We start from the raw sequence: 43,298 nt of genomic DNA on the forward strand, positions 1-43,298 counted from the left end.
TGAAGCACTTAGAAATAAAATAGGCGATAAAGGTGCTATTCCAGTTATCCCGAGAAAGAAAAATTCCAAAGTAGGTAATGATGATATCGATTGGTGTTTATACAAATACCGACATTTAGTTGAAAATTTTTTTGCTCGCCTCAAGCATTACCGGGGTATAGCGACAAGATACGATAAATTAAAAAGAAACTATGAAAGCACACTCGCATTGGCATACTGCATAATATGGCTGCCAATGTAAGTGGTTAAAATATGAATTTGAAAGATCAACAGACCCTAGTTAAATGGGATTTTGTTATGATACCCCACATTATCCCCCTTAATACTGAACCCTTAAGCTAACCACTTGAATTTAAATGAAATCATCTTGTTTCATGTATTTAAAATATGATTAATAATAAAATCAGAGATCTAAATTTTTCTGTTCATTAAATTTATACCCTAACGCTTTATAGCCTTTTTCCCGTTTCTTCCACATACGCTGTAACGTCGGAAAATCATCAATAAAATCGTAAACTTGAATAACAGTTTTACTACTCCATTCTCGCTGAATTCGTCCAGCGTATTGCGCTAGTATTCCCTTCCAAGCTATCGGTAGCGTTATAAATAAAGTATCTAAATGTGGTAGATCAAAACCTTCACCAACATATTTTCCTGTAGCTAAGATAACAACAGCTTCATCCTTGCTTGGTTTACTGGATAAGAAAGTTATTCGTTCTTGTCTTTGCTTTGTTGAAATACCACCATGCAGTTCAACAACCTTTACCCCCTTATCAGCCATCAATTTAGCAAGTAACTCAATATGCTCTTTTCTTTCGGTAAGCACCATTACAGATCTACTGTTATTCACCGACAGCTCTATGCTGTTAACAATCATTTCATTTCTAGCTTGATCACAAACTAAGTGTTTATAAACTTGAGATATATGTGGTTTAGTATCAGGAATTAACCATTCTGAAGGAAAAATAGTATTAGTTTTGACCACATTAACATGCTGTTCAAAGCTACTGCTGGAGCTTGCTGCCTTATACAGAACAGAGCCTATTTGGAAGTGCATTAATTTTTCTAAACCATCTTGGCGTTTAGGTGTTGCCGTAAATCCGTGAATATATTTAGCATGCACTGACTTTATCAAACACTCATAGTTTGATGCTGGCAAGTGGTGGCATTCATCTATTAATATTTGCCCATATTTTTCAATGGCAGGTTTAATGTCTATGCCATTACGGCTAACGAGGCTTTGATAAGTAGCTACATCAACTTCATAGGTCAGCTTATCTTTACCACCTAATAATGAACCTACTTCCACGTTCGCTAGGAATACTTTTATCCGTTCAAGCCATTGTTCCGCTAATTGGCGGTTATGAACCAAAATTAAGGTATTCACCTTCCTTTTTGCGATAAGAGCTAATCCTGTAACGGTTTTACCAAAACCCGTCGATGCAACAAAAACACCATTGGTTTGTGCAAATAAAGCATCAACAGCTTTTTTTTGCTGGCTTTTAAGTTTACCCGTGAACTTGATTTTTTCTAGTTGGCTACCTTCAAATCGTTTATCGCTATATTCAATCTCTATTTTTTGGCCTGATATGATGCGAGTAACTTCGGCTAAACAGCCTCTAGGTAAGATTAAATAACCATTTTCTATATGTGCGGAACAAATATATCGACTTGTACCAATTGTTGAAAAGCGTAAGGCTTGTCGTTTGTAGAACTCTGGATTAGAAAATACTGCACAATGTTTTAACTTAGCCGTCAGTTTTCCGGGTAAATTAGCGATTGGAACATATAACTGATCAGCTAGCGTTAATGTGATTATCGAAGGACAATCATTGATCTTAATGTTGTCATTATCGTTAATTTTCTTCCATGGTTCATTATGTGCAATATCACCTGGCACACTTTCAATATAAGAATTTAGCTGTTTAAGCGTTGATTGAAGCTGAGGTTTAGTCACTTTTTGAGTAGCTGCCAATATTGACCACTGATCATTATAAGGGATGCCTTCATTGTTAATGAAAACACTATTTTTATATTTTCTTGGCTCTAGCTGTAGTGGTAAAGCAATCAGATTACCAAAGCCACCCTCTGGCATAATATCTTGATTAGGGAATAGTCTATCGAAGCAATCAAATGATAGTAACGGATAGAGTTCCATTGTTTTACGAAGTAAACCATTGCCTAATCGCCGAGCATCTCTAGCAGCTACCGCTTGTGAGAAAAAGATCCATATATGACCACCGTTACCACTTCTTGAACGTTCTAATAAATAGGGAATATTTAACGATTCACAAGTCTTTGCAAATGCAGAAGTAGCTGAAAACCAATCTTCTTTATCAAAATCTGCAGCAAGTAAATACGTTGAGTTATCACTTAATAAGGGGTAGATACCTATAGTTTTTATGCCTTTTAAGTGTTCGTAGACGGCTTGCTGATCAGGCACTTTAAAGTTTTGGTTTTTACATTCAGTACAACTGACTTTTGGTTTGTTGCAAATTTTTGGCTGCCATTCATTCCAGCAAGCAGGTGAATAACCACTTCGACCATTTTTTGATTCCCATCTAAATGGGTAAACATCGTTACGGCCTTTAAAGTATGAAAGAAAAAGGTTAATTTTAGATTCAGGAGAGGCGTGTAGATTGAAAGTTTGGGCTAATTCAGCTTCATGTTGCGTTATTAATACTTGGCGATCATTAAGCAAAGCAAGTCGCTCTTCATTTAATAATTGAAGACGAGCATCTATGTTGGTAAGTTTATTAATATGGCTTTCAGGCATGATTATAACCTCACCCTCATACGATTTTTTTGTAATGTTCATATTTAAAGCACACATGCTTCAAATTTTAAAAATAATATTGAAATAAAACAACCTTTGCTTCATAATTAATTTAACAACTAACCCTACTTCCACGCGCAGCATTGAGTCTCCTGGATATAGGGAGAAAAAGCCGGCCTTAGTGTCGGTTTTTTTATAACTAAAATCTAAGGGTTAGCTTTGAAGACGCGAGTATACATTGATGGGTACAATTTATATTATGGCTGTCTTAAGCGAACACCTTATAAATGGCTAGATCTATCCAAACTATTTATCAATTATATTCTACCTAGTTCCTCAGAAGAAACACACTCTTATCAAGATCTAAGCATTAAGTTTTTTACAGCTGATATTGTTGGTAAAGCAGCAATGTCTTCAGATTCATTAAATGATCAACAGGCTTATCACCGCGCTTTAAACTTCAATAATGAAGGCAATCAACTAGAACTTATCAAAGGTTATTACGCAATAAACGCTACACGTGCATTCAAAATTGACGCAGATGAACCAAATAAACCGCCTAATGAATGTGAATATGTTGATATCTGGAAACTTGAAGAAAAACAAACTGATGTAAATATTGCTGTTGAATCGCTATTTGATGTATTAACTGATGATACGATCGAACAAGTTGTCTTTGTAACTAACGATACTGATTTAGCCCGTGTTTTAGAAAAGATAAAATCTCTGGGCAAAGTTAAAGTTGGCTTAGTTATCCCAACTACAGATAGCATTCGAAATCCAAATGAAAAACTCGATAAATTTTCTGATTGGACCAGAAAGAACATTTCGATTGATGAACTAAGGTTGTCTCAATTGCCAAGGGTGGTCCATGGTGGAAGAAAGCCAGTCGTTAAACCTATAGGCTGGTTTGGACAGCCAACGATAATTGAGAAAATAATCGAGATATTATTACAAGTAGAAAAAAATCGAAGTAAATGTTGGAGGTGGTTAGAAACTGCACCACCAACCTTTGAAGACTTACCTCAACTAACTGAACTTCCAATTGCGTTACTCAATGATGAAGATACTGCCAACATTGTGCTTCAGTACGCCCATAGACATGTTCATATTCGTCAAAATAAAAATTAAGTTACTATTTAGATCGGCATGACCAATTATTCTAATGGTAGGGTGTAGTTGTGTTATAAATTAGCCTGCCAATTGAAAATTTTAGATGGCCTAATAAAAAGCCCGAATATTGCTATTTGGGCTTTCAATTAAATTACTAGAATCACATAATTTAGGGTTTAAACCCTATTTTTACATCATGCCGCCCATTCCACCCATACCGCCCATGCCGCCCATATCAGGTGCGCCGGCATCTTTAGTTGGTGCGTCGGTGATCATTGCTTCTGTTGTTAGCATTAAGCCAGCAACTGAGGCAGCAAACTGTAAGGCACTGCGCGTTACTTTAGTTGGGTCAAGAATACCCATTTCTAACATATCGCCGTAAGTACTATTGCTAGCATTGTAACCGTAGTTACCTGTGCCGCCAGTACGTACTTGATTTAATACTACTGAGGCTTCATCGCCTGAGTTAGTTGCGATTTGACGTAAAGGAGCAGACATTGCACGGATAGCTACATTAATACCGTGAGTTTGATCTTCGTTGCTACCTTCTAAGTCTTTAATAGCATCGGCTGCACGAACTAAGGCAACACCACCACCAGCAACTACGCCTTCTTCTACCGCGGCACGTGTTGCATGTAATGCATCTTCAACACGGGCTTTTTTCTCTTTCATTTCCATTTCAGTTGCAGCACCAATTTTGATAACCGCAACACCGCCAGCTAATTTAGCTAAACGTTCTTGTAATTTTTCTTTATCGTAGTCAGAAGAAGAGTCTTCAATTTGACCGCGAATTTGTGCGACACGTGCTTTAATTTCATCGTCTTCGCCAATACCATCAATAATAGTTGTATTGTCTTTAGAGATAACGACACGTTTAGCTTGGCCTAAATCTTCTAATGTTGCTTTTTCAAGCTCCATACCGATTTCTTCAGAAATCACTGTCGCTTTAGTTAATGTTGCGATGTCTTGTAACATAGCTTTGCGACGGTCGCCAAAACCTGGTGCTTTAACAGCTGCAACTTTTACGATACCACGCATGTTGTTAACAACTAGTGTCGCTAGTGCTTCGCCTTCAACATCTTCAGCAATAATAAGTAGTGGCTTACCCGCTTTAGCAACACCTTCAAGTGTCGTTAATAATTCACGGATATTCGAGATTTTTTTATCAACTAATAAAATGAAAGGGTTTTCTAATTCAACACTGCCACTTTCTTGGTTATTGATAAAGTAAGGAGAAAGGTAACCACGGTCAAACTGCATACCTTCAACAACGTCTAGCTCGTCAGTTAATGCTTGACCTTCTTCAACAGTAATAACACCTTCAGTGCCGACTTTTTCCATTGCTGTTGCAATGATTTTACCAACAGTTTCGTCAGAGTTAGCTGAAATCGTACCTACTTGCTCAATAGCTTTATTGTCGCTACATTCTTGCGATAAACCTTTAAGTGCTTCAACTGCAGCAATGACTGCTTTGTCGATACCACGTTTAAGATCCATTGGATTCATGCCGGCGGCAATCGACTTTAAACCTTCGTTTACAATCGCTTGTGCTAAAACAGTTGCGGTAGTGGTACCGTCACCGGCTTCGTCATTGGCTTTAGAAGCAACTTCTTTCACCATTTGTGCGCCCATGTTTTCGAATTTATCGTCTAATTCGATTTCTTTTGCTACCGATACACCATCTTTAGTGATCGTTGGGCCGCCAAATGATTTGTCTAAAACTACGTTACGACCTTTAGGGCCTAAAGTAACTTTTACTGCATCTGCAAGTACGTTAACGCCTTTAAGCATTTTTGCGCGTGCGTCGTTACCAAATAATATGTCTTTTGCTGCCATTTTCATGATTCCTTGTAAACTCTATTTGTACCCAACTTAATCGGTACAATAAAATGAGTAAAATTAATAGTTATTCGACGATGGCTAAAATGTCAGACTCTGACAAGATAAGCACTTCTTCACCGTCAATTTTTTCAGTTTTTGTGCCGTAGCCTTCACTAAAAATAATTTGGTCGCCAATTTTTACATCTAAGGCACGTATGTCACCATTTTCTAGCATTCGGCCTTTGCCTACAGCAACAACTTCACCACGTGTTGACTTTTCAGCAGCACTACCCGTTAATACAATACCGCCAGCAGACTTTGCTTCGACTTCTTTACGCTTGATGATCACACGATCGTGTAATGGACGAATACTCATTTGGTTCTCCAGAAAAGTTTTATTTTATAAAAATAATGGGTTAAAATTTTGATGCTATTTACTTGTAGAAGTAAGATGGGGATTAAATAAAACTTCACAAGTCCCTCTTGATTTTTTTTTAATCTTTGCGTTCAAATTCACCATCTAAAGTTTGACCTTTACTTGGTGACTGAATATTTTCTTGAGATGGGCTTTCAGGTTGTTCAGAAAAATCACCTTGATGTTGGCTCTGTTTAGCACCGTGGCTATGAAACTGAAAACCGTGCTGACCACTGTTCTTACTAGAGAGATGCGACATAACACTACCGGTAATGGTATGACGAACCGCGGGGATCAGTAGACTCAAGCCTAAAAAATCAGTAACAAAACCGGGAGTTACCAACAATATACCTGCAACTAGCAGCATTAAAGCGGTAACAATTTCATCTGACGGCATTTGTCCTTGAGCCATTTTTGTTTGCACCGAATTTAAGGTTGAAATCCCTTGTTGTCGGACATATTTCGCGCCCAGCCACGCGGTGAAAATTACCATAGCAATGGTTGGCCAAACGCCTAAAATGGCGCCAACTTGCATCAAAACAAAAATTTCAATGATCGGAATAATGATAAAAAGTATAAATAGCAGGCGAAACATAATCGTTCCTAATAATCTTTAATGAAACTAATATGGGGATTAACAGGTCTTTTTCAAGCAAGCTAGTTTTTTAGCTCTGTGCAATATCATTAGGTCACTTATATAACCATAGGGTTGATACTTACTGATTGAAAAATATTAGCGTAAACTGCCCAAACGGCTGTTATACCAAGTTGATTAATTACCTGCTCATTTTTAATGGTTAAAATGAATAACTACAGCGTTATAAAATTTATAAGGTGAATAACTACTGACTAAATTTTATGCCTTGTATTTATCCATTTTTCCTCATGAAAAAGGTGATCACTTAATTAATCAAATTGGTATTATTAACTCATTTGGCAGACATTAGTTTTTTTTGGCTTACTTTCGAAAGCTTAAGTGCAAGCACTTAAGCTTTCATTAAGGTACTTTTGATAATATAACTTTGTTAATCTAGCAAATACGCTTATGTAAATGCCGACTATAGCTATAGCCTAAGTTATTACTGAGTAATTGGTTTGTAAAAAGTTCGCCATTTATGCCAAGAGTTTATCGAACAGATATCGGTTTATTGCTGGCAAAAAATGTCTTTAGTGAAGCACAGATGGCACTATTTACCAGAATACATTGGCACACTTTGATTTGTTTTAATAATACAATCAAGCCATGCACCTATAACCGTGATCATTCAAGGTGCCTGAATTTGTGTCGAATTTAAAATTTTATGGACAAGGCGTTTGATTGAGTAATAGCGAGCTATTGGGATTGAAAACAACGCGGCACATAGAGTTTTAAAACGTTTCAAAACACGCAAGTTGAATGATTATGGATATATACAATACACCTGAAGTTATCGCCTTGAACATCCAGCAAGGTGATCATCAATATTTAAACTGGATCAACGAGTCTTTAAAATATCGGTTATGAAAAAATTTGTTACTGTTTTTTGGTTAATACTTACAAGCTTATGTTTTGCTACAACACCATTAGCAAATGCTCAAGAGTCAATTTTTAACACGCCAGCATCGCTCTTTAGTAATGACAATGAGTTTTTAAAAGTTGATGATGCTTTCATTTTTGACTTTCACCAACAAAAAGACAAATTAAAAGTAAGTTTTAATATTGCTGATGGTTATTATTTGTATCGTCACCAATTTAAATTTACCAGTGAAAACACCACTATTGTGCCGGTCAACTTGCCTGAAGGTGAACGCCATGAAGATGAGTTTTTTGGTGTTCAACAAATTTTCACTGGCCAACTCGCCTTTACCATCGACATTACACAAGCCAAAAGTGATGCCAATATCACTATTCGCTATCAAGGCTGTGCCAAAAAAGGCTTATGCTATCCGCCGACCAAGCGAACAGTTGAGGTAAATCAGGTCGAACTAGTAGCAGACTCTACAAACGACGCTAAAAGTATTTTGTCCGCACTGGGTACCAATAGCGAAGATAAAGCTAACACCGAATCAGTTAGCTCTACAGGCAGCATCAACAGTCAAAGTAACCTAGCACAAAGTAATAATGCCAATAGTAGTGAGCAACACCAATTGGCTGATATGTTAAAAAGTGACAGCTTGTGGCTAACACTAGCGGCATTTTTTGTTGGTGGTTTACTGTTATCTTTTACTCCTTGTGTTTTCCCTATGTACCCTATTTTAACTGGTATTATTGTTGGTCAAGGTGACAAGTTATCAACTAAAAGAGCCTTCGCCTTATCTTTTGCTTATGTGCAAGGAATGGCGGTTACTTATACCTTACTCGGCATTGTCGTAGCTATTGCCGGTGCACAATTTCAAGCGATGTTTCAGCACCCCATCGTACTTATTGCCTTAAGTTTATTATTCATTTTCTTAGCACTTTCTATGTTTGGCACCTTTAATTTAGCCCTGCCAAGCAGTTGGCAAAATAAGTTGAATCAGCTAAGTAGTAATCAAAAAGGTGGCTCTTATTTCGGTGTACTAGTAATGGGCGCTATTTCGGGTTTAGTCGCCTCTCCTTGCACTACAGCACCATTAACTGGTGCGCTGTTATATATTTCCCAATCAGGTGACATATTACTTGGTGCGTCAGCACTCTATGCGCTTAGTCTAGGTATGGGGTTACCCTTACTGGTATTAGGCAGTTCAGGTGGTAAGTTACTACCTAAAGCGGGTAACTGGATGAACGTTATTAAGAATGTTTTTGGCTTATTACTGCTTGCCGTACCAATATTCTTGCTCGAACGTTTCTTACCACTGATCATTATAGATATACTTTGGGTAACGCTTATATTGGCAACTGCTGGTTACTTTTATACCGTCAATCAAAGCTCGGCTAAAACCTTTGGTTTTGGTTTGCGTAGTATTTTAATCTTTTTAGTGTTCTTCATCGGCGCAAATAAAGCCTACCAACTGGTTTATCCTGTGGCTAATAATGTCTTGGTATCACAACAAACAGAACACCGTGGCTTTGAACATGTGAAGAACTTAACTGAGATGAATCAAGCAATTGCAAAAGCTAATGCGCAAGGAAAAACTGTGATGGTTGATCTGTATGCTGACTGGTGTGTCGCGTGCAAGGAATTTGAAGAGTACACCTTTTTTGAAGCCAACGTGCAAACAGCACTTGCAGATACGGTATTGCTGCAAATAGATTTGACCGACACCGGTTCAAAAGACAGTGTCGAGTTGATGTCTAGGTTTGAAGTTTTTGGTTTACCGTCAATTTTATTCTTTGATTTAGCCGGTAATGAATTATCACAACGCAGAGTTACTGGTTTTATGGCCGCTGATGAGTTTTCAGCACATGTTGATAAAACATTCACGCCTTAGTTAATAAAGATAATGATAAAAAAGCGCCTCGAGGCGCTTTTTTTTATCTAATACCAGTTCCATTAAGTTTGTGATCTTGTTGTGCGCAGGAAAAATAGCTCAAGTGAGCAATAAATTAATGGGGTTGGTATAACTTTGCCCGGTCCTAAATAAGGTGGGCACTTCTCTAGCAATGAATTCGAGACTTCAACTGAAATCTGCAAGCGTTGAACTGATAACGGCTCGTCTACATTAATTAACAACTGTGTTTGAATTTGCCAAAACCTTCCAGTGACCATCAACAATATCACAACGAATAAAGTCAAATATCTCAGCCTCAGGAATTGGCTTTGAAAAATAATAACCTTGAATAAGATCACAGTCATTTTCAGTTAAACTACGGAGTTGGGCTTGCGTTTCCACACCTTCAGCAATCACGATAAGACCTAAATTTTTCACCATGGCTATAGTGGACATAATAATTTGAAAATCAGCGTCATTATCTAACATACCAAAAACAAAGCTCTTATCAATTTTAATAACGTCAACGGGCATACGCTTTAAATAAACTAAAGAAGAATAACCGGTACCAAAATCATCAATCGCAAAACTAAAGCCTATCAGACGTAGTGCATCCATAGTGGCTATCGCTTTATCCATATCTTTTACTAACGTTTGCTCGGTCAACTCAAGCTCAAAACTTTCGGCGTTAAGGTCAAACTCTTTTAACAACCCCTCGAGATAACCCAGCAAGTTAACATCAGCAAACTGCGCTGCAGATAGATTAATCGCTATTATTACATCGCTAAGACCTACGTCTCGCATACCCGCATATAATTGGAAACAGCGGCGTATAACCCAATAACCAAGCTCAATCATATGCTCTGAATTTTCTAAAATTGGAATGAAGTCCTCAGGAGAAACCATACCTCGCTCAGGGTGTTGCCAACGCAACAGGGCCTCAAAGCCATGCACCTTATTGGTTTTTGCCACCAGTTGAGGCTGCAAACTTAAACTAAACTGCCCCTTAGCCAGTGCTTGTTTTACTTCCCCTTCAATCATAACTCTATAGGCCAGACGCTTAAACATATCACCATGGTAGATAAAGTACTGATCACCACCGTTACCTTTTGCTTCGTACATGGCAATATCTGCGTGACTGACTAACTCGCTGGCTTTTATCAACTTACCATCGGTCATTGCGATACCAATACTGCTGGTGACATAAAACATGGCGGTATTAATTTTTATGGGCTGTTGGAAGCTTTTTATTATAGTTTTAGCCACGTGCTGTGCTTTTTCATAGGAGGTATTATTCTCTAATAAAATAACAAATTCATCTCCACCAAAGCGACACACCATATCAGCACTACCGACACTGAGGTTTATGCGCTTGGCCGCCTCGACAAGTAACATATCGCCCTGACCATGACCATGACTATCATTTACCTTTTTAAAATCATCTAAATCAAGAAATAAAATACCCACATTGTGACTATGACTTGCTGCACTTTTTAACTGTTTACACAATTGGTAATTCAACATATTGCGATTAGCCAACCCAGTTAGCAGGTCATACATGGCAATATTTTCTAATTCCTTAGTCTTTTGCGTCACTTCAATATTTAATTGTTCCAATTCATAACTTAAATCAGTGGTGGCATTAATCAGAACATCAATTTCATCCGGAAACATTTTTGATTGACTGTTTTTAACCGCACGAAATTGTTCAAACTCTTTACGAGCTAGTAAGGGCAAGGTGTCTGCAAGTACTAATAGCCTTTTAGTAAAAGGCCCAGCAACAAAATGTACTAACAAGGCTAAAATGATAAAAATAGCGAGCGCTGATAGTATGAATTGCGTGCGATACGCTTGATATTTATGGGTAAAAGAGCTGACATTGTCAACCTGAGCCATATAAAAACTTTGAGATGCTGAAGATGCTAACGGCAACATATTAATTAAATAACTACTATTTTGATGTTCAACTTGCAAGCCATTCGCTTTCACTTCTGACAATAAATCAGAGGGTTGATTTTTCCTAAAAAGCACAGACATTAATTGTGTGGCAGACGAAGTAATTATTTTTGCTTGTGCTAATGTCGCTGCTTGCGACTGATCAAAGGAGACGATTGCAACTTGGTTTTCTAATGCTTGATTAATAGCATATATAACATCAACAAAGGAAATGGCCATTGTCACTATGGCCATTTCACCGTGGGAATTTAATATTGGCATCGACACTAACTGTCGACACTCCTGCACACAACTTAAATAGTAATCAGGAGCATAACTCTCACTAACTCTGCTCATACTGGCAAGCACTTGCTTAGACAGTGGCGCAGATTTAACAATTGGTTTAAGTTCATTTGACACCAACCATAATGCTTCCACATTATAATTTATTTGTAGGGCATCAAATTGTCGTTCCAAAGCACTTGCTGCGAGATCAAAGTCGGTTTGTTCTTTAAGCTTAATAAGATCAGTAAATGACTCTAGCCAAAGGGCTACTCGCTCTCTAATAATGCGACTTTGCATGTCAAGCTGTGCATTACCTTGACGCAATTTATTACTTTGATATTGAGCAAACTCTTGATCCAATCTAGCAACTGACAATATAGAAATAGATAAACTCAACAGTAATAACGCACTCACCACTAAGACGAAAAATTTTACCGAAACACTAACAAATTTCACTTTCATCACTAAAACCAATACATAAATTGAATAGCCCAAACCTGCCAGTTTTTACTATCGTTAGCGATGGGATTTGGCTGAACGAGAGGTGATAATCTTGCCCCACCCTGCATCCAATGGTACTCCGCATTGACGCGGAATTTATCAGAAAAATCATAAGAAACACCGATCATAGAATCATGATGAAAGCCAAAATATGATGGCACTAATCCACCTGAGTTCTGCGCTAATTCACTACCATTTCTATCGTCTTTATTGGCATAAAAGCTTTCGTATCGGGTTAAAATAGATAAGTTTTTTTCTAACTGATAACTCGCTTGTAGATAATACCCTTGACCTATTTCATCACGATGAAAATCAGGAAAATAAAAACCATTAATCACAAAGCGCTCTTGCACTAGTTCCGCGCTGAATTGCCAAAACTCACCTTCATAAATAGCATTTATGGTATAAAACTGAAGAACAAAGTCACTATCAAAAAAATTATCAATGCCTGCCTGCTGATAGCTAAACGTAGCATCGTTGGCTGAAATGCCAAATCGCCACTGTGAGTATGACGGTCGCCAGTAAGTACTCGCTTGGGTATCAAGGTCATGAACAATTTTACCTAAGGCAAACCGACCAATAATAACATCAGTCTGCTCCTCTGAAATCACACTTTTACCTCGACTAAAATTAAAGTCAATTTCTCCTAAAACATCATCGCTATAACTTAACTTAACTGCCGCACCATCTCCACCAACGGCAAGATCTCGAAAACCATCAAAATAGGTCATTTGCGGATTAATAATTGAAGGACGTGCAAAGGGTATATCGCGAGTGCTGGAATATAACCAATGATTATTTTTCACTCGGCCGACATAAAAGCTAGCTTGCCAAGTCTCATTATGAAAAGCATCCCACTCCAAAAGTAAATAATCTAAACGAGGCCCTGCGTGATAACGATTACCACCATTGAGGTAAACAGCTTGACCAGCAATACGAAAGTCATCATTGAGCTGATACGAGGCATTGATACCCACTTCCGTCAGTTCTAGTGAAATACTTTCATCGGTATTAATGTAATTACTGTTATTGGCATCAATAACACCTTGAGCTACAAAACCATGAATCTGTAGCGGTTCATTTTTGATCTCAGCGGCATTAATACTCATTGTCAAACATAAGCTGCACAATGTACTAAAGTAATAATTTGATAAGTTAGACGGTCTAATCATCAATTTCAATGATGTTAACATCCTTGACCTCCAATAGATTTTCCACATAGCCAATAGCACCTTTGGTCGATTTTATGGCCTGAATAAGCTCGCGTTCATTTGCGACTTCGATAGGAGCAACGCCGTAGCCCGAAAAGGTCAGTTTGTGCCATATACGATCAAGTTGATAAGGAAATAAACGTAATTGTTCTCGACAGAACTTTTGATGAAGTGGATTTTTGCTCGCCAAAACGTAAACCACAATAGGGGTACCATTTTGCCAATGAACTTGGCGCATCGAATAAATACGGCGCAGTTGTGTAACAGACAAGGATTCAGTATCAGCCGTTATGTTTGAAATAATATTAATTGCTTCTACTTGAGGACTAAAAAACAAGATTACAGCAGCAACGTTTAAAAATATGGCTTTAATAATTTCATCCTTGTTAATAACAGAAGACGACACGACAACATTTAACTAATGACTTATTTTTCGTGAAACCCGTTAAATCAATGAATTAATTAAAATTCCTAAGAAATTTAGTTTACTAAATTTATTATAACTCGGCTAATATTAATAGCTTTATTTTTCCTACAAGTGATAAGACCAGTATTTTGCTGCTATATTCTGCGAAAACACTATAATAATCGTCAAATAGGATTAATCTTAATATTTGAGCCAAATTTATTTCAACACACAGTCAAACATGACATGATGCTACTATTACTTAACAATTAAGGTGTTTTTACCGAAGATGACTACAAAGTTTAACATTTTAGTATTAAATGGTCCTAACTTAAATATGTTGGGCAAACGTGAACCTACTATTTATGGCTCGTTATCATTAGCTGATATTATGGCCAATTTAGCCCAGATAGCCAACAAGGCTAATGTGCAGCTAAGCCATAAACAATCAAATGCTGAGCATAGCTTAATTAACGAAATTCATGCAAGTTTTGAAAAAATAGACTTTATTATAATAAACCCAGCGGCTTTTACGCATACTAGTGTTGCGCTTAGGGATGCATTATTGTCGGTTAACATACCCTTTATTGAAGTCCACTTATCAAACGTGCATGCGCGTGAGTCGTTTAGACAGCATTCCTATTTATCAGATATTGCCGTAGGCGTTATTAGTGGTTTAGGCGCTAATGGCTATGAATATGCTTTGGCTGCTGCAACACATTGGTTAGAAAAAAATAAAAAATAAATAAGCACTTAAATGATGATATTCATTTAAGTTTCACACACATAAATTTAATAATGATCAAAAAGGTATTCAAATGGATATTCGTAAAATTAAAAAACTCATTGAATTGGTTGAAGAGTCAGGTATCAACGAATTAGAAATTTCTGAAGGCGAAGAATCAGTACGTATTAGCCGTGGTGCCACCGTTATGCAAGCAGCTCCTATGATGCATGCAGCGCCTGCTCCAGCGCCAATTGCTGCACCTGCACCGGCTGTTGCAACGGAAGCGGCAGCTCCAGTAATAACTGGACATACTGTGCGCTCGCCAATGGTTGGCACTTTCTATTCAGCAGGTTCGCCTGATGCCCCTGCATTTGTTGCCGTTGGCCAACATGTTAATTCTGGCGATACATTATGTATCCTTGAAGCAATGAAAATGATGAACCAAATCGAAGCTGATAAATCAGGTGTCATCAAACAAATTTTAGCCGTAAACGAAGACGCTATTGAATTTGATCAACCGCTATTCATCATTGAATAAGCCCAACCTTTAAGGGTATTTTCATGTTAGATAAAGTTGTTATCGCCAATCGCGGCGAAATTGCCTTAAGAATATTGCGTGCTTGTAAAGAGCTTGGCATTAAAACCGTTGCTGTACACTCCACAGCCGATAAAAGCCTTAAGCACGTGTTGTTAGCCGACGAAACCATTTGTATTGGTAAACCTGCAGCAATGGATAGTTATTTAAATATTCCAGCCATTATTACCGCTGCAGAAGTGACTGATGCTGTAGCAATTCATCCTGGCTATGGCTTCCTTGCTGAAAATGCTGATTTTGCTGAACAAGTAGAAAAGTCAGGTTTTGCCTTTATTGGACCCAAGGCGGAAAGTATCCGTTTAATGGGTGATAAAGTTTCAGCTATTAAAGCGATGAAAGCGGCTGGTGTACCTTGTGTACCTGGCTCTGATGGTCCGTTAACCGCAGATGTTGAAGCAAATTTAGCGCACGGTAGACGTATTGGCTATCCAGTTATCATCAAAGCCTCTGGTGGTGGTGGTGGCCGCGGTATGCGCGTTGTTCGCCGTGAAGAAGATTTAATTGAATTTATTCAATTAACCAAAGCTGAAGCGCGAGCTACTTTCAATAATGACGTAGTTTATATGGAGAAATTCCTAGAGAACCCACGTCATGTTGAAATTCAAATTATGGCTGATGGCCAAGGCGCTGCCATTCATTTAGGTGAGCGTGACTGTTCAATGCAGCGTCGTCACCAAAAAGTGGTTGAAGAAGCGCCTGCGCCAGGTATTTCAGCTGAAGTGCGTGCAAAAATTGGTGAGCGTTGCTGTAATGCTTGTATCGAAATCAACTATCGTGGTGCCGGTACCTTTGAATTCTTATACGAAAACGGCGAATTCTATTTCATTGAGATGAACACCCGTATTCAGGTAGAGCATCCAGTGACTGAAATGGTTACAGGTGTTGATTTGATCAAAGAGCAGCTTCGTGTTGCCGCAGGTCAGCCACTATCTTATACGCAAGACGATATTAAAATATCTGGCCATTCAATTGAATGTCGAATTAATGCGGAAGATCCACGTACATTCGTGCCATCGCCAGGAAAAATCACTCGTTTTCACTCTCCAGGTGGATTAGGTGTACGTTGGGATTCGCACATTTATGCGGATTACTCAGTGCCGCCAAACTATGACTCAATGATCGGTAAGTTGATTACTTGGGGTGATAGTCGTGAAGTTGCCATGGCGCGTATGCGTAACGCATTACGTGAATTAATTATTGATGGCATAAAAACCAATATTGCATTGCACCAAGATATTTTAAATGATCAAGGCTTTATTGATGGTGGTGCTAATATTCACTATCTTGAAAAAAAACTTGCTGAATTAGAATAAAGCGTAAAGCTGTTACCCGTAAAAAAGCTCTGCATACAGAGCTTTTTTATTTATAATAATTCTTATTGATAGCAAAAGCGCTAACCGTTATGACTAAATTACTAGCAAAGCCTTCCCCCCCTGCCGACGACGACTGTTGTGGCGGTGGTGCATGTAACCCTTGTGTCTGGGATTATTACTACGCTGAACGAAAAAAATGGCGCTTACAACAAGTCACGTTAAAAGCCACTGAAGAACAAAAAATCCAACAACAGAAACTTAGCGTCAATAACTAATGCATTTTTCTGCTTGTATTTTAAATGAAACACCCGGCTTTCAATGGCATTTAAGCCATCATTTTGATTACTTTTTCCACCAATTTATTAATCCCACTCGCCGCCTCAGTTAACGATGTTGCCAGCATATAGGCCGGTGTAGAAACCAGCTTACGGCTAGTATCGACAACAATATCATCAACCGCACAATCTTGGTGCGCTAAGCCAACATCAATTAAAGTTGTTGCAATGCCAATATCATGACCGATGGTGGCTTGGGCATTTTCACCGTAAATAAGTGGGATCATCACGGGGGCTATACACATGTAACCTGCTGGCTTATTGGCCTTTGCAAATGCTTGACATACGGCCAGCACTTGTTCGTCAACTTTAAAGGCATCAGCGTTAATGGCAAAGTCAGATAAGTTTTTCGCCGCGCCAAAACCACCTGGTACAATCAAGGCATCAAACTCATCGATATAAAATTCAGTTAAGTCTTCAACATCACCACGAGCAATACGCGCAGACTCTACCAATACATTGCGTTGTTCTTCAGCCATCACCTCACCAGTTAAATGATTAATCACATGATGTTGGTTAATATTTGGCGCAAAACAGCGATATTTAGCGCCCGCTTGTTCAATGGCCAGCAGGGTTAACACTGCCTCATGAATTTCAGAGCCGTCGTATACCCCGCACCCCGATAATATTACTGCTATATTTTTCACATTTTCTCCGTTGCTATATTGAGCTTACTTTGTATTAATTGACAGATCACCACAAGATAAACTGCCCCCGACATTAAGAGTGCAAAGGGTAAGGTACTGCCATCATAAAATATCGCTAAAATAGGACCTGCTAGCGCACCAATACCAAAGCGCAAAGTACCATTTACTGCTGTTGCTGTACCAGCATGTTCAGCAAACTCTTGTAAAATTAAGGCGTCAGCATTAACCGAAATCATCGATAAACTCCCCATTAACGGTAAAATAGCCACAACATAATAATATAGGGATAAAGAAAATATACTGGCCAGTAATAAACTTGTTACCGCCACAACAGCGAGTACAACACCAAAACGTAACATTTTTCTAGATCCAAATCTGCCTACTAGTCGTGTATTCATAAAGTGTGCAGTCATTAAAGCCAAAATATTCAAGGCAAATAACAAACTAAACTCAAATTCAGAGACCTTAAATACGGTTAAATAAACAAATGAAATGGCGGTTATATAACTGAAAAAAGCCAACGAGGCCATCATAACGGTCAATAGATCAAAACGAGCGGCACGATTACTAAAAACAATTTTATAACGCTCAACTGCACTATAGGTGATTGTCGATTTAACCGTTTTAACATCAGGTAAATAATAAAAACTGCAAACAAAAACCATAAATGCATAACCTGCCAGTACATAAAAAATCATTTGCCAACTGTGTAATAGTAATACGCTGCCAATACTAGGGGCTATCATGGGTGCCAACATCATGATCATACTGACATAAGACAGTCCTTTCGCGGTGTCTTTACCATAAAGCTGTCGAATAATACCAGGCACAACCACGGTAGCTGCTGTACTCATAAAGGCTTGAAAAAAACGTAAGGCTATAAATTGTTCAATATTTTGTGCAAATGTTAACGCCACTGTGGTTAATAAAAAACCTAATAAACCTATCATGACTAATGTGCGACGAGCATACTTATCAGCCATAGGGCCAAACACTAACAGGCCAACCGCATAACCCAATAAATAAATGCTTAAGCTATTTTGCACCAAGGGCATTTTTGTTGAAAAATATTCAGTAAGCTCAGGCATACCAGGAAGGTACATATCGATGGCCAAGGGAGATACCGCAATAATAGCGGCTAATAACGGTAATATTAATCTTAATGATATTTTTGTACGGTGCTCTGCCACTGTGGTTAGTTCCTTGTCTTTTTAATATTCAGGGTAGTCGTGAACTAACTTCCCCAGTACTTGAATAGCTTGGTCAATTTTTTCGCTCCATTGCACACCATAGCTAATGCGCATATAATTTTTATACTTGCCAGAGGGTGAAAAAACCACTCCGGGTGCAAAATTTACCCCTTGTGCAATAGCTTGTTTAAAAAATTGGCTGGTATCAACATGTGAACGACAACGTACCCATAAAACGCTGCCACCCTTGGGTTTTGAAATACACACTTGCTCAGGAAAATGTTCGGCGATTAACGCCCGCATACGCTCACAGTTGTAACGCAGGATTTTTCTAAGTACTTGCAGGTGTCGGTCATACTCGCCACTCATTAAGTAAGCGCTTAATGTCCATTGTTGCAACATTGATGTAGAGCATGATTGTGCCCTTTTAATACGTTTCGCTTTTTCTTCAAACTTACCGGGTAACAACCAACCCACTCGATAACCTGGAGCCGCTGTTTTTGAAAAAGATGAACAGGTTAATACTAAGCCTTTTTCTGAATATAACTGTGCAGACACCGGCCGGTGCTCAGTAAAATACAAATCGCTGTAGACTTCATCCTCAATTAAGACAATATCATTTTTTTCCAGTAACCTGACCATAGCTTGTCGTTGCTTATCGGTCATCATTGACCCTAGCGGATTACTAATGGCGCTTGAAAATAAACACACTTTCACTGAGTGCTGCGCGATAACTTTAGCTAATTCTGCAACACAAACACCGTCTTCAGTGCAGGTATAAACCTCCAGAGCCTTCATGCCCAAACTTTCGATAAGCTCGATAAGGCCAAAGTAACAAGGTGATTCAACCGCGATAATGTCACCACGTTCAGCCACACATTGCAGCGCAATAGACAAGGCTTCTTGCGCACCATTGGTAATAATTAAGTCTTCGTGATTAACCAAAACACCCTGTTCTTGATAACGAAAAGCTAAATTCAAACGTAGTTTAGGGTCGCCATTAATCGGCCCATAACTCACCGCTTTTTCAGACACTCGGCTCAGCACCGAGCGCATTAACCTTGCTAGGGTTTTATCTGGTGGGTGGGCATTAACTGGATTAGAAATACCTAGTGCCACCGAATCAGGCATATGCACAGCGTCATAAACTTGCTCAATTAAACTTCGGCATGATATTTCTGCTGGTTCACAACTCGCCCATATTGCCCGCATGGGTAATAAAGTACGTGCTTGTTTAGCTTTTAAATAGTAACCCGACTGAGGACGAGCAGAAATACTACCTTGGCGTTCAAGTTCAAGATATGCCTGCTTAACAGTAGGTACGCTGATCTCAAACTGTCGACTTAGTTTGCGTAAACTTGGTAATTTATCACCTGGGCGTATTGCGCCACTTTGTTCCTGAAATTCAACAAAGTCGATCACTTGTTGATATAGAAAGTCGGGGGATGATTTGTCAACTAATCGCATAACTGTATAGGTTGCATTTTCATTTTTTTGTATATGTTATTAAAACAAAAAATCAGTAAAATGTCTATCCATCACTGACCGTACTACGCTGGGTAACCTAAATGTCGATAACGAGTGCTTTGCTGGCTGAATTAACTAAAGGATTGTAATGAACAACACATTTTTATACCTAATTACCGTGTTGATATGGGGCTCGACTTGGATAGCGATTAATTACCAATTAGGTGATGTTGCCCCAGAAGCGTCTATTGTCTATCGCTTTGGTTTGGCTGCTATTATTTTATTTACCTACTGTAAACTTAAAGGTTTGCGGTTAAGGTTTTCCTTGCGCCACCATCTTCAATTCTTCCTTTTTGGCGTCACTTTATTTAGCTTTAACTACTATTTACTTTATAGCGCACAGCAACATATCAACTCAGCATTAACCTGCATTGCCTTTTCAATGATCATGTTTTTTAATGTCTTTAATGCTCGCATTTGGTACGGCACTCGTATCACTAAACAAGTTTACTTAGGGGGTAGCTTAGGGTTATTAGGTATTGTGACACTATTTTGGCCACAAGTAAGTGACACAAAATTAGGCGCTGAAACCTTATTAGGCTTAGGGTTTTGCATTGTGGGTACTTTGGTCGCGTCAACTGGCAATATGCTGTCAATGAGAAATCAAAAACTAAAGTTGCCGTTAATACCGGCGATGACATGGGGCATGACATACGGTGCCATTTTTATGGCGATAATCGCTATGGTTCAAGGTAAAAGTTTCAGTTTTGACTATACATTTTCTTATGTCAGTTCATTACTTTATTTAAGCATTTTTGGCTCTGTTATTGCCTTTGCTAGCTACTTAACTTTACTTAACCGTATTGGTGCACATAAAGCTTCTTATGCTTCAGTGATGTTTCCAGCGGTCGCTGTGATCATTTCAACGGTGGTTGAAGGATTTTCTTGGACTACGTATACCCTAGTTGGCTTATTATTTATCTTGGCCGGTAATCTTGTGGTACTCATTCGACCTAAAAAACCATCAACTAGTGGTAGTTCTACAGCCAACAATACAAATAGCGCAGAAAAGCCTGATACAAATAAAATAAAGCTAAAAACACAGAGCTGATAGTTAAACTTAGTACTTTCCAAATAGTCAACTTTTTTGTCTGCAGTTCACTTTACCTTAAGTACTAGTTATACCCATTTGATTAACTAAGTGGGTATAACGGGTCTACTTCCAAATGTCCTCGCCAAGTTAAGCTAATAGGATTTAATAACTACCAATCGGCGAACCTGGTGGCAGTGTTATCTTAGACGCGGGGGTCGATGACTTATCATGCGCTAAACTGTAATTAATTTGCTGAGCTAGTAACTGAAAGTGTGCTCGAAAGCTTGGATATTTTCGTGCGCTGCGCTTATTAGTTAACCATTGAGCTAAATCAGTTAATGTGACATAAACTTCAGCTCGTACTTCTGGCACAACATTTGTGCTATGCCAAAGTGCAACTAAATGCGCTATTAATTGCTGATTAACCCGTTGTTGCACCAGCATGGCTGTTGAGCTTTTTGGCGCTGATTTTACTGTGTTTTTGACCAGTTTATTCAGTAAAAACGCGACTGACGGAATAGCGTTATCTAGCATAGTTTGTTGCTGTAACCTTGCTAGTCGCTCGGCATTAAGTAATAGCGATAGTGTGTGTTTTGCACTTGCCTCTGCTGCACTAATAGGGTCAAAAGTTAGCCCTGTTTGACTAGGGAAACTTTCTCTATCTCGGCTATAACCGTAAGCCTTAGGTGGTATTAAAGCAGTAATTTTAGCCGGCAGTGTTAAAGTTTCTACTGTGAGTGTCGCCATTAAAGCATCAAGTGCTGCTTGTTGTGACTCGCCTGCAACCCTTGTTTGCTGATGACTAAATTCTTCACTGCGCAATTGATAGCCGTAGTCGACACCAGCAATTAATTTAGCGGCAGCTTGCACCTGAAAACGGTGAAAATTATAAATAGGCACCAAGGTTTTTTCAAGTTCAGACATTGGCGTACCAACAGGTATACTGTTTAACCCAAAATTTTCTAATGCCAGTGCTCTAACGTCTAACATTCGCATCAACTCAGCCGCGGCATCTTTACCATTATCCCACAAGTGCCCCGTAGCATGAGCACTTGATTGCGGCCTTGCATCCGGGTCAGAAATATACTGCAGGCCTTTTTTCTGAGTTGCTGCCACTAATTCAGTTAAAAACTGGGCTTCTTGGGCCTTTTCTACCTCAGCATAACCATAAGCCACCACATATTTATCCCATTCACCAATATCTTTGGCATAAGCATTCGCTAAGCTTATCTGGCCGTTTTCAATGGTAATTAACGGATGAGGATAATCCATCACTGACGCTCGATTATTGACACTGCTGGCAAAATTATGCGCTATGCCTAAAGTATGACCCACCTCATGTGCGGCTAATTGTCGAATTCGCGCTAAAGCCATTGCTTTCATGGCACTAGTATCCGTATTAGCATTTTTAAATGGTGACGTTAAGCCTAAGGCAATTAAATAGTCTTGGCGAACACGTAAAGAGCCTAACGTGACATGGCCTTTAATAATTTCGCCAGTACGTGGGTCAATCACAGATGAGCCATAAGACCAACCACGTGTGGCACGATGTACCCATTGGATGACATTGTAACGAACATCCATCGGGTCAGCGTCACTTGGCAGCAGCTTAACTTGAAAGGCATTTTTATAACCAATGGCAGAAAAAGCTTGATCCCACCAACCCGCACCATCTAGTAAGGCACTTTTAATCGGCTCAGGCACTCCGGCATCTAAGTAATAAATAATCGGCTCTACTGCGGCACTTATTTTAGCTGCTGGGTTTTTCTTAACTAAACGATGGCGAGGAATATTGCGCTTAATCAAGGGCTCATCTATCGCGCTGGCATAATCTGCATAGGCGTGCTGCCAAAAGCCACTAAAGGGATGAAACTTTCGTGTTTGATAATTATCATCAGGCAGTTTAATTAGCGAGTGGTGCAAATTAACTGTTACTGCTGAGGCATCAGGTGTAACTGAGCGTAAGTGTACTCCAGCTTTTGTGCCTTTATAAGTAACCGTGGCCTCTAATTCGGTATTGTTGGGAAAAGCTTTTGTACGCTTTTTATAAACACCACTGCGCGTGGCATCAATCTTAAAACTGCCTTGTTTAGTGCGCTTTAATTGTGCAGACAAGTTATGAATGTCTGAGAGTAAAAATGGTGTGTAATCAATTAAGACTTTACTGTTATCTGCTGAGCTATGGCTAACCTTAAAGCCCCAGATAATAGAACTAGCAAAGGCTTCGTCTATCGCTTGCTGTTCAAGGATGTTATCGCTATTAGCACGATAATCAGTGTTAAGCTGGCGTAAAAATACTTTGTCACCCACTCTTTCAAAACGCACTAACCTGGTATCACCTAATTGGCCACGGTCTAAGCCAATATCATTTGAACCAACGCCTTGTGGCAAGCCACTTTGAAATAAAAATTCTTGCTCAAAGTTCTCTACTGCTAAAAACACCTTGCCTGTTTTGTCATCGAGATAAAAAGAAAAGTAACCTTGATGGATCTGCTTGTCTTTAATAAATTCACTATAGCTTGTTTCTGTTTTTGCCTGCACTTGTGCTGACAAGCCACAGTAAAAAAATAACACCATTAGCCTAATAAAAAACCTCATTGCATATCCTTGTCGTCTGTAAAGCTAAATAAATTACCTGTTTAGCTAAAATTAAAATGATTAGAAGTACTGAAAATACGCTTATTCTTGTTATAATCAGTTCAAAATAAACTTTTGATGTCTTGATAATACCAATTGAATTAAGTCAGTGAGCAATTATAAGTAACAATAAATATTCAAGAATACATGTTTATTGTTCCAGACTAAACATCAGTACCTACATCCATGTAGCCAAGGCTTGATTGAACAATAGCTGGCAGATGTGATTAAAAGTAAAATAGATATTAGCTATTTAGCACACTTTAAGTGTTCGACTATTTATTGTAATTGGTATACTACATCATAACATCGAAAATAAAATACGATATGCTCTGTTATAAGAGTATGACTTTAAAGTAATTAGGTAACCCTATGCAACGACTAGCTCCCGCTTTACGTGAAGATAATGTACCGTTAGATTTAATTTCATTAATAGAAACTATTTTAGCTGCCACCAAAGAAATTTCATTTCGAGTTAGCCAAGGACACTTAGGTGACGCAATGGGCTCAACCTTGGATGAAAATATTCAAGGTGAAGTGCAAAAGAAACTCGATGTTGTTGCTAACGAGTTATTTAAAGATATTTTGTTAGAGTCAGGTTTTGTCAAAGCGGTGTCTTCTGAAGAAGAAGACACCTCAGTGGCGGGTGACGAAGATGGCAAGTTTATTGTTTCATTTGATCCCTTAGATGGCAGCTCAAATATCGATATTAACTCGTTAATTGGTACTATTTTCTCCATTCACCAAGCGCCAACAGATATGGCCGCTAACAATCCTGATATGTTTAAACAATCAGGTAATCACCAAGTTTGCGCAGGTTATGTACTTTATGGTCCATCAACAACCTTAGTGATGACAACAGGCAGCGGTACGCACTTTTATGTTTTAGACCGCACTCACGGCGGTTACTTATTAGTTGAGCGCAATTTACAAGTGCCAGAAGATACGCAAGAATTCGCTATTAATATGTCAAACCAGCGCTTTTGGCAACAACCGATGCAAAAATATATTAATGATTTACTTGCCGGTGATACCGGGCCACGCGGTAAAAACTTCAATATGCGTTGGATTGCCGCTATGGTGGGTGACATTCATCGGGTACTTACCCGTGGTGGTATATTTACCTACCCAGCTGATAATAGAAATCCAGAAAAACCCTACAAATTACGTTTAATGTATGAAGCCAATCCCATGAGCTTTCTAATTGAACAAGCCGGTGGTTTAGCGATGACTAGCCAAGGGCGTATCATGGATATTGAGCCAACAGATATTCACCAACGTGTTGAAGTGATCATGGGCTCTAAAAACGAGGTTGAGGCCTGTTTAGGTTATTACAAGTAAGCTTAAAAGTTACTCAACAATAAAATTGACCTGCAAACATAAAAACACCTGAAAATTTCAGGTGTTTTTATTTATACTTATCAGACTCATTTATGGATGTTAAACACTGTTATACCCGTTCCACTTCAAAATGCAGTTTCAGCGTTAAGCTAGGAAATCAGATCAAGGCGCGATACGAAGATAATGGTTATTCTCGGTAACTGCGTTACCCTAATGTCCTACATCGACGTGCATGGAAGTACTAATGCCGTGGAGCCATGGATGGCTAAGAACGGCCATGTAGGAACCTTATCAAGTAGTGCACAGGTTTTTTGTTCCAGACAAAACCTAAGTACATACATCCATGTATGCAACGCTGGACTGGTTTTCTAGCTTAGCTCCCTACAGGCAAGCCGATAAAGGGTCATCTCCTACGTTATGGATTTCGACAATATTCCCACATGGATGTGGGTTATTAGAGCAACGCAGGAGCAGTTGCCAAGAATAACTATTCTCTTCAATCCATGCCTGGTACCTAACCCTTTCTCGACTTGCTGAAATCTGCACCTTGAAGTGGAGCGGGTATATAGGCCTAGCTAGAACAGGTAAAAAAGGTAGAGGCTTTTTGCTGTTATTGCTAAAGTCATAGCTTGACCAACAGCACTTAGAGTGCCGCCGTAAAAATGCAACTGTCGGTCATGGAATTACCAAGCTCAATGACTAAAGTCGTATCAAAGAGTATAAATAGTGACTAGGCTAATACTTAGAATTTTTGCTAGAATATACGACATATTATAGAAATACTTACACAATAGCGCCGTTATTAGCTTAACGATGCTTGGAGAGCACAATTTATGCCAGCTTATGCCGTAGGACACAAAGTTCCTGATTCAGATTCAATTTGTTCAGCCATTGCCCTTTCATATTTAAAAACCCAACTTGGTGAAGATGTACAACCCGCACGCTTGGGTGAACTTTCACCAGAAACATTATTCATTTTAGATAAATTTGGCTTAGAACAACCCGAGCTTAAATTGAGTTTCGCTGATACTGACGGAATTTATGTTGTTGATCATTCAGATCGAATTCAAGGCCCTGATGATATTGACGACACAACAGTTTTAGGCATTATTGATCATCACAAGCTGGGTGATATTACCACGTCTACCCCTTTAGAGATTTGGGTTCGCCCTGTAGGTTGTACCAATACCATTATTAAAATGATGTATGATTTTCACAATATTGAAATTCCTAAAAATATTGCTGGCGCCATGATGTGTGCAATTTTATCAGACACAGTGATATTTAAATCGCCAACCTGTACAACCGCTGATATAAAGTGTGTTGAAGCATTAGCAGAAATTGCAGGGATTGAAGACTACAAAGCTTTGGGTATGGAAATGTTTACAGTAAAATCATCTGTCGCTGGTACGCCAGTTCGTGAACTTGTTTTACGTGATTTTAAAGACTTCAACATGAAGGATAATATTGTTGGTATTGGTCAATTAGAGGTCATCGACTTAGCTTTATTTGATGAAATGAAAGCTGATTTACATGCTGATTTACAAGCGGTTAAAGAAGAAGGTAATCGTCATACCGTGATGTTGTTATTAACCGACATCATGCAAGAAGGCTCTGAGCTGTTAGTGGTAAGTGACGATATCAGCCTAATTGAAAGAGCTTATGATATTACCTTGGTTGACGCTAAGACGTGGTTGCCGGGTGTTATGAGCCGTAAAAAGCAAGTAGTACCACCACTGCAAGATACTTTTGCTAAGTAGTTAGTCGCACTAAAGTGTAGATTTAAAAGCCCAGCATTTTCTGGGCTTTTTGTTAGCGATTAATTTTATAATCGCTGGTGACTAACCGATTATAGTAAAGGGATTAAATATCCTTCACACCCATATTAAATAATGTGAAACCATAAATATCGGCATATTGCTCAATGGTTTTGCTAATCGGCGTACCGGCACCATGACCCGCATCCGTTTCAATACGAATTAAGGTTGGATTAACGCCAGTTTGTTTCGCTTGTAGCTCGGCAGCAAATTTAAAGGAATGCGCCGGCACTACGCGATCATCATGATCACCAGTTGTTATTAATGTTGCAGGGTAATGTGTACCTGCTTTAACATTGTGTAATGGCGAATAAGCTAACAGGTAATTAAACATTTGTGCATTGTCGTTTGACTTACCATAGTCGTAAGCCCAACCAGCACCTGAAGTAAAGGTGTGGTAGCGCAGCATATCAAGTACGCCTACCGCCGGCAATGCTACTTTAAATAACTCAGGACGTTGTGTCATTACCGCACCAACTAACAAACCACCGTTAGAGCCTCCCATCACCGCAAGTTTATCTGAAGAAGTCACTTGCGCTTTAATCAGGTATTCAGCAGCAGCAATAAAGTCATCAAATACATTCTGCTTTTTCAACTGTGTACCCGCATCATGCCATTTTTTGCCGTATTCGCCACCACCACGTAAATTAGCTACGGCATAGACACCACCGAGTTCTAACCAAGCAGCGCGAGTTGAGCTAAATTCTGGTTGTAAGCTGATATTAAAGCCACCGTAACCATATAAAATTGTTGGGTTACTGCCATCAAGCACTAAGCCTTTTTTATGGGTAATAATCATCGGTACTTTAGTACCGTCTTTAGAGCTATAAAAAACCTGTTTTGATTCAAAGTTATCGCTATTGAATTTTACTTTCGACTTCATGTGTACAACGGATTCACCCGTTGCGAGGTCTAAACTAAAAATAGTTGATGGGGTTTTCTGGTTACTAAATGAATAGTAAAGCTGACTTTGCGACGCTTTACCACTAAAACCACCAGCCGTGCCAACTTCAGGTAAGGCGATATCGCGAATTTTCTTACCAGTTAAATCATACTGCTCGATAAAAGACGCGGCATGTTTCATATAATTAGCAAACAAATAATGTCCGCCAGTAGATACTGATAAAACATGGTCAGTTTCTGGAATAACATCAACCCAATTTTCAGCACTTGGTTGCCGTGCATTAACTTTAACCACACGCTTATTAGGTGCCGCCATATTAGTGACAAATAGTAAGTTGTCGCCGTCACTACTGACCATATAGGTGTCTGAGTCAGTATTATCAACAACGCTAACCAGTGGCGAATTTGCGCTGGTTAAATCTTTAATAAAGAGCTTATTACCTGAGGTAGATGTGGCTGCTGATACTAATAAATAGTGCCCATCTTTAGTGACTTCACCACTAACATAACGGTGTTTTTGCGCTTCGCTGCCACCAAAAACTAAGCTATCTTGCGACTGTGCAGTACCTAACTTATGGTAGTACAATTTATGTTGCTCGGTTTTGGCTGAAAGCTCACTCCCTTTAGGTTTGTCGTAGCTTGAGTAGTAAAAGCCTTCATTAGCCACCCAAGATAAGCCACTAAACTTTATATCAACCAACTCAGCTTCAAGTATGGCATTAGTTTCAGTCGCTATAATGCGCGCTTTACGCCAATCACTACCCCCTTCAGAAATTAAGTAAACCGCTAATGAACCGTCTTCACTAAATTCAATATTAGCTAATGAAACGGTACCATCTTCACTAAAAGTATTAGGGTCAAGAAATACTTCAGCTGATGCATCCCCTTTTTGGCGATATAAAACAGCTTGGTTTTGTAAGCCATCGTTTTTATAAAAATAACTATAGTCACCTTCAAGGAATGGCATACCAACTTTTTCATAATCTAACAAAGCCCCAAGGCGAGATTTAATTTTCTCGCGATAAGGAATTTGCGCTAAATAGTCATAGGTGGTTTTATTTTGTGCCTTTACCCAGTCCGCTGTTTCAGCGCTCATATCATCTTCTAGCCATCGATAAGCATCGGTAACTTTAGTACCAAAGTAATCATCAACCACGGCAACTTTTTTTGTTATTGGATAAGTTAACATTTTACTTTCATCGCCAATACTCACTACTTTTTCAATTTCAGGGGCTATTTCAGCCGCTATCGGTGCGTCTTTACTACATGCTGTTAGACCGCAAAAGGCGATCAGCACAGCAGAACTTAACATTACTTTTTTAGCATTCATAATTGCTCAAATAAACCATATTGTTATTATGTTGCTAGCAATCATAAGGCAGTCAATAATTCATGTCTAGCGTATGGCCTTAGTTAAAAGAAAAATTAATGAAAATTTAATCACTTATTATGATGATTAAGCTATTGAAAAATAGAAAAATAGAAAAATGGTGTAAATATGAATATTAATAATTCAGCTCGACTTAGCTATCAGCTCATCAATAAAGCAGACAGCGAGTTTTTATTTCAACTCGATCAAAATCCAGCAGTTATGCGTTACATCAATGGCGGTAATATAACCACGCGCAAAAGTATTAACGAGGTATTTATCCCACGCCATAACGCCTATAAAAATTTAGTAAAAGGCTGGGGCTTATGGAAAGTTACCGTAATAGCAACTCAAGCCGACATTGGCTGGATTTTAGTTCGCCCAATGGATTTTTTCTCTAAGCAGCCTATTTGGCATGATATTGAATTAGGCTGGCGTTTTTTACAATCATCTTGGGGTAAAGGTTGTGCTAGTGAAGCGGCGATTCATCTTCAACAGGTACTGGCTAAACAACCAGAAAATAAAAGCTTTAGTGCTATTGCCGTAAAAGATAACCTTGGTTCAATTGCGGTAATGAAAAAGCTGGGGATGAAATATATCAAAACTTACCTTCATTGTGATGTACGGCTAGGTGATTTAGAAGTAGTTTTGTACCGCATGGAAAGCAACCCAGCATGCAAAAAAATAACTAAGTAGGTTAACCTTACTTAGTTATTTAGTTAGTGACTTCTTTTCACTAAGTTCTGCTCTACTTTATATTCAGCGAAAACAGCCAAATACAAGGTATTTATTTTAATAACTCGTTGTTCAGGACAATAGGCTTCTGCATTACCTAATAAACTGTATCGATGCAGCGATAATGATTAAATACAAGGCATAAAATTTAGTAATACCAGTTCCATTAAGTTTGTGATCTTGTTGTGCGCAGGAAAAATAATTCAAGGTAAGGCGCTCGATTGAGCAATAGCTGGCTATTGGGATTGAGAGCAACACAGCCTTGAGCTATTTTAACTAGTACAAGTGAGCAATAACTTAATGTAATTGGTATAAGTAGTTATTCTAATTATAAATTTTATAACGCTGTAGTTTTTAATTTTTAACCATTAAAAATGAGCAGATAATTAATCAACTTGGCATTACTACCGTAAAATACAGGGTGGCTGAAAGAGTCTTAAGCATAAAAAAGCCCAACAACTGTTGGGCTTTGATTCATCACGTTAACTCACCGCGTTAACCTTTAAATTAATGCGGTATTGTTAAATGAAAACTACATTCTTTCAAATACCGTCGCTATACCTTGGCCTAAACCAATACACATAGTTGCTAAACCTATGTTGGCATCTTTCGCTTCCATTAAGTTAATTAACGTACCTGAAATACGCGTACCTGAACAACCTAGTGGGTGACCTAAAGCAATAGCGCCACCGTTAAGGTTGATCATGTCATCGACTTTGTCTTCTAAACCTAATGAACGTACACATGACAGTGCTTGTGCAGCAAAGGCTTCGTTAAATTCAGCTAGTTCAATATCCGCTAATGTTAAGCCTGCACGTTTTAATGCTTTTTTCGTTGCTGGCACTGGACCAAAGCCCATTGTTGATGGATCACAACCTGCGATGGCCATACCACGAATTTTAACCCGCGGTGTTAAACCCATTGCTTTGGCTTTTTCTGCTGACATCACTAACATTGCAGAAGCGCCGTCAGAAAGTGCAGAAGAAGTACCTGCGGTTACCGTGCCATTTACTGGATCAAATGCCGGGCGTAAAGCCGCCAAGGTTTCAATGGTAGTTTCAGGACGAATAACTTCATCATGTTCGATAAGCGTTAAAGCGCCCATAGCGTCATGACCTAAGGTTGGTACGATTTCATTAGCCCAACGGCCTTCAAGCATGGCTTTATGAGCAAGCTGATGAGAACGAGCGCCAAAAGCATCTTGCTCAGCACGCGTAATACCGTGTTGCATACCAAGTAATTCAGCGGTTAAGCCCATGTTACCTGCAGCACGAGAAATGTGCTTGCTCAATGCGGGGTCGAAATCAACATCGTACATCATAGGTACGTGACCCATGTGTTCAACACCACCCACTAAAAACACATCACCTTGACCGCACATGATGTTAGTTGTTGCATCATGTAGCGCTTGCATCGATGAACCACATAAACGGTTCACGGTAACAGCACCGGTAGATTTTGGAATATCAGTTAACAGTTGCGCATTACGAGCAATATTGAAACCTTGCTCTTTAGTTTGCTTAACATTACCCCAAATAATATCTTCAATTAACGCTGGGTCTAGATTTGGGTTTCTAACTAACAATTGTTGCATTAAGTGTGCTGATAATGTTTCAGCACGAACATTACGAAAAACACCCGCTTTTGAGCGCCCCATTGGGGTACGGATGCAATCGACAATAACGACTTCTTTCATGATTTTCTCCTTCGCCTAAGCTGTTTTAACGCTGTTAGTTTTAACATCGGTTGTAAAATATGATTGACCAGATTTCGCCATTTCGCGCATACCGTCAGTAACTTGGTAAATTTCGCCTAAATGCGCGTATTTATCAGCTATAGCAATAAAGTTATCTAATCCTAATGTTTCTAGATAGCGAATTGGACCGCCTCTAAATGGTGGAAAGCCTAAACCGTAAATCAAGCCCATATCAGCTTCAGCTGCAGTATCAACCACACCTTCTTCTAAACAGCGCACAACTTCATTCACCATAGGGATCATCAAACGAGTAATGGTTTCTTCTTGAGTAAAGTCTTTTTTCTCAATGCCAGCGAACAAGTCATAAGCCACTTGTGCCGCAACTTTTGTTGGACGACCGCGCTTATCTTTACCGTAATCGTAGAAGCCTTTGCCATTTTTCTGACCAAGACGATCTTTATTATATAAAGCACTGACTGGGTCATTATCAATTTTAGACATGCGGGTTGGGAAACCAGATGACATAACACCCGTACAATGATCAGCGGTATCAATACCAACCACATCAAGTAAATATGCCGGGCCCATTGGCCAGCCAAATTGTTTTTCCATTACTTTATCAACTGCGACAAAATCAGCACCTTCAAGCACTAATTGACTAAAGCCGGCAAAGTATGGGAATAAAACACGGTTGATATAAAAACCAGGACAGTCGTTGACAACAATAGGTGATTTACCCATTTTCGCTGCGTAAGCAACAACAGCGGCAACAGTTTCGTCAGAGGTTGCTTTACCACGAATAACTTCAACTAATGGCATTTTATTTACCGGGTTGAAGAAATGCATGCCACAAAATTTATCTTTGCGTTTAAGACCTTCTGCCAATAAATCAATTGAAATCGTTGAGGTATTTGAAGTCACTATAGTGTCTTCATCAACATGATTTTCAACTTCAGCCAACACCATAGCTTTTACTTTCGGATTTTCAACTACAGCTTCAACAACAATATCAACACCTTTAAGACTGTCATAACTTAATGACGGTGTGATGCTATTGAGTACGCCAGCCATTTTCTTAACGTTCATGCGGCCACGTTCAACTTGCTTAGTTAAAATACCCGCAGCTGTTGTTAGACCTAGATCAAGGGCTTGGTCGTTAATATCTTTCATGATAATTGGCGTGCCTTTATAGGCTGACTGGTAAGCAATACCGCCACCCATAATACCTGCACCCAATACCGCGGCTTTATTAACTGCCTTCGTGGCTTGCTTACCGGCTTTTTTCGCTTTGCCTTTCACCACTTGATCGGCCATAAATAAGCCAATTTGTGCGGTAGCTACATCAGTTTTCGCTAATTTTGCAAAACCAGCGTTTTCTAATGCCATAGCGCCTGCACGGTCTAAACCTGCTGCAGCTTCGATAGTTTTAACCATGACCATTGGTGCTGGGTAATGTTTACCCGCTTTGGCTGCAATCATGCCTTTACAGGTATTAAAGGTCATAATGCTTTCTGTTGGTGAAAGTTGTAATGCTTCTAGTTTAGGTTGACGTCTAGCGCGCCAATCTAATTTACCCGCAATGGCTTGGTTTAGCATTTTTAGTGCCGCTTCGCGCAAGTGCTCTGGAGCAACTACCGCGTCAAGTAGACCTACGGCCATTGCTTGCTCGGCTTTAAAAGCTTTACCGGTCGACATCCATTCAATGGCATTATCAGCGCCAATAACGCGTGGTAAACGCACGGTACCACCAAAGCCAGGTATTAATCCTAAGCTGACTTCTGGTAAACCGATTGAACATGAGGTATCAGCAATACGATAATCACAAGCCAAGGTCATTTCACAACCGCCACCTAAAGCGAAGCCATTAATAGCAACAACAGTGGGGAGGTTAATATCTTCGAATGAATCAAAAACATCAGAAGCTTGTTTTACCCAAGGTAGTAATTCATCTGCCGGTCTTTTAAATACTTCTAAAAACTCGGTGATATCAGCACCAACAATGAAAGAAGACTTACCTGAGGTAATCAATACCCCTTTCGCTTCACTGCAATTATTAATCGCATCAACAACTGCGATATATTCTTTAAACGTTGCCTGATCAAACTTGTTAACTGAGCCTTGTGCATCGAATTTAAATTCAACAATGCCGTTGTCTAACAACTGGGCAGAAAGGCTTTTGCCTTGGAATAACATGCCTACTCTCCTGACTTTTTGTGGGTCGATTGACTGGTAATATGTAATCATAGACTACTACCAAGCGTATAAATATTTAGCTTACTAATTATTTATGATGAACTAGTAAAAGAAATAAAGTGGTACTGAGTTTGCCTTGAAAGGTAAGGGAAAGCAAACACTTTTAAACAAGCGTTTTAATTAAGTGTATTAATTTTGTTTAGACCTTTATTTAACGCGGCCTCGGGTGCCTCTTTGCTTATTTTTTTTCATTTTATCCAGTAACACTTGCTCCATATCAATACCTTGCCAGTGCGCAATATCTAAAACTCTCAGCACAATATCTGCTAATTCTTCTTTAAAGTTCTCAGTCGGCTTTTCGCCGCGACATTCATTGATCGCTTCACCCACCTCTGACGCGACTAGAGCTAAGGCTTCCAACGTAGACTTATTGTGCCACCCCATACGTTCAACCCAATCATAGTTTTGTTCAGCTATTTTATTAATATCCATAAATACCTTAGGTGTAATTGTTGCGTGCATCGTTGTTATACCAGTTCCATTAAGTTTGTGATCTTGTTGTGCGCAGGAAAAATGACTCAAGGTAAGGCGCTCGATTGAGCAATAGCTGGCTATTGGGAGTGAGAGCAACACAGCATTGAGCTATTTTAACTAGTACAAGTGAGCAATAACTTAATGGGATTGGTATTATAGAGATTGTATTAAGGTGTTCACCATTTAGCGAGAATTAAACGGGTGAGCTACAAGGTATTTTTTGACTTGCTGATACTAATAACTTCAGGTGACGCGAGTATGTACCGGGCAGGGTTTACTTGTTGTTGCTGCTACTGTTTGCTATTGGCTTTTTTACGCCTTAAGCGTCAAGTTTAAATGTAGCGTGTCATGCAAAAGAAAAAGCACTTGTAGAACAAGTGCTTTAAAACATATATTGCCAATAGTATTTGTTATCAATTTATTCTTTCCAAACAAGTGAAGAACTCGTCTGCTGGCATCGGCTTAGCATAATAAAAGCCTTGTACTTCATCACAACCTAAAGACCGTAATTCTGATTCTTGCTCGCTATTTTCAATGCCCTCAGCAATGACTTTTAAATTCATTTGTTTGCCTAAGTTGATAATGGTGTCAGCTATAATTGCACCACCGGGCTCGGCAATGGCACTGACAAAAGAGCGATCAACTTTTAATCGGTCCAAAGGTAATTTTTGTAAATAACTTAATGATGAAAAACCGGTGCCAAAATCATCAAGTGCAATACTAATGCCCTGCGCTTTTAATCTCACTAGCGCGTCAATAATCACCTGAGGCTCATCCATCAAAACGTTTTCGGTAATCTCTAATTCCAATTTACTGGGATCAACTTTATGCAACTTAGCTATTGCAATAACAGTATCAACAAAGTTATCACGTTTAAACTGAGGAATAGAAACATTAACCGAAATACTGACCTCGGTAAATTTGCTCGCTGCTAGTCTATGTAACAGTTGACATGCTTGATCAACAACCCAATTACCAATCTCAATGATCAAACCAGAATACTCTGCCAATGGAATAAATACCGCAGGTGAAATAAACTTGCCTTCAGCCGTTTTCCAACGCAGTAAGGCTTCAGCACCAATAATTTTACCTGTGATTAAACTTAGCTGTGGTTGATACCAAAGCGCTAAGCGATGTTCAGCAAAATCAGTGCGTAATTGCCTAATCATACTTAGACGCCAAAGTGTTTTATCTTCCATTTTTTGATGATAATAAACATAAGGTTCATGTAAAGATTTTTTGGCTAAGTTAAGGGCAATATTAATTTGATTCAGTACTTTGACACCACGCGAACCTGCTGAGCCTTTTGAACAAAAACCAAAACACGCGCTGATAAGTAGATTTTGTTCACCGACAGTAAAGGGCTCACTAAATAGCGCAGTTAATATTTCAGGATTAACCCATTTCTTTGCACCAATAATACCAAAGACATCAGCACCAATTCTTGCCACATGGTTATTTTCACTTAATGCTTGAATACGTTTAGATACTGCCATTAAAAGCTGGTTACCAATATCTTGACCTAAGCCATCATTGATATCACTAAAATGATTAAGATCAACCAGTGCAGTCACTAATCTGTCATCAACACTTTGACAGAAGTCGTCCAATAAATTGACAAAGTCTAATCTATTTGGCAATTCAGTTAACCAATCTTTGTAAGCCGCATTGCGCAGTTTTTGAAATAGATGAACATTTTCATAACCGGTGGCAATATTAGTGAGAAAAACTTCAATATGCTGTATTTGAATGCTCGTTAAGGCTTGATTAAGCTCCAAATGAATTACCGCTCTAAAGCCACCACTGGCAAAATAGAATGAGGTAGAGTCAACAGCGAAAAAATGCTTTTTTTGTTGAAAACAACGGTTAATTTGACTAACTGTATCTTGATTTTCCAATGCGGTTAATTTTTGATTTACTTTCGCCTCAACTACACCATTTTGGGCAATAACATACAAACTTAAATCATCAGCACCTTCTACAATCCCTTGTCCACGAGCACCAAAAACAGCACTATGACTATCCACTAGCGTTATAAGCTCAGCTAACACACCACTAGCATAATCATGAATAGTACGCAGCTCTAGCAAGTTGGCAGCGGCGCCAATAATTTTTTCAAAACCCTTTCTATATTGGGTTACAGAGTCAATTTGCTGATATGAGCGAACAGCGGCATAAACTGTTGTCACTAATTTACGGCGAGTTAATTCGGTTTTTGTTTTGTAGTCATTTATATCGTAATCTTTAATGACACTTTCTTCTGGTGCATAGCCCGGTTGGCCGGTGCGTAACACAATACGAATATCATCACGTTTTAATACTTCACGTATATGTTTGACGACAATAAGACCAGCATCGTCGCTTTCCATCACCACATCAAGCAAGACTAAAACAATATCGTTATGCTCTTCAATAAGTTTGCAAGCATCACCGCCTGAATAAGCATGCAAATATTCTAAATGCCGACCTAAAACGACCAAGTCGGATAAAGCCAACTTAGTTACTGAATGAATTTCAGGGTCATCATCAACAATTAAGACTTTCCAAGTATCCCTTATAGCTGAATCAAATATTTCATCTTCATCACTATCGTCGATAAACAAAAAATCATCGTTAGTATTGTCAAAAACTTGCATATTATCCTCAAAGCACTAGCAAACAGATACTAGTAGAGTTTTTTTGAATATTAATTTCGTTAAAATCTTCTTCATATAATAAGTACATAATAAAAGTCAGAATAAAATTATTCAACATTTCGTTTTAGTAATATTATCACTTTCAAGTATTGTTAGTCATAAATTATTTTTATGTACAAAAAACACACTAACAGAAAACAAAAGCACCGATAAATTCAAGTTAATATTTTACTATTTATTAAAAAAAGGTTAAACATATAAGGGTATGAGTAAAATTTACATTTACGCTATAATTAACTTTTGGTGATGTTTTGTTGGAATTTACAACATTTTTCCAGCATTTGATAGTTTTAAAGGATACAACTGGTGTCGAATTCAATTGATCAAAATAAAATAATTGAACATCCTGTAGAGCAAAGTAAACCCGCTATCGTCGAGCATGATGAACAAGCCAGCATACCCAAAAATAATGCTCATGCAACTGTTAACGCTTCCTCACAAAAACAATTATTAGTGCTGGCAAAAAACTTTTCACTTAGTGCTGCATTTTTACCAGAAACCAAGCAGCCCCCTCTGGAAGAAAGAGCCAACCGACGAAAGAAACTGGACCAGTTAAGAAAACAACAAAATATGGAGGCTATAATTTTACGTGCTGTTCAGTATTGCTCTGATGAGACAGTTACTGACAGAGCGGATCAAGATTGGTTTAGCTCTTTTTTAACGCTTGCTGAAAGTATCAGTAATAAAAATATGCAAGACTTATGGGCGAAAATTTTAGCGGGTGAAGTATCTCAACCTGGCTCTTTTTCACTAAAAACCTTACAAGCATTTAGGACTATGAGTATCGCTGAAGCAAAGCTGCTAGCAAAAGCGTGCAGTGTCGCGATGACTGATGCGCGTAAGAAAAACATTCGTGTGATCAGCGGCGCTTATCAAGTGCCCAAATTATTCAATTTGTTTAATAAACAGCGGCAACAACGGCTCGATCTTAACCAAATGGGATTAAGCTATGCTGACATTTTAACCTTAGCTGATAATCACTTAATGTTTGAACAAGAAACAGAGAGCCACTCTTTTGTTAAGGGAGAAAAAATTCAATTTAATTATCATGGTAAACAACTTAACTTTGTTGCAAAAAAATCTGATTGCATACTCACTTTTTACAAATTCACTCCCATTGGCACTGAACTCGCCCACTTAGTTACTGATAATGAAAACGAGCATTATCTAACCGTAATTAAAACGCAATTAACGGAAAATTTTGCTATAAATCACTAGGAAGTTGACGACTTAAGAACAGAAATAGAATTTTGCTATTGGTAGATTAGTTAGGCCATAAAAGAATGCGGCTCGCGCATTCTTTTTATAGTAATGACCTTAAATACCATCACCGTCAGTGTGTAAACCACACTCTCTTTGCATACCAGAGAAACGTGTGTCGCTCTCATCCATACCGGCGGTTAGTGGTTGGGTACTATGTACATCGCCGACTGAAACATAACCTTCTTCCCATAACGGGTGATAAGGTAAATTATTTGCCGTTAAGTATTCATGCACGTCTTTATTTGTCCAATCAATAATCGGGTGCACTTTAAAGCGCCCTCGTAGAGTACTGACAACCGATAGACCTTCACGGTGACTAGATTGCTGACGACGAACGCCAGAAAACCAAGTACCCGCTTGTAACTCACTTAAGCCACGTTCTAATGGCTCAACTTTGTTGCGGCGATTATAAGCTTTTAACGAGTCTTCATCACCATCCCATTCTTGACCATACTTAGCTTGTTGCCATGCCGCACTTTCTTTCGCACTAAACACTTGTAGGTTTAACTTTAAGCGCTCTGTTAGTTGCTCAATAAATCGATAAGTTTCAGGAAACAAATGCCCAGTATCAGTTATTAGTACCGGTATATTGGGTTCAATTTGGGTCAGCATATGCAGCATTACCGCAGATTGAATACCGAAACTAGACGATAAAACAAATTGTGCGGGTAAATTTTCCATTGCCCATTCTACGCGTTGGCTTGCCGACTGCTTTTCTAATAATTCATTCCACTGTTTTAACCAAGGTTCTGGTAACGATGCTGGAGATTTATTATTGATCATCGCAGGCGTACTTGCTGTAATAATCTTAGTCATGGAAGTCTCGCTTACTGACTTTAACTTCATCAACAATACCGACTCGAATCACAAAGTCACCAAACCCTTCGTTACTTGTCCGTTCTGTAGACCAACGAGCGACTAGCGCATCCATTTCATCAAGAATATCTTGTTCACTTAAATTTTCTTTATACATTTTTGGGACACGTGTTCCGGCCACATTTCCACCTAAATGCATGTTGTACTTACCAGGACCTTTGCCTACTAAGCCAATCTCTGCCAACATGGCGCGAGCACAGCCATTCGGGCAGCCAGTTACTCGTAAAATAATACTTTCATCAGCGACGTTATACTTCGCTAATATGGCTTCGACATCAGTTACTAAACCAGGTAAATATCTTTCCGCTTCAGCCATTGCTAACGGGCAAGTAGGAAAAGACACGCAAGCCATTGAATTTTTACGCTGCACAGACACACTATCTGCCATTAAGCCATGTGCACGTGCTAGGCGTTCAATTTCAGCTTTGTCTTCACTTGCCACACCCGCAACAATTAAATTTTGGTTGGCGGTCATGCGAAAATCGCCTTTATGGATTTTCGCGATTTCAGCGACACCTGTTTTTAACGGTAAGTTAGGCTTATCAAGTAGACGTCCATTTTCAATAAATAGTGCTAGATGATGTTTACCATCGAAACCTTCAGTCCAACCAATACGGTCGCCTCGACTAGTAAACTTATAAGGACGACTTTCAGCAAAAGTAATACCGGCACGTTGCTCAACTTCAGCCTTAAAAACATCAACGCCGACACGATCTAAGGTGTATTTTGTTTTTGCATTCTTACGGTTAACACGGTTACCCCAATCTCGTTGAGTCGTAACTACTGCGCTAGCAACATCTAAGGTCTTAGCTAATTCAACAAAGCCAAAGTCATCAGCCCTGCGAGGGTAAGTGGATTTATCGCCATGAGTCATGGCTAAACCACCACCAACCAAAACATTAAAGCCAATCAACTTGCCGTCTTTAGCGATAGCAATGAAGTTTAGGTCGTTAGCATGAACGTCGACATCGTTATGTGGCGGAATAACTACCGTAGTTTTAAATTTACGCGGTAAATAGTTTGGGCCTAAAATTGGTTCTACTTCACCCGTTTCTGTACCACCTTCAATTTTTTCACCGTCTAACCAAATTTCCGCGTAAGCACGTGTTTTAGGTAATAAATGCTCACTAATTTTTTTAGCCCACTCATACGCCTCTTGATGAAGCTCTGACTCAACTGGATTGGTCGTACAAAGCACATTACGATTTACATCACCTGCCGTAGCAATAGAGTCAATACCGTAATGGTTCAGTGTTTGGTGCATTAACTTAATATTTGGTTTTAACACACCGTGAAACTGAAAGGTTTGACGGGTAGTGATACGAATACTACCGTAACTAGTTTTTTCACGAGCAAACTTATCAATACCTAACCATTGTGTGGGTGTAATGATGCCACCAGGCATACGAGCACGCAGCATAACATTATGTAATGGTTCCAGTTTTTGCTTAGCACGCTCATTACGAATATCACGATCATCTTGCTGATACATACCGTGTGTTCTGATCAACTGAAAGTTATCGGCGGTAAAACCACCAGTAACATTATCTTTTAAATCATCGACAATGGTGCCACGTAAGTAATTACTTTCCGCTTTTAACCTTTCATTATCGGCATGCTTTCCTTCAACAATTAAAGGGCCATTTGCTTGATCTTTTTTAGTCAAATCAGTCATTAGTATACATCCTTCTGGTAACGCTTAGCGTTACGTAAATCTTTTAAATAATCACTTGCCTGTTCTTGTGATAATTTGCCTTTAGTGGCAATAATAGTTAATAAAGCCGCCTCAACATCTTTTGCCATTCGGCTCATATCACCACAAACGTAAATATGTGCTCCTCGCTCTAACCATGCAAAAACTTCATCCGCATTTTCTAATAATCTATCTTGAACATAAATCTTTTCCACTTGATCACGAGAAAAGGCCAAATCTATTTTGGTTAACAAGCCTGATTTAAGGTAGTTTTGCCATTCAACTTGATAAAGAAAGTCTTGTGTAAAGGTTTGGTTACCAAAAAACAACCAATTATCACCTGCGGCTTCAGTGGCTTCACGTTCTTGCAAAAAGGCCCTAAATGGTGCTACACCGGTACCTGGGCCAATCATAATAATGGGTGTCTCATTATCTGCTGGTAAACGAAAGTTGTTATTGTGCTCAACAAACACCTTAACTTCACCACCTTCGTCAATACCATTGGCTAAAAACCCAGACGCACCACCCTCACGGCTTGCATCTTCAGTGTGATACTGAACAAGCCCAACGGTTAAATGGACTTCTTCTTCCACTTCGCTTTGAGAGGACGCGATAGAATAAAGTCTTGGCGTTATTTTTCGTAATGCATTTATAAATTCTTCAGCATTTAACTTAACTTCGTTCGGTAATGGCGAGGATTTAACCACGTCAACGACTTGATGATTAGCGGCGTACTCTCGCATGGCACTCTTATCATCTAAAATATTAAGTAAATTAGTCGCTTGTGATTTTTCAGCCCAGAAATTAACAAACTGAATTGAGGTTTGAGTTATTTCAAACTTTGTTTTTAATGCTTCACCAAGTGTTATTTTTTCATCACCTACAGTGACTTTCTCTTGATCATCAAATCCTAGTTCCGTAATAAGCTCATCGACTAGTGCAACAGAGTTCTCAAACCAAACACCTAAGGCATCGCCAGCTTGGTAAGTTAGCCCTGATTCGCCTAAATCTATTTCAACATGTCGTACATCTTTAGCTGAATCACGACCAGTAATTTTCTGGCTAAGCAACAGTTCAGCTGTATATGGTTTTTGCTTGGTATAAAGCTCTTCTATGTTGTCTACGCTAGCTAGTGCCACTACATTACTGGCAGCAATTTCACTACTAAGTAGTGCTTTAACCTCAGTAATGACTGTGGTTGACCAAGTATTAGCGGCCTCATCATAGTCAACATCACAATCTAATCGAGGTGCAATTCTTTTTGCGCCTAATTTTTCTAAATTCAGATCGAAGTCTTTACCTGTTTGGCAATAAAGCTCATAACTGGTATCACCCAGTGCCAATACACTATAATACAAATGATCAAGTCTAGGCGCTTTCTTTGAAGACAAAAACTCATGCAATGCAATAGCATCGTCTGGTGCTTCACCTTCACCATTAGTACTCGCTACTATCAGTAAGTGAGTGATATTTTTAATCGCCTTAGGCTTGATCTCTCCCATACTTTTTAATTCAACGTTCAAACCTTCAGCGCTGGCTTGGGCTGCTAAATTCTTAGCAACACCTTTAGCATTGCCAGTTTGCGAGCCATACAAAATGGTTAAGGTTGCTGGAACAGCACTTGCAATGACCGCTGGAGCTGTAACATTAGTCACATTTTCTGCTTTAGCGGCCAAATAGCCACTAGCCCAAGCTAGTTGAAGCGGAGAAAGGTCATTGATGCTTTGCTGAAAAGATGCCAACTGGTTGGTATCTAGCATTGTTTGGTTTAATTTTTGCGGTTCTGTCGACATCTGGCAATACATCTATTACTAATCAATGTAGTCATAATAAACTGATTTACGTTGAAAGAAAAAGAATATAAACGGCTTTTTTATGCAAAAATGGAATATAGAGAGATGAACTTATAACATAACACTCGTAGCAGCTACTCACGCTAATTATATATCAGAAAATTAATGACTATGAATGGTAAAAAACAAAAACCAGGCTAAAAGGAAGTACAGGGATGCGTTAATGCCGTGATGTATACTGAAATTTTTCCAGCGAAAAGCTATAAAGCATTTGGCATTTGGCATTTGGCATGACAACAATCAATGTTCAAACGCTAGAAAGCAAAAAACCCGTAGCGTTAGCTACGGGTTTCTGACGTGCATGGATGCACTAATGTCGAGCTGCCATGGATGGCAAGGAACGACCTAAATAGAAGCCTAGCAATGTCCTACTCTCACATGGGAACTCCCACACTACCATCGGCGCTAACACGTTTCACTGCTGAGTTCGGAATGGGATCAGGTGGGGCCATGTCGCTATTGTCGCTAGACA

Annotated in this window: 32 protein-coding genes and 1 rRNA gene; 13 read left to right on the plus strand and 20 right to left on the minus strand. The window is 39.0% G+C overall.

What is annotated here, in order from left to right; all coding sequences use genetic code 11:
• On the plus strand, nucleotides 1-241 hold a 241-nt coding region (locus tag ESZ39_RS11260; protein WP_146879999.1), incomplete at its 5' end, for a transposase.
• A gap of 162 nt (nucleotides 242-403) precedes the next feature.
• Here ESZ39_RS11260 and ESZ39_RS11265 read toward each other — a convergent pair.
• The gene (locus tag ESZ39_RS11265) at nucleotides 404-2,776 is read right to left on the minus strand and encodes a TOTE conflict system archaeo-eukaryotic primase domain-containing protein (RefSeq protein WP_146880000.1); all 2,373 of its coding nucleotides are present in this window, start codon (nucleotides 2,774-2,776) and stop codon (nucleotides 404-406) included.
• A gap of 408 nt (nucleotides 2,777-3,184) precedes the next feature.
• Between ESZ39_RS11265 and ESZ39_RS11270 the strand changes: the two genes are divergently transcribed.
• Nucleotides 3,185-3,907 (plus strand): NYN domain-containing protein, encoded by a 723-nt coding sequence (locus ESZ39_RS11270; RefSeq protein WP_411266877.1) that lies wholly within the window; start codon nucleotides 3,185-3,187, stop codon nucleotides 3,905-3,907.
• 171 nt (nucleotides 3,908-4,078) lie between these two features.
• Here the strand turns inward: ESZ39_RS11270 and groL are convergent, their stop codons facing one another.
• The 3 genes from groL to ESZ39_RS11285 form a co-directional block, all read right to left on the minus strand.
• Nucleotides 4,079-5,725, minus strand: a complete 1,647-nt coding sequence (groL, locus tag ESZ39_RS11275) for a chaperonin GroEL (protein ID WP_146880002.1) — start codon at nucleotides 5,723-5,725, stop codon at nucleotides 4,079-4,081.
• Nucleotides 5,726-5,795: 70 nt separating this feature from the next.
• The gene (locus tag ESZ39_RS11280; protein ID WP_146880003.1) at nucleotides 5,796-6,086 is read right to left on the minus strand and encodes a co-chaperone GroES; all 291 of its coding nucleotides are present in this window, start codon (nucleotides 6,084-6,086) and stop codon (nucleotides 5,796-5,798) included.
• 118 nt (nucleotides 6,087-6,204) lie between these two features.
• Nucleotides 6,205-6,720, minus strand: coding sequence for an FxsA family protein (locus tag ESZ39_RS11285; protein ID WP_146880004.1), 516 nt, complete (start codon nucleotides 6,718-6,720; stop codon nucleotides 6,205-6,207).
• Nucleotides 6,721-7,527: 807 nt separating this feature from the next.
• Between ESZ39_RS11285 and cutA the strand changes: the two genes are divergently transcribed.
• Both cutA and ESZ39_RS11295 read left to right on the plus strand, forming a co-directional pair.
• Nucleotides 7,528-7,629, plus strand: coding sequence for a divalent cation tolerance protein CutA (cutA, locus tag ESZ39_RS18390; protein WP_191321768.1), 102 nt, complete (start codon nucleotides 7,528-7,530; stop codon nucleotides 7,627-7,629).
• Nucleotides 7,626-9,515, plus strand: coding sequence for a protein-disulfide reductase DsbD (locus ESZ39_RS11295; protein WP_146880006.1), 1,890 nt, complete (start codon nucleotides 7,626-7,628; stop codon nucleotides 9,513-9,515). Before cutA ends, ESZ39_RS11295 begins: the two co-directional genes overlap by 4 nt.
• A 231-nt stretch (nucleotides 9,516-9,746) precedes the next feature.
• Here ESZ39_RS11295 and ESZ39_RS11300 read toward each other — a convergent pair whose 3' ends face one another.
• The 3 genes from ESZ39_RS11300 to ESZ39_RS11310 are packed head-to-tail and all read right to left on the minus strand — an operon-like array spanning nucleotide 9,747 to nucleotide 13,853.
• The gene (locus tag ESZ39_RS11300) at nucleotides 9,747-12,197 is read right to left on the minus strand and encodes an EAL domain-containing protein (RefSeq protein WP_146880007.1); all 2,451 of its coding nucleotides are present in this window, start codon (nucleotides 12,195-12,197) and stop codon (nucleotides 9,747-9,749) included.
• Between the two features lie 2 nt (nucleotides 12,198-12,199).
• On the minus strand, nucleotides 12,200-13,345 hold the full coding sequence (locus ESZ39_RS11305; RefSeq protein ID WP_146880008.1) for a hypothetical protein: 1,146 nt from the start codon (nucleotides 13,343-13,345) through the stop codon (nucleotides 12,200-12,202).
• 55 nt (nucleotides 13,346-13,400) lie between these two features.
• Entirely contained in the window at nucleotides 13,401-13,853 is a 453-nt protein-coding gene (locus ESZ39_RS11310) for a hypothetical protein (RefSeq protein WP_146880009.1), read from the minus strand.
• A 289-nt stretch (nucleotides 13,854-14,142) separates the two neighbouring features.
• On the opposite strand from ESZ39_RS11310, the gene aroQ reads away from it, so the two are divergent.
• From aroQ to ESZ39_RS11330, 4 genes are all read left to right on the plus strand, one after another.
• Nucleotides 14,143-14,598: a type II 3-dehydroquinate dehydratase gene (gene aroQ / locus ESZ39_RS11315; RefSeq protein WP_146880010.1), complete on the plus strand. Its 456-nt coding sequence runs from the start codon at nucleotides 14,143-14,145 to the stop codon at nucleotides 14,596-14,598.
• Nucleotides 14,599-14,671: 73 nt separating this feature from the next.
• Nucleotides 14,672-15,118, plus strand: a complete 447-nt coding sequence (gene accB, locus ESZ39_RS11320; RefSeq protein WP_146880011.1) for an acetyl-CoA carboxylase biotin carboxyl carrier protein — start codon at nucleotides 14,672-14,674, stop codon at nucleotides 15,116-15,118.
• A gap of 23 nt (nucleotides 15,119-15,141) precedes the next feature.
• Complete coding sequence (gene accC, locus ESZ39_RS11325) at nucleotides 15,142-16,488, plus strand: acetyl-CoA carboxylase biotin carboxylase subunit (RefSeq protein ID WP_146880012.1); 1,347 nt, start codon at nucleotides 15,142-15,144, stop codon at nucleotides 16,486-16,488.
• 89 nt (nucleotides 16,489-16,577) lie between these two features.
• Nucleotides 16,578-16,763, plus strand: coding sequence for an oxidoreductase-like domain-containing protein (locus ESZ39_RS11330; protein WP_146880013.1), 186 nt, complete (start codon nucleotides 16,578-16,580; stop codon nucleotides 16,761-16,763).
• Nucleotides 16,764-16,813: 50 nt separating this feature from the next.
• Here ESZ39_RS11330 and elbB read toward each other — a convergent pair whose 3' ends face one another.
• The 3 genes from elbB to ESZ39_RS11345 are packed head-to-tail and all read right to left on the minus strand — an operon-like array spanning nucleotide 16,814 to nucleotide 20,127.
• Entirely contained in the window at nucleotides 16,814-17,470 is a 657-nt protein-coding gene (gene elbB, locus ESZ39_RS11335; RefSeq protein ID WP_146880014.1) for an isoprenoid biosynthesis glyoxalase ElbB, read from the minus strand.
• Nucleotides 17,467-18,660, minus strand: a complete 1,194-nt coding sequence (locus ESZ39_RS11340; RefSeq protein WP_146880015.1) for a multidrug effflux MFS transporter — start codon at nucleotides 18,658-18,660, stop codon at nucleotides 17,467-17,469. The genes elbB and ESZ39_RS11340 overlap by 4 nt, the downstream gene beginning before the upstream one ends.
• 21 nt (nucleotides 18,661-18,681) lie before the next feature.
• Nucleotides 18,682-20,127, minus strand: coding sequence for a PLP-dependent aminotransferase family protein (locus ESZ39_RS11345; RefSeq protein ID WP_146880016.1), 1,446 nt, complete (start codon nucleotides 20,125-20,127; stop codon nucleotides 18,682-18,684).
• A gap of 148 nt (nucleotides 20,128-20,275) precedes the next feature.
• On the opposite strand from ESZ39_RS11345, the gene ESZ39_RS11350 reads away from it, so the two are divergent.
• Nucleotides 20,276-21,238: a DMT family transporter gene (locus tag ESZ39_RS11350; RefSeq protein ID WP_146880017.1), complete on the plus strand. Its 963-nt coding sequence runs from the start codon at nucleotides 20,276-20,278 to the stop codon at nucleotides 21,236-21,238.
• A 144-nt stretch (nucleotides 21,239-21,382) separates the two neighbouring features.
• Here ESZ39_RS11350 and ESZ39_RS11355 read toward each other — a convergent pair whose 3' ends face one another.
• A complete protein-coding gene (locus ESZ39_RS11355; RefSeq protein ID WP_146880018.1) occupies nucleotides 21,383-23,818 on the minus strand; it encodes a zinc-dependent metalloprotease in 2,436 nt (811 codons plus the stop codon).
• A 411-nt stretch (nucleotides 23,819-24,229) separates the two neighbouring features.
• Between ESZ39_RS11355 and ESZ39_RS11360 the strand changes: the two genes are divergently transcribed.
• Complete coding sequence (locus ESZ39_RS11360) at nucleotides 24,230-25,198, plus strand: class 1 fructose-bisphosphatase (RefSeq protein WP_146880019.1); 969 nt, start codon at nucleotides 24,230-24,232, stop codon at nucleotides 25,196-25,198.
• Nucleotides 25,199-26,031: 833 nt separating this feature from the next.
• Complete coding sequence (locus tag ESZ39_RS11365) at nucleotides 26,032-26,958, plus strand: manganese-dependent inorganic pyrophosphatase (protein ID WP_146880020.1); 927 nt, start codon at nucleotides 26,032-26,034, stop codon at nucleotides 26,956-26,958.
• A 103-nt stretch (nucleotides 26,959-27,061) separates the two neighbouring features.
• Here ESZ39_RS11365 and ESZ39_RS11370 read toward each other — a convergent pair whose 3' ends face one another.
• Nucleotides 27,062-29,248, minus strand: coding sequence for a prolyl oligopeptidase family serine peptidase (locus tag ESZ39_RS11370; protein WP_146880021.1), 2,187 nt, complete (start codon nucleotides 29,246-29,248; stop codon nucleotides 27,062-27,064).
• A 168-nt stretch (nucleotides 29,249-29,416) separates the two neighbouring features.
• On the opposite strand from ESZ39_RS11370, the gene ESZ39_RS11375 reads away from it, so the two are divergent.
• Nucleotides 29,417-29,983 carry a GNAT family N-acetyltransferase gene (locus ESZ39_RS11375; RefSeq protein ID WP_146880022.1) on the plus strand — a complete coding sequence of 189 codons (567 nt, stop codon included), beginning with the start codon at nucleotides 29,417-29,419 and terminating at the stop codon, nucleotides 29,981-29,983.
• Between the two features lie 571 nt (nucleotides 29,984-30,554).
• Here ESZ39_RS11375 and fadA read toward each other — a convergent pair.
• The 4 genes from fadA to ESZ39_RS11395 all read right to left on the minus strand — a co-directional run bounded on the left by fadA (nucleotide 30,555) and on the right by ESZ39_RS11395 (nucleotide 37,081).
• A complete protein-coding gene (fadA, locus tag ESZ39_RS11380) occupies nucleotides 30,555-31,718 on the minus strand; it encodes an acetyl-CoA C-acyltransferase FadA (RefSeq protein WP_146880023.1) in 1,164 nt (387 codons plus the stop codon).
• 15 nt (nucleotides 31,719-31,733) lie between these two features.
• Nucleotides 31,734-33,911, minus strand: coding sequence for a fatty acid oxidation complex subunit alpha FadB (gene fadB / locus ESZ39_RS11385; protein WP_146880030.1), 2,178 nt, complete (start codon nucleotides 33,909-33,911; stop codon nucleotides 31,734-31,736).
• Nucleotides 33,912-34,118: 207 nt separating this feature from the next.
• Entirely contained in the window at nucleotides 34,119-34,403 is a 285-nt protein-coding gene (locus tag ESZ39_RS11390) for a MazG nucleotide pyrophosphohydrolase domain-containing protein (RefSeq protein ID WP_191321769.1), read from the minus strand.
• Nucleotides 34,404-34,858: 455 nt separating this feature from the next.
• Complete coding sequence (locus tag ESZ39_RS11395) at nucleotides 34,859-37,081, minus strand: EAL domain-containing protein (RefSeq protein WP_146880025.1); 2,223 nt, start codon at nucleotides 37,079-37,081, stop codon at nucleotides 34,859-34,861.
• Between the two features lie 366 nt (nucleotides 37,082-37,447).
• Between ESZ39_RS11395 and ESZ39_RS11400 the strand changes: the two genes are divergently transcribed.
• The gene (locus ESZ39_RS11400; RefSeq protein WP_191321770.1) at nucleotides 37,448-38,359 is read left to right on the plus strand and encodes a TIGR03899 family protein; all 912 of its coding nucleotides are present in this window, start codon (nucleotides 37,448-37,450) and stop codon (nucleotides 38,357-38,359) included.
• Between the two features lie 99 nt (nucleotides 38,360-38,458).
• Here the strand turns inward: ESZ39_RS11400 and ESZ39_RS11405 are convergent, their stop codons facing one another.
• The 4 genes from ESZ39_RS11405 to rrf all read right to left on the minus strand — a co-directional run bounded on the left by ESZ39_RS11405 (nucleotide 38,459) and on the right by rrf (nucleotide 43,296).
• Nucleotides 38,459-39,187 (minus strand): phosphoadenylyl-sulfate reductase, encoded by a 729-nt coding sequence (locus ESZ39_RS11405; RefSeq protein ID WP_223270358.1) that lies wholly within the window; start codon nucleotides 39,185-39,187, stop codon nucleotides 38,459-38,461.
• A gap of 25 nt (nucleotides 39,188-39,212) precedes the next feature.
• Nucleotides 39,213-40,955 (minus strand): assimilatory sulfite reductase (NADPH) hemoprotein subunit, encoded by a 1,743-nt coding sequence (cysI, locus tag ESZ39_RS11410; protein WP_146880028.1) that lies wholly within the window; start codon nucleotides 40,953-40,955, stop codon nucleotides 39,213-39,215.
• Complete coding sequence (locus ESZ39_RS11415; RefSeq protein WP_146880029.1) at nucleotides 40,955-42,766, minus strand: assimilatory sulfite reductase (NADPH) flavoprotein subunit; 1,812 nt, start codon at nucleotides 42,764-42,766, stop codon at nucleotides 40,955-40,957. The genes cysI and ESZ39_RS11415 overlap by 1 nt, the downstream gene beginning before the upstream one ends.
• 415 nt (nucleotides 42,767-43,181) lie before the next feature.
• Nucleotides 43,182-43,296: ribosomal RNA gene (rrf, locus tag ESZ39_RS11420) — 5S ribosomal RNA — on the minus strand.
• Nucleotides 43,297-43,298: the final 2 nt, after the last annotated feature.

The sequence above is a fragment of the Colwellia sp. C1TZA3 genome, assembly GCF_007954265.1.
GTDB lineage: Bacteria > Pseudomonadota > Gammaproteobacteria > Enterobacterales > Alteromonadaceae > Cognaticolwellia.

Excerpts from the sequence above, each read along its gene's own strand:
- aroQ (WP_146880010.1), top strand. The coding sequence starts at position 14,143 with ATGACTACAAAGTTTAACATTTTAGTATTAAATGGTCCTAACTTAAAT.
- ESZ39_RS11360 (WP_146880019.1), top strand. The coding sequence starts at position 24,230 with ATGCAACGACTAGCTCCCGCTTTACGTGAAGATAATGTACCGTTAGAT.
- accC (WP_146880012.1), top strand. The coding sequence starts at position 15,142 with ATGTTAGATAAAGTTGTTATCGCCAATCGCGGCGAAATTGCCTTAAGA.
- ESZ39_RS11390 (WP_191321769.1), bottom strand. The coding sequence starts at position 34,403 with ATGGATATTAATAAAATAGCTGAACAAAACTATGATTGGGTTGAACGT.
- groL (WP_146880002.1), bottom strand. The coding sequence starts at position 5,725 with ATGGCAGCAAAAGACATATTATTTGGTAACGACGCACGCGCAAAAATG.
- cysI (WP_146880028.1), bottom strand. The coding sequence starts at position 40,955 with ATGACTGATTTGACTAAAAAAGATCAAGCAAATGGCCCTTTAATTGTT.
- ESZ39_RS11270 (WP_411266877.1), top strand. The coding sequence starts at position 3,185 with ATGTCTTCAGATTCATTAAATGATCAACAGGCTTATCACCGCGCTTTA.
- ESZ39_RS11280 (WP_146880003.1), bottom strand. The coding sequence starts at position 6,086 with ATGAGTATTCGTCCATTACACGATCGTGTGATCATCAAGCGTAAAGAA.
- cutA (WP_191321768.1), top strand. The coding sequence starts at position 7,528 with ATGGATATATACAATACACCTGAAGTTATCGCCTTGAACATCCAGCAA.
- fadB (WP_146880030.1), bottom strand. The coding sequence starts at position 33,911 with ATGTTATTCCAAGGCAAAAGCCTTTCTGCCCAGTTGTTAGACAACGGC.
- ESZ39_RS11305 (WP_146880008.1), bottom strand. The coding sequence starts at position 13,345 with ATGAGTATTAATGCCGCTGAGATCAAAAATGAACCGCTACAGATTCAT.
- ESZ39_RS11345 (WP_146880016.1), bottom strand. The coding sequence starts at position 20,127 with ATGCGATTAGTTGACAAATCATCCCCCGACTTTCTATATCAACAAGTG.
- ESZ39_RS11405 (WP_223270358.1), bottom strand. The coding sequence starts at position 39,187 with ATGATCAATAATAAATCTCCAGCATCGTTACCAGAACCTTGGTTAAAA.
- ESZ39_RS11350 (WP_146880017.1), top strand. The coding sequence starts at position 20,276 with ATGAACAACACATTTTTATACCTAATTACCGTGTTGATATGGGGCTCG.
- ESZ39_RS11415 (WP_146880029.1), bottom strand. The coding sequence starts at position 42,766 with ATGTCGACAGAACCGCAAAAATTAAACCAAACAATGCTAGATACCAAC.
- ESZ39_RS11375 (WP_146880022.1), top strand. The coding sequence starts at position 29,417 with ATGAATATTAATAATTCAGCTCGACTTAGCTATCAGCTCATCAATAAA.
- ESZ39_RS11300 (WP_146880007.1), bottom strand. The coding sequence starts at position 12,197 with ATGAAAGTGAAATTTGTTAGTGTTTCGGTAAAATTTTTCGTCTTAGTG.
- ESZ39_RS11370 (WP_146880021.1), bottom strand. The coding sequence starts at position 29,248 with ATGAATGCTAAAAAAGTAATGTTAAGTTCTGCTGTGCTGATCGCCTTT.
- ESZ39_RS11330 (WP_146880013.1), top strand. The coding sequence starts at position 16,578 with ATGACTAAATTACTAGCAAAGCCTTCCCCCCCTGCCGACGACGACTGT.
- ESZ39_RS11295 (WP_146880006.1), top strand. The coding sequence starts at position 7,626 with ATGAAAAAATTTGTTACTGTTTTTTGGTTAATACTTACAAGCTTATGT.
- ESZ39_RS11365 (WP_146880020.1), top strand. The coding sequence starts at position 26,032 with ATGCCAGCTTATGCCGTAGGACACAAAGTTCCTGATTCAGATTCAATT.
- ESZ39_RS11265 (WP_146880000.1), bottom strand. The coding sequence starts at position 2,776 with ATGCCTGAAAGCCATATTAATAAACTTACCAACATAGATGCTCGTCTT.
- fadA (WP_146880023.1), bottom strand. The coding sequence starts at position 31,718 with ATGAAAGAAGTCGTTATTGTCGATTGCATCCGTACCCCAATGGGGCGC.
- ESZ39_RS11355 (WP_146880018.1), bottom strand. The coding sequence starts at position 23,818 with ATGAGGTTTTTTATTAGGCTAATGGTGTTATTTTTTTACTGTGGCTTG.
- accB (WP_146880011.1), top strand. The coding sequence starts at position 14,672 with ATGGATATTCGTAAAATTAAAAAACTCATTGAATTGGTTGAAGAGTCA.
- ESZ39_RS11285 (WP_146880004.1), bottom strand. The coding sequence starts at position 6,720 with ATGTTTCGCCTGCTATTTATACTTTTTATCATTATTCCGATCATTGAA.
- ESZ39_RS11395 (WP_146880025.1), bottom strand. The coding sequence starts at position 37,081 with ATGCAAGTTTTTGACAATACTAACGATGATTTTTTGTTTATCGACGAT.